The following is a 43,714-nucleotide window of genomic DNA, read 5'->3' as shown; positions in this document are numbered from 1 at the left end:
AGCACACGGTTCATACCCGTGGTGTCGAGGGTTCGAATCCCCCTCTCGCTACTTAACAAAAGGTCTGAAGATTCAATTTTATTGGGTTTTCGGACTTTTTTTGTTATAAATTTCCGAATGTCTGTGGTAAGACCAGATGTAAAAACTTAAGATTGACATTTTACATCGTTTTTTTTATCATAGTAAAAGAATAGACATAACGAATCATTTCGGGAAATGAGGATTGGATAATGAAAAAAAGAATGCTTTTTGTTTTCAACCCCAAAGCAGGAAAAGGAAGAATCAAGACGCATCTGCTGGACATTGTGGATATCTTTAACAAAGGTGGGTACGAAGTGATCATCCGTGCCACACAGGGACCGAAGGATGCTTATGAACAGGTGAAGGAATATGCGGATCAGGTGGATCTGATCGCCTGCAGTGGTGGTGATGGTACACTGGATGAAGTGGTTACCGGAATCGTGGAAGTGGGCAGCCAGACACCCATCGGCTATATCCCGGCAGGAAGCACCAATGATTTTGCCAATAGTCTGTTTATGCCGAAGAGTATGACTGCAGCTGCATCCATGATCATGGAGGAGCAGATCTATCACTGTGACATCGGTAAATTTAATAACCAGACATTTGCCTATGTGGCTGCGTTTGGACTGTTTACCAATGTTTCCTATGAGACAGACCAGGATCTGAAAAATATCCTGGGACATGTGGCCTATGTGCTGGAAGGGATGAAACAGCTTTTTGAGGTGAAATCCTATCATCTGAAAGTAACTTCCGATGAGCTGACCGTAGAGAATGATTTTATCTACGGCATGATCAGTAATTCCAGATCTGTAGGCGGTTTTAAGAACCTCACCGGAAAAAATGTGGATATGAATGACGGACTGTTTGAGGTGACACTGATCACCAACCCGAAGAATCCGCTGGAGCTTCAGGAGATCATGACTGCACTTCTCACCGCAGAAGATAATACAGATCTGATCTATTCTTTCAAATCCGCACATGTTGTGATTGAGTCGGAGGAGGCTGTTCCGTGGACGCTGGACGGAGAATTCGGAGGAGACCAGACCCGTGTGGAGATCGATAATCTTCATGAGGCCATGAACCTTTATCTCACCAGCAGTAAGAAACAGAAAAAAAGCCGGCTGAACCAGAAAATGCAGGAGCTCAAGGAGATCACCCAGAACAGCGAAGAATGATCCGGGCATCCGAGGACAAGGTGATCATACAGAGGTGAAAACGTCTTTCCTCATAAGAAAGACTGGATATACAGGAACGAAAAGGAGGAAGAAATGGGAGATTATATCAACGTAAAGGAAATCTTTGGCTGCGATGTATTTAACGATTCTGTTATGCAGGACCGTCTGCCGAAGAAGGTATACCGCGAACTGAAAAAGACAATAGAAGAGGGCAAGGAGCTGTCCATGGAGATCGCTGATGTGGTTGCACATGAGATGAAGGAATGGGCCATCGAGAAGGGTGCCACTCATTATTGTCACTGGTTTCAGCCGCTGACAGGCGTTACTGCCGAGAAGCATGATGCATTTGTCACAGCACCAAGAGAAGATGGCAAGGTACTCTTAAGCTTTTCCGGCAAGGAGCTGATCAAGGGTGAGCCGGATGCATCTTCATTCCCGTCCGGAGGACTTCGCGCAACATTCGAGGCCAGAGGCTATACAACATGGGATTGTACATCACCGGCCTTTGTACGTCATGACGCAGCCGGCGGAATCTTATGTATCCCTACTGCATTCTGCTCCTACACAGGAGAGGCACTTGACCAGAAAACACCGCTTCTTCGTTCCATGGAAGCAATCAATACACAGGCACTTCGACTTCTCCGCCTTTTCGGAAATACAACTTCCAAAAAAGTAACGCCTTCCGTTGGAGCTGAGCAGGAATATTTCCTGGTTGACAAACAGAAATGGCTCCAGAGAAAAGACCTGATCTACACAGGAAGAACACTTTTCGGTGCCATGCCTCCGAAAGGACAGGAGATGGATGACCATTATTTCGGAACCATCCGTCAGAGAATCTCCGCATACATGAAAGAAGTCAACGAGGAGTGCTGGAAACTGGGCGTAACAGCCAAGACACAGCATAACGAGGTTGCACCTGCACAGCATGAGCTGGCACCGATCTACGCACCGGTAAATATTGCGGCAGATCACAACCAGATCATGATGCGTATCCTCAAAAAAGTTGCAAGCCGCCATGGTATGCGCTGCCTGCTTCATGAGAAACCATTTGCAGGAGTTAATGGTTCCGGTAAGCACAATAACTGGTCCCTGACAACGGATGACGGGATCAACCTTCTTGAGCCGGGAAAAACTCCTCATGAGAATATCCAGTTCCTTCTTGTTCTCACCTGTATCCTGAAAGCCGTTGATGAGCACGCAGATCTTCTGAGAGAGTCTGCAGCAGACGTTGGAAACGATGAACGTCTCGGTGGAAATGAAGCACCGCCTGCAGTTATCTCCGTATTCCTCGGTGAGCAGCTTCAGGATGTGCTGGAGCAGCTGATCAGCACAGGTACCGCCACACACAGTAAGACCGGCGAGATCCTGGATACCGGTGTTAAGACACTTCCGGATTTCATGAAGGATGCTACAGACCGAAACAGAACCTCACCGTTTGCATTCACAGGAAACAAATTCGAGTTCCGTATGGTAGGTTCCCGTGATTCTATTTCCGAGTGCAACGTTGTACTGAACACCATTGCGGCAGAAGTATTCCGCGAGGCATGCGACCGTCTGGAAGCAGCAGAAGATTTTGACACCGCAGTACATGACCTGATCAAAGAGTACGCAACGGAGCATCAGCGTATTGTATTCAACGGAAACGGATATGCACCGGAGTGGGAGGCAGAGGCAAAGAGACGTGGGCTTCCGATCCTTCCGTCCATGGTAGATGCCATCCCTGCACTGACTACAGACAAGGCTGTGAAGCTTTTTGAATCCTTCAATGTATTCACAAGAGCAGAGCTTGAGTCCAGAGCAGAGATCCAGTACGAAGGCTATGCAAAAGCCATCAACATCGAGGCTAAGACCATGGTGGATATCGCAACCAAGCAGATCATCCCTGCAGTCATCCGTTACACAACCGTTCTTGCAGAGTCCATCAATTCTGTAAAAGCAGTAAGTGCAGCACTTGATGTCAGCGTACAGACAAGCCTTCTGGAAAAATCCTCCACCCTTCTCGCAGAGACCAAGGCAGCTATGGATAAACTTTCCGGACTGATCGCAGAGGCGGAAGCTCATGAAGAGGGACGTGACCGTGCCGTATTCTTCAGAGAGAGCGTTGTACCGGCAATGAAAGCATTAAGAAAACCGGTCGATGAGCTTGAGATGATCGTGGATAAAGATATGTGGCCGATGCCATCTTACGGCGATCTGATCTTTGAGGTATGATCGGCTGAATAAAATATAAGAAATAAGAGATGTTCCCTGAATGCAGAGGCATCTTTGAAAGCAAATGACGGGACGGATGTAAGATCTGTCCCGTTTTTTACCTGGCGGAGAGAGAAGCTGTAAGGCTTTTATCCGCTTGAATCAGATTCAGGAGTAAATATATATATGAAAGAATTAGAATTTTTAAAAGAACAGAACGTTTCCGAAGACCTGATCCACGGTGTCGAGGAATTCCGGAAAAACTATGGCGTGGATGAGGCAGTACAGGGAAGAGTTACCAGACCGTCCATTCCGTTCTATGGAAAAGAGATCCTGGAAATGGCCATCGCAGGTCTTCTGGAGGGGGAAAATCTCCTCCTTGCAGGTCCGAAAGCCACCGGAAAAAATATCCTGGCCGAAAATCTGGCCTATGCGTTTGGCCGCCCGATCTATAACGTATCTTTCCATGTCAACACAAACAGCGGGGATCTGATCGGAACGGATACCTTTGTAAACAATGAAGTCTGCCTCCGGAAGGGCAGTATCTACCAGTGTGCCGAGTACGGTGGTTTCGGTATCCTGGATGAGATCAACATGGCAAAGAACGATGCGGTCTCAGTCCTTCACGCAACGCTGGACTACCGCCGTTCCATTGATGTTCCCGGATATGACAGGATCGATCTCCATCCGGCGGCACGTTTTATCGGAACCATGAATTATGGATATGCAGGAACAAAAGAGCTGAACGAAGCCCTTGTTTCCCGTTTTCTGGTGATCGATATGCCGGCCCAGACAGAGGAAACTTTAGGGTTCATTTTTAACAAAATGTTCCCGGAAGCAAAAGAAAAAGCAGTGGAACAGTTTATCGGCGTTTTTATGGACCTTCAGAAAAAATCTGTAAACAGTGAGATTTCCACAAAATCCCTGGATCTCCGCGGCCTTCTGGCTGCCATGAAAATCGTCCGCGCGGGACTTTCTCCCCTGGCTGCAGTGCAGATGGGAGTGGTGAACAAAACCTTCGATATTTTTGAAAAAGAGATTGTGGACGATGTAGTCCGTACAAGGATCCCGGAAGAGTGGACAAAGGACGATGTCTATGCGTAAAGATCTGACAGAAGAACTTTCCATTGAAGATTACAAACTGGATCTGGAAAACCGCATCCGGAATCTTCTCTGGACGGTCAGTGGAGATTACACCCTGGAAGTAAAGCCGGATGTATCCCTGTTTCTCCGCTCCAAAGAGATCGCACTTTACGACGGGATCAAACAGGGCGCTTTTGCCAGATATTTTGACAAAAACCTTCTTGGCCTTTACCTTGTGAAAAAGATCTATCTGGATGCGTCGGAGGCGGAACTTACCGGGCTGACACAGCTTTGCATCGAGGCAGCAGTGGGAACGCGGATCTGCGAGGAACGCCCGGGCGTGCGCCGTATGCGGAAAAAAGCGCTGGAAGATATCCTGGATCAGGAATATGAAACCCTGCCTTCCTATGATAAACTGCTGGATCGGCTGAAAGTCGCGGTATTCCGTGACGTTCTTGCAGGAAGTGTGCAACCTGTGGAGAAAAAACTTTCCGCATTCCGGGATCAGATCTATGCCTGTGCAGAAACCGGAGATACCATGGAACTGATCCGGATCATTGACAGGCTTTATAATACAGTGATCGATCCGGATTTTGAGAAGAAAAACGGTTCTCTGGATCGGGTAATGGCAGTGACGCTTGAGGAACTGACGGAATTCGGCTGGGAAGACTATCTCAACGAAGAGATGTATGAGGATGCCCTGGAAAACTATGTGGAAAAGATTACGGACCGGATGACAGATCTTGAGGATTCTTCCCTTACTGAAGATATGGAGGAAAAGCGCAAGGTAAAAAACAAGATCACAGTGGTTTCCGAGGAGGCACTTAAGAAAGCCCACACCTATGTGGAACTGAACTTTGGAAGAAGTTATCTTTCACCGGCAGAAGAAAAAAGAATGAATTATCTGATGTGCCGGGGGATTCACGGGGACTGTACGTTATATTTTACCGAAGGGATCCTGAAAAATCCGGTCCGGGACAATTACCAGTACCAGTATGCCAAACGTCTCCGCAATAAGAACATATGGGTCTATCATGACAAGCACAGGATTGCGAAACGGAATATTTCCATGCTGACGGAACTTCTGAAAAAAGCACTGGTGATCCGAAGTGAAAACCAGGAAGTCCTCTCAGACCGGGGAACCATCGTTCCTTCCAGGCTGTGGCGTGTAGGAAGAAGCAGCGAGGCGAATCTTTTTAAACGGATCCTCCGTGGGGATAATACGGATTTTGTGGTAGATGTGCTGATCGATGCCAGCGGTTCCCAGATGAGCCGACAGGGAGATGTGGCGTTGCAGGCCTATATGATCAGTTCTGCCTTAAGTAATGTGGACATCCCCCACCGGGTTATGAGTTACTGTACATTCTGGGATCATACCATCCTGCACAGGTTTCGGGAGTATGAGGATCCGGTCGCGGCAGATGATGATATTTTCAATTATGTGACTTCATCTAACAACCGCGACGGGCTTGCCATAAAAGCAGTGGGATACGGCCTTTTACAGAGAGAAGAGGAGAAAAAGATCCTGATCATCTTAAGTGACGGCCGTCCTTATGATGTGATCATAAACCGTCCCAATGCAAAAAATCCGGCACCTTATCAGGGAAAATATGCTATTGCGGATACTGCAACAGAAGTGCGCCGCCTCCGCAGCCAGGGGGTCAGTGTTCTGGGAGTATTTGCGGGAGAAGAGAAGGATCTTGCAGCGGAAAAGAAGATCTTTGGAAAGGATTTTGCCTATATCCGGGATATCGGAAATTTCTCCAAGATCGTAGGACGATATCTGACAAAACAGCTGGAAGCAGATAATTGAAAAAAAACGACATTTTTTTCGGAATGTATAATATTCAATTAACAAGAATACAGTCACTATGTTAGCATAAAAGCTGCATAGTGACTAATTTTTTGCTTATAATTATCCATAAAATTGTAAATAATACATAATATTACAGAGATAATTCCTTGCAAAAATAAGCGAAATTTGTTATACTAGATAACGTTACTAATTTACTAGATAAAGGGAGAGGAAATATGAACGAAAACACAGAGTTCAAACCTTACATTCCGGCGGAGAAAGTTACTCCGGAGCTCACAGTTACATCTGTGATCATGGGATGTATCCTTGCTGTCATCTTCGGCGCAGCCAATGCTTATCTTGGCCTTCGTGTTGGTATGACAGTATCTGCCTCCATTCCGGCGGCAGTTATCTCCATGGGTGTTATCCGCGTACTTCTTCGCAGAAACTCCATCCTGGAGAGCAATATGGTCCAGACTATCGGTTCAGCCGGTGAGTCTCTTGCAGCAGGTGCTATTTTTACCATGCCTGCACTGTTCCTCTGGGCAGAGGAAGGACTTTCAGACAAACCAGGCATCGTTGAGATCACTCTGATCGCACTTTGCGGTGGTATCCTTGGTGTACTTTTCATGGTACCCCTTCGTAATGCCCTCATTGTTAAAGAGCACGCAACTCTGCTCTATCCGGAAGGAACTGCCTGCGCAGATGTTCTTCTTGCCGGTGAGGAAGGTGGAGCAAACGCTTCCACAGTATTCTCCGGTATGGGACTTGCAGCCATCTTCAAATTCGTTGTTGATGGACTGAAACTGCTTCCGGCAGACGTTGCAGCAGCATTCAAATCCTTCAAGGGTGAGATCGGTATGGAAGTTTATCCGGCACTTCTCGGTGTTGGTTACATCGTAGGACCGAAGATCGCATCTTACATGTTCGTTGGTTCCCTTATGGGCTGGATGGTTATCATTCCGATGATCTGCCTGTTCGGACCTGACACATGGATGTACCCTGCAGCAGAGGGAACAACCATTGCACAGCTTTACGCAAACGGCGGAGCAGCAGCAATCTGGTCTACTTACGTTAAATACATCGGCGCAGGTGCCATCGCAACCGGTGGTATCATTTCCCTGATCAAATCCCTGCCGCTGATCGTTACAACCTTCCGTGACTCCATGAAGAGCATGAAAGGAAGCAAGAGCACAAGCACAGCGAGAACCGCACAGGATCTTCCGATGCAGTTCATCCTTCTTGGCGTTTTTGCAATGGTATTTATCATCTGGATCGTTCCGGCTATCCCGGTAACTCTTCTTGGTGCATTTATCATCGTAATCTTTGGATTCTTCTTTGCAACTGTATCCTCCCGTATGGTAGGTCTTGTAGGAAGTTCCAACAACCCGGTTTCCGGTATGGCTATCGCTACTCTTCTGATCGCTACATTTGCAATCAAGAGCTCCGGTAAAACAGGCATCGACGGAATGACAGCAGCGATCGCTGTTGGTTCTGTTATCTGTATCATCGCAGCAATTGCCGGTGATACCTCTCAGGACCTTAAGACAGGATACCTTCTTGGTGCTACACCTAAGAAGCAGCAGATGGGCGAGATGCTCGGTGTTGTTGTTTCCGGTCTTGCTATTGGCGGTGTTCTGTATCTTCTGAATGCAGCATGGGGCTACGGTACAGCAGAGATTCCTGCTCCGCAGGCTCAGCTTATGAAGATGATCGTTGAGGGAATCATGGGCGGAAACCTTCCATGGGGACTTGTATTCATTGGTGTATTCCTTGCAATCTGCCTTGAGATCCTTCGTATTCCGGTAATGCCTTTCGCAATCGGTCTTTACCTTCCAATCTACCTGAACGCTACCATCATGATCGGTGGTGTTGTACGTGGATTACTTGACCGCAGAAAAGGTGTTGACGAGAAGACAAAGACAGCTCAGTCCACAGATGGTACTCTGTATTGTGCAGGTATGATCGCCGGCGAGGGTCTTGTTGGTATTCTTCTTGCAGTATTTGCAGTATTCGGTATCAGCCTTGATATGTCCGGCATTGTAAACTTCGGAAATATCGGTGGCGTTGTACTGATGATCATCATGATCCTGTCACTGCTTAAATTCTCTATCTGGAGAAAGAAGAAAGCCTGATGAGAAAAAACAAAAAGGATAAGAAACAGGATATCAACTATCTTGATCTGATCCCGGAAACAAACCAGTCGATCCGGTGGCACCGGGACCTGAAGCAGCGGATCATTCTTGAGATAGAGAATAAGGGTATGTTCAATACTATCGCGCAGAAGGTTTTTGGCAAGCCAAGGTTTTCCAAGGTTCATCTTGATGAAATGGGAACTTTTATCTGGCCTGAGATCGATGGAACAAAAACCGTGCAGGAGCTTGCCCTGCTGGTGAAAGAACATTTCGGAGATAAGGCAGAGCCCCTTTATCCGAGAATCGTAAAATACTTTCAGATAATGGAAAGCTATGAATTTGTTCATTTTATAAATAAAAAGACAGACAAATAGCAAAAGAGAACGGGAACGGACGCAGAATAGTGTACGGTCCCGTTCTTTTTATGACACGTCAGTACGGGAAACTGATGCAGTTGTCGTATGATAAATGAAAGGAGCACTTTATGAGTCTTGTGAAAAAAAAGAACTGGTATCTGGATTATCTTCTGATCATAGTAGGAACCGGGCTGATGGCACTTGCCATCAATTCCGTTTTTGATGCAACCGGGCTGGTAACAGGCGGCTTTTCCGGTATTGCGATCCTGGTGAAGCACTGGACCGGTGGAATCATAGATGGCGGAGTTCCGCTGTGGCTTACCAATATCACGCTGAACATCCCACTGTTTTTTCTGGGATGGCGGATCAAAGGCTTTTCTTTTGTAAAAAAAGCTCTGGCCGGTGAGATCTCCCTCTCAACCTGGCTTGCCATTCAGCCGGTGTGGAATATTGCGGGAGATGATCTTCTTCTGGCTGCTGTATACGGTGGTGTGATCCTGGGAATCGGCATCGGAATGGTTTTCCTCGGACAGGGAACCACAGGCGGAACGGATATGATGGCAGCACTGATCCAGAAGTATATAAGTCATTATTCCATCGCACAGATCATGCAGTTTATTGATGGCCTTGTTGTAATTGTGGGTATGTATGTGTTTGGCATCCAGCGTGCTCTGTATGCCATCATTGCAGTTTATCTGGTAACAAAAGTATCCGACAGCCTGATCGAAGGTCTGAAGTTTTCCAAGCAGACATTTATCATTACGGAGAAGCCGGATGAGGTGGCAAAAGTCATTATGGAAGACCTGGACCGTGGGGCAACCGGAATCTGTGGCAAGGGTATGTACTCCGGCCAGGAGAAAACCATCATCTTCTGTGTGGTAAATAAGAAGGAAATCGTGAAGCTGAAAGAGCTGGTGGATGATATTGATCCCGATGCTTTTGTGATTGTTTCCGATGCAAGAGAGGTTCACGGAGAAGGCTTTATAGAGAAAAATTAGGCGGATTTCAACAAAAATTTGTAAATTTTTTCAGTTTTCCTCTTTTATTTTTGGTGATTTTGTATTAAAATAGCCATAGATAGAGAGGGAAAGACAGAAGATAAGCATACACATAAGTGAGAAGGGATTGAACGGAATGATATCGAATCAGGTGTTACAGAATACGCTCGAGGGACTTAAAGAAATATCAAGGACGGAATTTTGTGTCATTGACACAGACGGTAAGGTACTGGCGTCTACCTTTTCTGATTTTGAAATCCAGCCGGCAGATATCCAGGCTTTTGTAGAATCCCAGGCGGACAGCCAGCTTGTCAAGGGATTTCAGTACTTTAAGGTCTGTGATGATTATCAGTTGGAATACGTCCTGGTAGCCCATGGAGATGATGAGGATACTTATATGGTAGGTAAACTTGCAGCCTTCCAGATCCAGAATCTGATCGTAGCGTACAAGGAGCGTTTTGACAAGGACAGCTTTATCAAGAATCTTCTTCTTGATAATCTTCTTCTGGTGGATATTTACAACAGAGCGAAGAAACTTCATATTGAAGCAGATGTCCGTCGTGTAGTCATGATCCTGGAACTGAACCAGGAGAAAGATCACAGCTCCGTGGAGAGCGTGAAGAGCCTTTTTGGCGGAAAGAGCAGAGATTTTATCACTGCAGTTGATGAGAAGAGCATTATTATTGTCAAGGAACTGGAAGAAGGAGAGGGCTATCCGGAGATGGATAAGCTGGCTCACACCATTCTGGATACTCTTGACCTGAATAAAGACGGTGAGGATGTCCATATGGCATACGGTACCATCGTCAATGAGCTGAAGGAAGTTTCACGTTCCTATAAGGAAGCGCGTATGGCACTTGATGTAGGTAAGATCTTCTTTGGAGACAAGGAAGTGATCGCATACAGCTCACTGGGAATCGGACGACTGATCTACCAGCTGCCTATTCCTCTGTGTAAGATGTTTATCCGTGAGATCTTTGATAACAAATCTCCGGACGACTTCGATGAGGAGACACTTGTCACCATCGATAAATTCTTCGAGAATAGCCTGAATGTATCCGAGACTTCGCGTCAGCTGTACATTCACAGAAATACACTGGTATACCGCCTGGATAAACTCCAGAAGAGTACCGGATTGGATCTTCGGGTGTTTGAGGATGCCATCACATTTAAGATTGCACTGATGGTTGTGCGTTATATGAAGTACATGGAAACGCTTGAATATTAATATCATCAGATCAGATTTTTTGACTGCTGCCTGTTCCTTACCGGAATGGGTGGCAGTTTTTGTATGATTTTTTTGCAGCGGGATATCGTGTGCCTTCAATAATAATTTGAAGATTTCACATGAACTTCACAGATAACCCTTGGGGCTCTATTGTATTTTTTGCATTTTTATTATAAAATAAATAACTCGAAGAGGGCTGTTACAGCCTGGAAAATTTATTCTTGCATTTATGCGAGATATATATTACAATAATGTTACAAAAAAGTTAAGATAATTATGCTTTTGCAATATAGAGGAGGATACATATGATCGATCTTGTAGATGTGAGCAAATCTTATGGTCCGGGTCTTCCGGCTGTGAATCATGCGAACTTACATGTTGATAAAGGGGAATTTGTATTTGTAGTAGGAAGCAGTGGTTCCGGTAAATCCACACTGATCAAGCTTCTGATGAAAGAGCTGGATTCTACCAATGGAACCATTACAGTCAGCGGAGAACGTCTGGAGAAGATGAAACACAGACGTGTGGCCAAATATCGCAGAAAGCTTGGCGTAGTATTTCAGGATTTCCGCCTGTTAAAAGACCGTAATGTATATGAGAACGTAGCATTTGCACAGCGTGTTATCGGAAGACCGACCCGCGTGATCCGTAAACGTGTTCCGGAGGTTCTCCAGGAAGTAGGTCTTGCAGGGAAATATAAGGCATATCCGGATGAACTTTCCGGTGGTGAGCAGCAGAGAGTTGCCCTTGCCAGAGCACTGGTAAACCGCCCGGACATCCTTCTGGCAGATGAGCCAACCGGAAACCTGGATCCGAAGACTTCCGAGGAGATCATGGCTCTGATGGAGCAGATCAATGACAGAGGAACCACCGTTCTGGTAGTCACCCATAACAAAGACATCGTCAATGCCATGCGTAAACGAGTAGTCACCATGCACAATGGAAAGATCATCAGCGATGAGAAAGAGGGAGGATATCATGAGGCCTAGTACGATCTGGTATACCCTGAAGCAGGGATTTAAGAATATAAAAAGAAACTGGATGTTTTCCCTGGCATGTATCATTACAATGGCTGCATGCATCTTTCTGGTAGGAATTTTCTATTCCATTGTTAACAACGTAAATTCCATAGCACATAAAGTAGAAGAAGAAGTGCCAATTACGGTATTCTTTGATGAGGGAACTACAGAGGAAGAGATCCAGGCAGTCGGTGATGCCATTCAGGCCAGACCGGAAGTTGCCAGAATGGATTATCAGTCTGCAGACCAGGCGTGGGAAGATTATAAACAGAAATATTTTGGCGATGAAGATGCAGCAGATGGATTTAAGGATGATAATCCTCTTGCCAATTCTTCCAACTATCAGGTATATCTTAACGATATCACCAAGCAGACAGAGCTGGTAAATTATATCCAGAGTCTGGATCATGTCCGCAAGGTAAATCAGTCTGAGCAGGCATCCAAGACACTGGGATCTATTAACAAACTGGTTTCTTATGTATCCATTGCCGTCATTGTAATTCTTTTGATCATTTCAGTATTCCTGATTAGCAATACTGTATCTATGGGTATTTCTGTTCGTAAGGAAGAAATTGGAATTATGAAATACATAGGAGCTACCGATGCTTTTGTACGGCTTCCATTCCTTCTGGAAGGAATCATTCTGGGTGTGATTGGTGCGGCAATCCCGTTGGTGTGTCTGTTTTTCCTCTACAATTCCGCAGTTGAGTTTATTCTGACAAAATTCAATGTACTGACAGGAATCGTAGATTTTATCCCGATCTGGCAGATCTATGAAGGACTGATCCCGATGGGACTTGGACTTGGTGTGGGAATCGGACTTCTGGGAAGTTTCTTCACAACAAGAAAACATCTCAGAGTGTAACCAAATAGCAGAGCGGATCTGCGTGTATCCGCGGGATGCATACCTATAAGAGATACAGCGGCTGTCGGAGAACCGGCAGCCGCTTTCAGTATATAAAAAACGGACGGCACATAAGGAAAACAGAGAATCTGTGATATTACCGGGCTGTGCAGAAGAAAGGAAAGATATGAAAAATAAAGAGTTCAAAAAAGGCGTAGCCATCGGAGTGGCAGCCACGCTTGTTGTGACAGGGGCTGGTTTTGTCAGTTATCAGAAAGTGCTGTTTCCCAAAGGCAATGCACTGTCAGACGTGAAAACAGTCCAGAAGCTGAATTATCTGGAAGAACTGATCGATACAGAATATCTGGATGAAAAGGATGAAAGCAGTCTGCGGGAGGGCCTTTATGCAGGTCTGCTCGCCGGACTGAAGGATCCATACTCCACGTATTACACGGCAGAACAGTATAAAGAACTGAATACTTCCAATGAAGGTTCCTACGTGGGAATCGGGGCAGTTCTCCAGAAAGAGGATGGCGGAGGGGCAAAGGTCGTGCAGCTCTATGAAGGCGGACCGGGAGAACAGGCAGGTCTGAAAACCGGAGACGTGATCAAAGCGGTCGATGGAACAGATGTCACAGAAAAAGAAACTTCCGACATCGCTTCCATGGTCCGTGACAGTGATAAAGATTTCGTAACGCTGACCATACAAAGGGAAGATGAAGAGAAAACTCAGAATATCAAAGTAGAGATCCGAGATGTGGAAATCCAGACTGTCTCTCATGAGATGCTTGTCGGAGACACCGGATATATCCGGATTTCCGAGTTTTCCGAAGTGACCAGTGACCAGTATAAAAAAGCATTTGCAGATCTGAAAGACCAGGGAATGAAAAAACTGGTAGTCGATCTCCGCGACAATCCGGGTGGCCTTCTTACCGCAGTCTGTGGAGTACTCCGCCAGATCCTTCCGGAAGGACTGATCGTTTATACAGAGGACAAAAACGGGAAACGGGAAGAGGAAACCTGTGACGGAAAGAATGAGCTGACTATGCCGCTGGCAGTTCTGGTAAACGGAAACAGTGCCAGTGCATCAGAGATTTTTGCGGGAGCAGTGAAAGACTACGGTATTGGAACGATCGTGGGAACAACGACTTACGGAAAAGGCGTAGTGCAGACCATCCAGCCGCTTACCGACGGCAGCGCAGTAAAGATCACCATTGCAAAATATTTTACACCAAAGGGCAATGACATCAATAAAAAAGGAATCACTCCAGATGTGGAAGCAGAGCTTTCCGGAGACATTACAGACTGGGCAGAACTTACACATGAGAAAGACACGCAGCTTCAGACGGCCCTGAAAGAGCTGGAGCAGAACTGATGCGTACAGAAGGAGAGAAAAGAAAATGATAACTTTACAATTATTGCAGCAGATCATAGTATTTTTTCTGATGATGGCCTGCGGGTTTGCGGTGGTAAAATGTGGACTGATCGATGCGAAAAGCAGCAGGACACTGTCGGTGATCTGCATTTACATCATCATGCCATGTGTGATGATCAATGCGTTTCAGATTGAATATTCCAGAAGTATCCGGAATGGGTTTCTTCTGGCAATAGCAGCAGCGGTCCTGATCCATATTTTTCTGCTGGTATTTACACAGATTATCGGCAAACCGCTGAAATTAAGCGTGGTGGAAAAAGAATCCATCATTTATTCCAATTCCGGAAACCTGGTGATCCCGCTTGTGACCGTAGTCCTTGGAGAGGAATGGGTAATCTATGCCAGCGCTTTCCTGAGTGTACAGATGATCCTGATGTGGACCCACGGACAGTCACTGATGGAGGCGAAGGCAGGAATTAACTGGAAAAAAATCCTCTGCAATATCAATCTGATCGCCATTATCCTTGGCATTGTCCTGTTCTTTACACAGATCCGACTGCCTGTCATCTTTGGAAATACCATGAGCCAGATTTCAGCCACCCTGGGACCGGTATGTATGATCATGCTTGGAATGACTATGACAGAGGTAAAATGGAAAGATATTTTCAGTCATTCCAGAATCTATCTGATCACGATCCTGAAAATGGTGGTGACGCCGCTGATCGTACTGCTGCTTCTGAAATATCTGCCATTGGCATCTCTTGTAAAAGACGGAAAAACGATTCTTCTGATCAGCCTGATGGCAGTGATCACACCGTCGGCAACAACGATTGTACAGCTGGCGCAGCTGTACGACCGGGAACCGGTCTATGCCAGTACTATCAATGTAATGACAACTCTGGTCAGCATTGTGACCATGCCTTTGATGGTGATGTTTTATCTGGCCTGAAAAAAAGTGCAGAGAATGTTTCAAAATACAGTGGTATAATTGTAAAAGTATGATAAAAGTGTTAAAATCAACTCAGAGTACGGAAAAGAAAGAGACCAGTTATTTTTGATGAGACTACATATGGAAATTTCTGCAAACGCCATATAAAACAGGAGGGTACATAAATGGAACGACATGCTTTTGCAATGAAAGTAAAAGAAGGAAAAATGAACGATTACCGTAAGACCTTAGGCGAAATCTGGCCGGAGCTTACCGCATATCTGGATCGCAACGGCATTCATAATTTCAGCATCTGGAATGCTGCAGACCTGATCTTCGGATATTATGAAAATGCAGACGGAGCTGTGATCTCTCCAAAAGAGGAGAAAGTAAAAGCAGCACTGACTGAAAAAATCCAGGATACATTTACCTGGATCTCCACTCCTGGAAAAGACATGCGTCTGATGTATCATAATTTTGGTGTTGTGAGAGAAAACAAAGAGCTGATCCGCCACAGAATGTTCATGACAAAATTAAAAGACGGCTGTGAGGAAGAATACAAGGCTCGTCATGACGGACTTGTAGCACAGAGAGGCGATACAATAGATCCGGGCCCGGACAGTAACTTCAGCATCTGGAGCGCAGGCGGATATATTTTCGGATACGATGAGATCGACACTACCATGGAAGTGGAAGAAACACCGGAAGCAAGAGAGGCGACCATCGCATGGGAAACACGTCAGCTGGGGATCATGGACTGGATCACCAACGATGTGGACTGGATGACAAAAGAAGTACATCCGTCCAGTGTACGTCTTGCATGGCATAATTAAAAAAATGGGGAAATAAAAAGGAAGGAGGCCGGGGCTTTGTTTGGAGGTAGCCCCGGCAGTATGAAAAAGAAAAAAGTGTTATCAAAGGTAGTACCCTTTGCACATCTAATAATATACTCACATTTTGTGGTCATTCTGTGACGTCATTCTGAAAAAAGTATGAACAAAAAAGAAAAATTAGCTGAACTGAAATCTTAACAATTCTTAAAATTCCCATATTTAGTTGAAACCATACGCCCCGACTGTTATACTGTGAGTAACAGAAAACATCAGGAAAAAATACGTTTTCTTCCTGAGATCAATAAAATAATGAGGCGTGAATTTATGAAACGTTTTTGGAAATATGTAACAGGGGTTGTACCTGCGTACGGGCTTTTTCCCCTTGTTTTTTCATTTGTATTTAACTGTCTTGTATATTCCGGTTCAAGGGCAATTGCAGGCGGTTGGTACCATCACAACATAGAAAGTAGTCTTGACCTGCGGCTCCCGTTTGTGCCGCAGTTTTTAATTGTCTATTTCGGATGTTATATATTCTGGGCAGTGAATTATATTCTTGCGGCAAGGCAGGAGAAGGAACAGGTTTACCGTTTTTTTACCGCAGATCTTATATCCCGCTGCGTGTGCCTGATCATATTTCTGGCATACCCCACCACCAACACAAGACCGGTGATCGAGGGGAGCGGTTTCTGGGATCTGCTGGCAGGATGGCTTTATTCCATTGATGCGGCGGATAACCTGTTTCCATCCATTCACTGCCTGGTAAGCTGGTTCTGTTTCCTGGGAATCAAAGACCAGAAAAGAATTCCGGCATGGTATAAAGGAGTATCTTTTGTGCTGGCAGTTCTGGTTTTTCTGTCCACCCTTTTTACCAAGCAGCATGTTCTGGTGGATGTGGCCGGTGGCGTGATCCTGGCACAGATATGTTTTATGCTGGGACAGAAAACGGAGATCTGGCATATTTATGAACGGGTCGGAAGTAAAATTGAGAAGAAGATCAACAGATATATAGAAGGTGCCAAGAGATGAAAAGCAGAAAAAAGATCATATTTAACGGAGTATTCCTGGCGGTCGTTTTTGCCCTGACCATCTACGGCGTTTTTCACGGAGAAGATCTGTCTTCCATGATGGATGCCATACACAGGGCTGACAAACGGTGGCTGATTCCGGGAATTGCACTGGTAGCGTTTTTTATCTGGGGAGAATCCATCATCATCTGGTACATGATGAGATCCAGTGGAATCCAGCTGAAAAAGAGAACCTGTTTTCTGTTCTCTTCCGTGGGATTTTTTTTCAGCTGTATCACACCGTCCGCCAGTGGCGGACAGCCCATGCAGATCTACTACATGAAAAAAGAAAAGATTTCCATTCCGGTGTCAACGGTAATTCTGATGATCGTAACCATCACCTATAAACTGGTACTTGTGGTGATCGGTATTGGAATCGCAATTTTCGGAAGGGGATTTCTCCATAAATATCTGGAAGGGATCCTGCCGGTGTTTTACCTGGGACTGGCACTGAATATTTTCTGCGTTACATTTATGACCATCCTGGTGTTCCATCCACTTCTGGCAAAAGCGATCATGGTAAAGGGAATGAAACTTCTGGAACGACTTCATCTGGTGAAGAAAAAAGATGGGCGTCTGAAAAAACTGGAAGATTCCATGGATACTTACCGAAATACTGCGGCATATCTGAAGAATAATCCTTTTGTGATCGTTAAAGTTATTGGAATCACTTTTATCCAGCGTATGGCACTGTTTGCGGTGACCTGGTTTGTATATCAGGCTTTTGGACTTCACGGCACCGGATTCTGGGAGATCCTTTTTCTCCAGGCCGTGATCTCGGTATCTGTGGATATGCTGCCGCTTCCGGGAGGAATGGGAATCAGTGAGACGCTGTTCCTTAATATTTTCAGCCCGGTGTTCGGGGGACTGCTGCTTCCGGGAATGGTACTTAGCAGAGGGCTTGGATATTATGGGGAGCTTCTGATCAGTGCGGCGTTTACAGTGGTGGCCCAGCTGACTATTGGAAAAAAGTAATTGAAAGAGAAAAATGAGGTGTGCAAATGATAGGATTTTATGATTACACGGTAATAATGACTTACATAAGCGTAGTGTCTTCCATGATCGGAATCTTCTGCGCTGTGACGGACCATATTTCAGCAGCAGTGTGCTGTCTGGCATTTTCCGGGTTGTGTGATATGTTTGACGGAAAGATTGCGCGAACCAAGAAGAACAGAACGGAGGAAGAGAAGTGCTTCGGGATCCAGATCGATTCTCTTGCGGATATTGTCTGTTTCGGAATCCTTCCCATTGTGCTGGGATTTAAGCTTGGCATGTATCATATTTACGGAATTGCCATTCTTCTGTTCTACGGTCTTGCAGGCCTGATCCGTCTGGCATATTTCAATGTTATGGAAGAAAAACGCCAGAATGAAACCTCCGAAAACCGGAAATATTATCAGGGACTTCCCATCACATCCATGTCCGTGATCCTGCCACTTCTGTTTGTGGTTTCCCTGCTTTTTCCGGAGTATAAATGGTTTGTGGTGCTCCTCCATATCACAATGCTGGCAGTAGGACTTCTGTTTATCCTGGATTTTAAATTCCGTAAGCCAACCAACCGGGAGCTGGTGATCATCGTTGCGGTAGTTGCAGTGGCAGTCCTTCTGGTTCTTTTCTATAATGAGGGATGGTGGAAATTCAATTATCTCTACAAACTTTCCATGGAAAGAGGCGGTAATTTATGATCCGGACGGCAGACCGAAAGGGAAACATTAAAAAGGAAGATTCTTTTCAGAATAATTTGCTGGAAAAAATCTACGGTTCTGTGGCCGGGCGTATGATGATCCGGCCGCTGGTTACCCCGGCTGTTTCCACGGTTGTGGGAAAGCTTCTGGATTCCAGGATTTCGGCAGCAGCAGTGGAACCGTTTATCCGGCTCAATCATCTGGATATGAGTGATTATGAAACGCGGAAATATATTTCCTACAATGATTTTTTCAAGAGAAAGATCCGGGAGGGTGCCCGCAGGATCGATATGGAACCCGGGCATTTTATCAGTCCCTGTGACTGCCGGGCCAGTGTATATCCTGTGGATGAAAAAGCCTGTCTTCATATCAAACAGACCCGATATACAGTGGAGGAACTTTTAAGGAACCCTTCCCTTGGGAAAAGATATCAGGGTGGCTATGTGTGGGTACTTCGTCTCTGTGTCCAGGATTATCACAGATATATTTATCCGGACAATGCAGCAGAGTCCCGGCGTATCAGAATCCCCGGGATTCTGCATACAGTCAACCCTGTGGCAAATGATGCCTATCCTATCTATAAAGAAAACAGCCGGGAATATTCCCTTCTGAAAACAGAAAATTTCCGCACGATGTTGATGATGGAAGTAGGCGCTCTCTTTGTGGGGAAGATCGAAAACCGGCCAAGAAGGGCATCTGTGAAACGTGGAGAGGAAAAAGGCAATTTTGCTTTCGGTGGTTCCACCATTGTGCTGATCACCGAAAAAAATGCGGTAAAGCCAGATGAAGATATCCTCAAAAATTCACAGGCAGGAATGGAAACAAGAGTACTTATGGGAGAAAAAATCGGAGAATCCTTTTGAAAGTGAAAGGGTTCTCTTTTTTATATTTGCTTTACACAAAATTTTCTTAAAAAATGAAATTACGTTCACACACACAACACAAACCTGTGATATATTATGAGCATATAGCAAAGCGGAACGGGAAGATCCGCTTTAGAATGAACGGGAAGCAGAGAAGAAATCTGTTTTCTGTGAAAGTGGGATAACACAGAGCATTTCGGACTGAAAATAACTGTCCGGAACAGCACTTGAGAAACGGAGGAAGATAGAATGGACGCATTAAAGATTCTTGTAGTAGATGACGAGAGCAGAATGAGAAAACTGGTAAAAGATTTCCTTACCAAAAAGAATTTCCAGGTACTGGAAGCCGGTGACGGTGAGGAAGCCATGGATATTTTTTATAAAGAAAAAGACATTGCACTGCTGATCCTGGACGTGATGATGCCGAAGATGGACGGCTGGGAAGTATGTCGTGAGATCCGTAAGAATTCCAAAGTTCCCATCATTATGCTGACAGCAAGAGGGGATGAACGTGATGAACTTCTGGGATTTGAACTTGGCGTAGACGAATATATTTCCAAACCGTTCAGTCCAAAGATCCTGGTGGCACGTGTAGAAGCCATCCTTCGAAGAACCGGACAGAGCAACCCGGATGAGGTACTTTCCGCAGGCGGTATTGTCATCGACAAGGCAGCACATCAGGCAACAGTGGACGGTAAACCGATGGATTTAAGCTTCAAGGAATTTGAGCTTCTGACTTATTTTCTGGAAAACGAGGGAATCGCCCTTTCCAGAGAAAAAATTCTTAATTCTGTATGGAATTATGATTACTTTGGTGATGCCAGAACCATTGATACCCATGTAAAGAAACTGAGAAGTAAAATGGGCGACAAAGGAGAGTACATCAAGACAGTCTGGGGTATGGGTTACAAGTTTGAGGTAGGAGAATGAAAAAGCCAGAAAAAAAACTAAAAAAAATCCACAGTCTACGCCATCAGATCACCGCATATTTTATCGGACTGCTGTTTTTGTCCATTCTGACTATCACCGTGATCAACGGAGCTTTCCTTGAAAAATATTATGTGACAAAAAAAATCGATGTACTTCTTGATCTCCGTACAACGCTGGAAAATACAGACATTGACAAGATGATGAACAGTGACAGCTCCGAAGGTTCGGAGAGTATCCCTGATGAGATCCAGAGAGCCTGCTCCAGAAACAATCTTTCCTGGGTTATCATTGACAGCAGCAATACCAGCTGGCTTTCCTGGGGCGAAAATGAAAAAATGCTTCAAAGCAAACTGTTCGGATATGTCTACGATCTGGATGAGGATGGGGACAAGAGCCGGACTCTGAAACAGGGAGACAATTATACGATCCAGCAGTCTCATGACCGTTTTGCAGGAATGGATTATGTGGAATGCTGGGGACAGCTGGATGATGAACATTATTTTATTATAAGGACACCACTTGAGAGCATTCGTGAGAGCGCAAACATTTCCAATAAGTTTTATTTTGCGGTTGGACTTGCGATTATTGTAGTGAGTGGTCTTATGATCATGCTGGTGACGAAACGGATCACCCGCCCGATCAGCGAACTGACAGATCTTTCAAAAAAAATGTCAGATCTTGATTTTGAGGCAAAATATGAGAGCAAAGTAGGCAATGAGATCGATGTTCTGGGGGATAATTTCAACCGGATGTCTTCACAGCTTGAAACAACCATCAGTGAACTGAAATCCGCAAACAATGAACTCCAGCGGGACATTGAGGATAAGATCAAGATCGACAAGATGCGAAAAGAATTTCTGGATAACGTATCCCATGAGCTGAAAACTCCGATCGCGCTGATCCAGGGCTATGCAGAAGGTTTAAAAGAAAACATTTCCGATGACCCTGAGAGTAGAGAGTTCTATTGCGACGTTATTATGGATGAAGCCTCCAAGATGAATAAGCTGGTAAAAAATCTTCTTACGCTGAATCAGCTGGAATCTGGTAAAGACGCAGTTGTGATGGAGAGGTTTGATATCGTATCCCTGATCCGGGGTGTGCTCCAGACCATGAATATCATGATCGGACAGAAAGAGGCAAACGTGATCTTTGAGGCGGAGAAGCCGGTTTATGTATGGGCCGATGAGTTTAAGATCGAAGAGGTTGTGACAAACTATGTAAGCAATGCCCTGAATCATCTGGATGGTGAGAAAGAGATCGAGATCAAACTTCAGGATGAGGATAACCGTGTGAAGATCAGTGTATTTAACACAGGAACTCCGATCCCTGAGGCAGATGTGCCAAATCTCTGGAATAAATTTTATAAAGTTGATAAAGCGAGAACCAGGGAATACGGTGGAAGCGGTATCGGTCTGTCCATTGTAAAAGCTATCATGGAAAGCATGAACCAGGAATACGGCGTGCAGAACTTTGACAATGGTGTGGAATTCTGGTTTACACTGGATCGGAAATAATGAAACTTTAGTGTGATAATGCGAAAAAACGGGCGGCAGCAGAGAAAAGTCTTTGCAACCGCCTGTTTTTGCGTTATACTAAATCAATGTAAATCGAAGGTGAGAGAGGAATATCGAGATACAAAAGAGCAGGAGGAAGCATTATTATGATAGGAATCATTGACTACGATGCAGGAAACATAAAAAGTGTGGAAAAAGCACTTCAGTATCTGGGACAGGAGACTGTCGTCTCAAGAGATCCCCAGGTGCTTCTGAAAGCAGATAAAGTAATTCTTCCAGGTGTTGGAAGTTTTGGCGATGCTATGGAGAATCTCAATAAGTACGGACTTGTTCCGGTAATACATGAGATCGTGGAAAAAGGAACTCCGTTTCTTGGAATCTGTCTTGGACTGCAGCTGCTTTTTGAGAGCAGTGATGAGACTCAGGGAGTGGAAGGCCTTGGAATCCTGAAGGGAAAGATCTTACGGATCCCGCCAAGCCCGGGACTGAAGATCCCGCATATGGGATGGAATTCCCTGCATCTTCAGAACAGCGGAAGATTATTTAAAGATATTCCAGAAAACACATACGTTTACTTTGTACATTCCTATTATCTTCAGGCAGAAGATGAAGAGATCGTGAAAGCCACCACGCAGTACAGTACATGTATTCACGCATCTGTGGAGAAGGGGAATGTATTTGCATGCCAGTTCCACCCGGAAAAAAGCAGCCGGTGGGGCTTGAAGATCCTTGAGAATTTTGCGGCACTTGAGGCAGGCACCGGAAAGGAGGAGGCATAATCATGTTTACAAAACGAATTATCCCATGTCTGGACGTAAATAAAGGACGTGTAGTAAAAGGCGTGAATTTTGTTGATCTGAAAGATGCCGGAGATCCGGTGGAAATTGCCAAAGCTTATGACGCAGCCGGTGCGGACGAGCTTGTTTTTCTTGATATCACGGCTTCCTGTGAAGAGCGTGATACGGTGGTAGATATGGTAAGAGCTGTTGCTGCCAATGTATTTATCCCCTTTACCGTAGGTGGAGGAATCCGTACTGTGGATGATTTCCGGAAACTTCTCCGTGAAGGTGCAGATAAGATCTCTGTAAATTCCGCAGCCATCGACCGCCCGGAGCTGATCCATGAGGCTGCACAGAAATTCGGAAGCCAGTGTGTGGTAGTTGCCATTGATGCCAAGAGAAGGCCGGATGGCGGCTGGAATATCTACAAACATGGCGGAAGACTGGATACCGGTATCGATGCTCTTACATGGGCAAAGAAGGTGGAAGAACTTGGCGCAGGTGAGATCCTTCTTACCAGCATGGACTGTGACGGAACCAAGGCAGGATATGATATTGAACTTACAAGAGCTGTTGCAGATGCGGTTTCCATTCCGGTGATCGCTTCCGGTGGTGCCGGAACTCTGGAGCATTTTTATGATGCACTGACTGAAGGCGGAGCAGACGCGGCACTGGCAGCATCTCTGTTCCACTACAAAGAACTGGAGATCCGGGAAGTGAAGGATTACCTTGCGGAAAAAGGAATTTCCGTGAGAAGATAAGTTGGATGAGAGGTGAAGGATATGGCTCCTATAGCGGGAGACTGGCAGGAGGCGCTGAAAGGTGAGTTTCACCAGCCTTACTATGCCAAACTTTATAAAACCGTGATGACAGAATACAGAACAAGAAAGATTTTTCCGCCTCCGGAAGATCTGTTCAATGCGTTTCATTTTACGCCGCTGCATCAGGTGAAGGTTGTGATCCTGGGACAGGACCCCTATCACAATGACGGACAGGCCCACGGGCTTTGTTTTTCCGTAAAAAAAGGTGTGGAAACACCGCCATCCCTGGTGAATATTTATAAAGAACTTGAGGATGATATGGGATGTTACATCCCAAACAACGGCAATCTGGAAAAATGGGCAAAACAGGGCGTGCTTCTTTTAAACACAGTGCTGACAGTCCGTGCCCATCAGGCCAATTCCCACAGGGGGATCGGCTGGGAACAGTTTACCGATGCCGCCATCCGGATCCTGGACGAGGAGGACCGTCCGATCGTATTTCTTCTCTGGGGCCGGCCTGCCCAGATGAAAGCATCCATGCTTCACAATCCGAAGCATCTGATCCTGGAAGCACCACATCCAAGCCCCCTTTCTGCTTACCGGGGATTTTTCGGATGCAAACATTTCAGTAAGGCCAACGAATTTCTGAAAGCCAACGGGGAAGAACCCATTGACTGGCAGATCGAGAATATTTAAGTTAAGGAAAGTAAAATGGGTAAAAAAAACGATAACACACTTGTGAAAAACGCCTCTTTTCTTATGGTTGCGGCGCTGATCTCCAAGATCATCGGAATGCTGTACAAGAGCCCGCTTTCAACCACACTGGGAAGCCAGAGTTTTGCACTTTTCCAGTTTGCACAGAATGTATATTTCATTCTGCTGATGATCGCGTCTTTCAGTATTCCACAGGCGGTATCCAAGATCATGGCGGAAAAGATCGCTTTTCACAGATATAAAGATGCACAGAAAGTATTTTACGGTGCTCTGATCTATGCGGCAGTTGCCGGCGGCATCGTGGCACTTGTCTGTGTATTTGGTGCGGGAATCCTGGTTCCGGACAGTATGGCAAATGCCCGTCTGGCACTGCAGATGCTTGCGCCTACAATTTTCATGTCTGGTCTGTGCGGTGTATTCCGCGGATATTTCCAGGCATACCGCAATATGATGCCGACATCGATCTCACAGATTATTGAACAGATTTTTGTGGCAACCTTTGCGCTTCTGATGTCACATGTATTTATTCAGCACTTCTCCGCAACGGGAGATATGGATCTGGTCCATCGCTGGGGTGCGGCAGGTGCTACCATGGGTACCGGTGCCGGTGTGGCGTCCGCTCTGATCTTTATGCTGATCGTCTACGGGGTAAACCGCAAGATCATCCGGAAAAGGATCGCCAATGACCATCATTCCGTAAATGAGAGTATGGGCCATGTAATGAGCAATATTGTACTCATCATCATGCCGATTATTCTCAGCGCTTTTATCTACAATGTAAACGGATATATCAACAGCTATATGTATTCTGGCATTATGGACATCAAAGGTGCTGCCAAGAACGTGATTCAGACGCTGTATTCCGAGTATGGATATTATATGACACTGATCAATATTCCGCTGACTCTGGCAAGTACGGCGCCGACTTCCATGATTCCAGAGGTTTCTGCACATTATGCCATGCATGATATCGAAGGCGCCAATATGAAAACAGACCGTGCCACATGGATCAGCATGCTGATCTCCATTCCGGCGGCAGTAGGTCTTGCGGTTCTTTCCGGACCGATCACAAGACTGATCTTCCCGGGAACCAACGGTGTTGGCGGACAGCTTCTGATCCTGGGAGGAATTACCATTATCCTCAACGGTAACTCCAATATTACCAACGGTGTACTTCAGGGAATCGGCAAGCCGAAACTTCCGATGATCCATGCAGCCATCGCTCTGGTGGCGGATGTGATCGCAATGGCACTGCTTCTGGTGTTTACCAACCTTGGTGTTTATACCATCGTCATCGCACAGATCGTCTATGCAGTTGTGATGTGTCTTCTTAATGACCGTTCCATCAAGAAATACATGGGTTACAAAAATCCATGGAGAAGTGCTTATTTAAGCCCGTTCCTGGCATCTATCCCAATGGGAGTTGTTGCGGGAGTGGTATATTACGGACTGTATGCACTGATCCATTCCAATGTGATCTGCCTTGGTATTTCCGTGATCCTGGCTGCTTGTGTATACTTTATTGTATATCTGTTTGTAAGTAAGCCTGGTGAAGAGGAGCTGGGTATGATGCCTGGTGGAAGGTATATGAAGAAACTGGCGAGAATGATGAAGATCATTTAACCGAATCAAGGAAGTCTTCGTCTGATTCGACCTGGTTCAGATGAATTTTATATGGTATAGAAATACCCACAGATTTATTCCGGAAAATAACCGGCCGGAGGATCTGTGGGTATTTTTTGTTTATATCAGATTTCTGGTGATGCAGGGTTTTAAGGGGATTTTCTCAATCTTTTCTCTGGGAAAACAGTTTTATGATCTCAAGGGTAACATCTACAGCGGCATCCATTCCTTCAACAGTAATGTGCTCATAAGGCCCGTGATAGGCATGTCCGCCGGTTCCAAGGTTCGGGCAGGGAAGTCCCATGAAACTTAACTGGGCTCCGTCTGTGCCGCCACGGATAGGCAAGATCAGCGGTGTGACACCGCAGGCACGGCAGGCATCCTCTGCCAGGGTGATCAGCCACGGGCAGGTATCAATGATCTCTTTCATATTGCGGTACTGCTGGGTGATGGTAAGGGTCACGGTACCTTCACCCCATTTTTCGTTGAGAATTTTGGTGATATGCGAAAGGGTTTTCTGGCGGACTTCAAAAGAAGCGGCATCGTGATCCCGGACAATATACTGAAGTTCAGCCTGGGAAACATCTCCTTTCATGGAGCACAGATGGAAAAATCCCTGATAGTCCTCTGTGTTCCTTGGCGTATCCGCAGAGGGGAGCATGGAATTAAATTCCATGGCAACAAGGGCAGCATTGACCATGGTATTTTTGGAAGAACCGGGATGGACATTGACGCCCTGGAAAATTACTTTTGCACTGCAGGCGTTGAAGTTTTCGTACTGGATCTCGCCTTCTGTATCACCGTCCAGGGTATAGGCGTAATCTGCACCGAATTTTTTTACATTGAAGTGAGCCGGTCCCATGCCGATCTCTTCATCTGGCGTAAATGCAACACAGAGAGGTCCGTGAGGTATTTTTTCCGTAAGGATATGCTCCAGCGCTGTAAGGATCTCCGCAATGCCGGCCTTGTCGTCAGCACCCAGGATTGTGGTTCCGTCTGAGGTGATGAGGGTCCGTCCGGCAAGAGAAGTAAGGTGTGAGAACATTTCCGGAGAAAGCGTTCTGCCGCTTGTACCAAGAGGGAGATCTTTTCCATCATAATTTTCAGTGATCACAGGTGTGACTGCATGGTCGCAGAAATCGGAAACTGTGTCCATATGTGCGATAAAGCCGAGGGCTTTGCAGTGTTCCAGACCTTCTGTGGCCGGAAGATGCGCGTAAACATAGCAGTGATCGTCCAGTGTTACATCAGAGATGCCAAGCCCTTTCAGTTCCTCCACAAGAAGGCGGGCCAGGTCAAACTGACATCTGGAAGAAGGGGAGGAAGTGCTTTCTTCGTTGCTTGGTGTGAATATTTTTACATAGGATAAAAGTCGTTCGTATGCTTTCATAGAAGAAAAGTCCTTTCTGAAAAAATTCGTCCGGAACAGACTGTACTTGCATTTGCGGAATCCGTCTGTTTTCCAGGAGATAACAACAGTATACCACACAGCATACGCATATTTGCGGAAAAAATCTCCCACGATGAGAAAACCTGTGCTATAATCGGTGGGATAATAAAAAACGGAGGATTTGAGAGTGGAAAAAAGAATCATACAGGTCGAAGAAAAAGTACCTGCAAAAATGCTGATACCGTTAAGTATCCAGCATATGTTTGCCATGTTCGGAGCATCCGTACTGGTGCCGTTCCTTTTTGGAATCAATCCGGCCATCGTGCTTCTGATGAATGGTGTGGGAACACTTCTTTTTATTTTCATCACAAAAGGAAAGGCACCGGCATACCTAGGCTCCAGTTTTGCCTTTCTTTCACCGGCACTTCTGGTCATCAGCAAGTACGGTTATGAGTATGCCCTTGGCGGTTTCGTTGTACTTGGTATTGCAGGTATGTGTGTGGCATTTATTGTCCGTCAGTGTGGAACGGACTGGATCGATATCGTGCTTCCTACCGCGGCAATGGGTCCGGTAGTTGCATTGATCGGTCTGGAACTTGCGGGAAATGCGGCAAGTACGGCAGGACTTCTGGATGACAAGGTAGATCCGAAGAATGTGATTGTATTTCTGGTGACACTTGGAGTGGCAGTATTCGGACAGATCCTGTTCCGTGGTTTTCTTTCTGTTATTCCCATTCTGATCGCGATCATTGCCGGATATGTGGCAGCAGGTGCATGCGGGCTTCTGGATTTTACCCAGGTGAGAGAAGCGGCGTTTTTTGCTCTTCCCAATTTTACATCCCCGAAATTTAATTTTGAGGCTGTCATGACGATTTTCCCTGCCCTGCTTCTGGTAACTTCCGAGCATATAGGACATCAGATCGTAACCGGAAAGATCGTCGGAAGAAATCTTCTGAAAGATCCGGGTCTTCACAGATCCCTGTTTGCGGATTTCTTCTCCACTACAGTTTCCGGATGCCTTGGTTCTGTGCCGACCACCACTTACGGTGAGAACATCGGTGTTATGGCTGTGACAAAGGTTTACAGCGTACAGGTTATCGGCGGTGCGGCAGTGCTTTCCATCTGCTGTTCTTTCCTTGGCAAACTGGCAGCTCTGATCAGTACTATCCCTGGTCCGGTTATCGGCGGAATTTCTTTCCTCCTTTACGGAATGATCGGAACTTCCGGACTTCGTATGCTGGTTGACAATCACGTGGATTACAGCAAATCCAGAAACCTGACACTGACAAGTGTTGTCTTTGTTGTGGGACTTTCCGGAATTGCCCTGAAACTTGGAAATGTGGAGCTTACAGGTATGGTACTGGCGTGTGTGGTTGCCATGGCATTAAGCCTTGTGTTCTATATCCTGGATAAACTGAAACTGACCAACGATCAGTAAAAAATAAGCGGCGTTCATTTTAAAAAGCAGATAAAAAGGGAAACCTTTCTATCTGCTTTTTCTGCTTGACAATCATTCCGTTTTATAATACTATGTAATACAGAAAACACGAACAAAGGTTCGAAAAAACAGGAAACTTGGCGATAGAAGAGAATAAAGAATAGGAGATTGTAGAATGATCAGTGAAGAGAAGCAGAAGGCGCTGGAAGCAGCCCTTGGAAATATTGAGAAACAGTTTGGTAAGGGCTCTGTTATGAAGCTTGGAGATTCCAGTTCCCATATGCAGGTGGAGGCAGTTCCAACAGGATGCTTAAGCCTTGATATCGCTCTTGGCGTAGGTGGTGTGCCGAAAGGACGTATCGTGGAGATCTACGGACCGGAGTCCAGTGGTAAGACAACCGTAGCCTTACATATGGTTGCCGAGGTTCAGAAGAGAGGCGGAATCGCAGGATTCATCGATGCGGAGCATGCCCTTGATCCAGTTTACGCCAAGAATATCGGTGTGGATATTGATAATCTTTACATTTCACAGCCGGATAACGGAGAGCAGGCTCTGGAGATTACAGAGACCATGGTGCGCTCTGGTGCTGTGGATATCGTGATCGTGGACTCTGTTGCAGCATTGGTTCCCAAGGCAGAGATCGAAGGCGATATGGGAGACAGCCATGTGGGCCTGCAGGCACGTCTGATGTCACAGGCACTCCGTAAACTGACTGCTGTTATCAGCAAGTCCAACTGTGTGGTAATCTTTATCAACCAGCTCCGTGAGAAGGTCGGCGTAATGTTCGGTAATCCGGAGACTACAACCGGTGGACGTGCCCTGAAGTTCTATGCATCTGTCCGTATGGATGTCCGCCGCGTGGAGACACTGAAGCAGGGCGGTGAGATGGTAGGTAACCATACCCGTGTGAAAGTAGTCAAGAATAAGGTGGCTCCGCCATTTAAACAGGCAGAATTTGATATTATGTTCGGAACCGGTATTTCCAGAGAGGGAGACATCCTGGATCTTGCGGCAGACTGCTCCATTGTAAACAAGAGTGGTGCGTGGTATGCATACGAAGGGGACAAGATCGGACAGGGACGTGAGAATGCCAAATTATTCCTGAGAGCGCATCCGGAGATCCGTGATGAGATCGAGAAGAAGGTACGTGTACAGTATCATCTGGATCCGGCTGATGAAACAGCAGAATCTGCGGCACAGGCAGCGGATACGGAAGAAGAGGAATAATCCATGCTGAATCCGGAAGAACGAAACCGGGCAAGAAAGAAAGCCATGCGGCTTCTGGAACATATGGATCGTACAGAGAAAGGCCTGACGGATAAACTCCGTCAGGCTGAATTTTCACAGGAGGCAGTGGAAGATGCCATTGCCTATGTGAAGTCTTACGGTTATATTAATGATGCCCGTTATGCCAGGACATATATTTCTTTCCGCATGGAGTCCAAGAGCCGCCAGAAGATCCTTTCCGAGCTTCAGATGAAAGGTGTAGACCGTCAGATTGCACTGGAAGCCTGGGAGGAAATGGAAGAACTTATGGAACCTGATGAACGTGCCGTTTTACGAAAGACCATAGAGAAGAAATATGCACCGGATACCGAGCTTGATGAAGGACAGATGCGGAGACTCTATGGTTACCTTGCCAGAAGAGCATTTAAGTACGAAGATATTTCACATACCCTGGATGAGATGAACATCCGTGTGAAACACGAGATGGAATAATTCCGTACAAAAAAAGTCACAGTTCATGCATGCTAACCAAAATCGGCTTTTTCATGAGAAAAACTTGACATAAATGTGAAAAACAGCTAAACTTGTATTGTTGTATTTGTACAATGAAAACTAAATAAGGAGGTGCTCCTGTGGCAGGCACAATTATCGGTGTTATTGTCGCTGTGGTAGTCACGCTACTTATTGCAGTTCCTGTTACTTGCAAGGTTGCTGTTGACAAGAAAGTACGCAAGGATGCGGAAATCGTAGGTACAGCAGAGGATAAAGCAAGGAATATTCTTGATGAAGCATTGAAAGCAGCAGAGACCAAGAAACGCGAAACTTTACTTGAGGTAAAGGAAGAATCTCTGCGAACTAAAAATGAACTGGAAAGGGAAACCAAGGAACGGAGAAACGAGCTGCAGAGATACGAGAAGCGAGTTTTGTCAAAAGAGGAATCTGTTGACAAAAAAGCCAATGCAGTGGAGAAGCGTGAGCTGGAATGTACAGCGAAATTTAACGAGTTACAAGAAAAAGAAAAACGAGTAAATGAACTTGAGGAAAAAGGAGTACGGGAACTGGAACGAGTTTCAGGTCTTACCTCCGAACAGGCAAAAGAAGAATTACTGAAATCTGTAGAAGATGACGTAAAGGTGGATGTTGCAAGACTCTATAAAGAGCTTGAGAACAGAGCCAAAGAAGAAGCCAACAAGAAAGCCAAGGAATATGTGGTCAATGCCATTCAGAAATGCGCAGTGGATCACGTATCTGAGACAACAATTTCTGTGGTACAGCTTCCAAGTGATGAAATGAAGGGAAGGATTATCGGTCGTGAGGGCCGTAACATCCGTACATTGGAGACACTTACCGGTGTGGATCTGATCATTGATGATACACCGGAGGCAGTTGTTCTCTCCGCGTTTGATCCGATCCGTAGAGAGATCGCCAGAGTGGCTCTGGAGAAACTTATTGTGGATGGACGTATTCATCCGGCAAGAATTGAAGAGATGGTGGAGAAAGCCCAGAAAGAAGTGGAAACACAGATCCGTGAAGACGGTGAGACAGCAGCCATGGATGTGGGTGTTCATGGAATCCATCCGGAACTTCTGAAACTTCTTGGACGTATGAAATTCCGTTCCAGTTATGGTCAGAATGCTTTAAGACATTCCATTGAGGTTGCACAGCTTTCCGGACTTCTCGCAGGAGAGATCGGTGTGGATGTGCGTATGGCCAAACGTGCCGGACTTCTTCATGATATCGGTAAATCCATTGATCATGAGGTGGAAGGTTCTCATATCCAGATTGGTGTGGATCTCTGTAAGAAATATAAGGAATCCCCGATCGTTATCAACACAGTTGCGTCCCATCATGGCGATGTGGAACCGGAATCTCTTATCGCATGTATTGTACAGGCTGCTGACGCGATTTCCGCAGCAAGACCTGGTGCAAGACGAGAGACACTGGAAACCTATACCAATCGTCTGAAACAGCTCGAGGATATCACCAATGAGTTCAAGGGCGTAGAGAAATCTTTTGCTATTCAGGCAGGAAGAGAAATTCGTGTTATGGTTGTACCGGATCACGTAAGTGATGCAGATATGGTTCTCCTTGCAAGAGACATTGCAAAGCAGATCGAAGCAGAACTTGAATATCCGGGACAGATCAAGGTTAATGTGATCCGTGAAAGCAGAGCGGTTGATTACGCAAAATAAGCTTTCGCTCACAGAATACTCTGGAAATAATGAAAGCCGGACAGCTTTAATAGCTGGCCGGCTTTTTTGCTGCCCGGAAACAGGTTATATTACGGAGAGTTTGGACGTAAACTGGTACAGGGTGAGTGAATGGAAAAAAGAAATGAAAGCAGAAAATGGAAAACAGCTGGTCGTTTTCCGGCAGAGATTCTTTTTTTGACCGGTTTTCTGGTGGGAAATATCATACCGAATCTGATCTGGAAAATGGAATGGAAACAGAAAACCCTGGCTTCTTTCTATCTGATCCGGAATTTTGCGGGGAAAGATATTTCCGGCGGAGCATATTTGCTGGAAGTGTTACGACACAGGGGAGTACTCTTTCTTTTTCTGTTTTTCTGTGGGTTTACCATATTTGGGGTACCGCTGTCAGTGGCTTATATGCTGATTCTTGGGATGGAGACAGGACTTATCCTGACTTTATCCGTGCTGGAATTTGGTATTTACGGAGGTGTGGCCGGGGCCGGACTTCTGATTCCTCAGTATGTGATCTATATTCCGGTGTATTTTTATCTTGCTGGTCTTGTATACAGACAGTCCTATGATATCTGGAAAAACTATGGGCTTGTACCTCAGAAATCGAGGCTATATATCCGGCAGGGAATGACTGCATTTCTGGTGTATACAGGGGGAATTCTTGCGGAAAGTTTCCTGAATCCGTGGATTCTTGAAAAAGTTGTAAAGGGACTGAAATTTTTTTAAAAAAATTTTTACAATATGTAGTAATGGTTTCCATAAAATCTGCGATATTTGGTGGTTTGAGGCGGAATGTGTTGAAATTGCGAGGTTTTGCGCTGAAAAACCGTTTGATTTTATGTAAAATACACAGTATAATTCAGTCATAAAAGAATACAGATTTTACGGTTTGGTTGATAACGAGTTATTTAGAAACGGGATGTAAGAGAATGGACATAGAGATACGGGAATTTATTACATATTTACATAACAGAAAAAGAACATCTCATAATACAGAGGTGTCATATCAGAGAGATCTGAAGAAAATGGCAGCATATTTTGAGGAACGTGGGATTTACGATATCCGTGACGTGGGAGAGTTGGAACTGGAGGGATATCTCAGTTACATGGAGAGGGGACAGTTTGCCTCTTCTACAATCTCAAGGAATGTAGCTTCCATCCGTGCACTGTTTCAGTATCTTCAGCAGGAAGGCCGGATTGAGAGAGATCCGTCCCTGGAGCTGAAGCCACCCAAGGTTGAGAAGAGGATGCCGGAGATCCTTTCTGTGGATGAAGTGGACAGACTTCTGAGACAGCCGGATTTGAATACTCCGAAGGGAATTCGGGACAGCGCCATGCTGGAACTTCTTTATGCCACAGGAATGCGTGTCAGTGAACTGCTTCACCTGAATCTGGAGGATATTAATCTTCAGCTTGGTTATGTAGTCTGCCACGATGAAGAGAAGGAGCGGGTAATCCCTGTAGGAAATGTCTGCAGGAATGCCATGGACAAATATCTGAAAGAAGCCCGCAGAATATTTGTAAAGGAAAATGAGACGCAGAGCCTTTTTACCAACTGTTCAGGAAAGTCCATGAGCAGACAGGGGTTCTGGAAAGTGCTGAAGGGATATGCGGAAGAAGCAGGAATCCAGCATGATATCACACCACACACCCTGAGACATTCTTTTGCCGCACATATGCTGCAGAACGGAGCAGATGTGAAGAGTGTACAGGAAATGCTGGGACATTCAGATATTTCTACAACACAGATCTATTTGAATTTTGGTGTTGCGAAAATGCGTGATGTATACATGAAGGCGCATCCGAGGCATTAACCTGTAAAGAGGAATATGATATTGGGCAGAAAGAAATAAGCGGAGAATGGAACGACAGGACAGTTCTGTTTTCCGCTTTTTTTGATATATTATAAGTCTAACAGATCATGAGAATGGTCATATCTGCTTAAAAAGGGATTGAAAAAAGAACCGACGCTTCCAAAAAAAGGAAGAACGCCGGTTCTTTTGATGTGCATTTCAGTCAAGGGAATATTTGCAATCCCGTAGGGACCCCTTGATTTGTTAAAACTGCAGATCGGACAGATCTTAGCAGTTCTCAGCAATCGTATAAAGCAGTTTCTCTGACTCATCCCATCCAAGGCATGCATCTGTGATGGATTTACCGTAGATGTGATCTCCACCGATCTTCTGGTTGCCTGGCTCGATATAGCTCTCGATCATGAGACCTTTTACCATGGTATGAAGCTCAGGATCTACCTGACGGCTGTGAAGAACTTCACTTGCGATACGAACCTGCTGTTCGTAATGCTTGTTGGAGTTGGAATGGTTGGTATCCACGATCACTGCCGGGTTGGCAAGGTTCTTTGCGTGGTATTTGTCATAGAGAAGACGAAGATCCTCATAATGGTAGTTCGGGATGGCTTCCCCATGTTTGTTTACCGCACCACGAAGGATTGCGTGGGAGAGCGGGTTACCGGTGGTCTCAACTTCCCAGCTTCTGTAAATGAAGCGGTGAGCGCCCTGTGCTGCAACGATGGAGTTCAGCATAACGCTGTAGTCGCCACTGGTAGGATTCTTCATACCAGCCGGAACGTCCATGCCGCTGACTGTCAGTCTGTGCTGCTGATCTTCAACAGAACGTGCACCTACAGCAACGTAGGAAAGAAGATCAGAAAGATAACGGTAGTTCTCCGGGTAAAGCATCTCATCTGCACAGGTAAAACCACTTTCGCGGATGGCACGCATGTGCATCTTACGGATTGCAATCAGTCCGGCAAGAAGGTTCGGTTTCTTCTCAGGATCCGGCTGATGGACCATTCCTTTGTATCCTTCTCCGGTTGTACGTGGTTTGTTTGTGTAAACACGCGGGATAATGAGGACTTTATCCTCGATCTTTTCCTGTACTTTGCGAAGTCTTAAAAGATAATCGCATACAGCATCTTCGTTATCTGCAGAACATGGTCCGATGATAGCGAGGAATTTATCAGATTTTCCGGTGAAAACGTCGCGAATCTCAGCATCGCGTTTCTCCTTGAGAGCCTGAAGTTCAGCATCGATGGGATACTGATTGCGGATTTCCTCAGGAGTTGGCAGTTTTTTTATGAATTCAAAACTCATAGTACTTTATTCCTCCATAATTATAACATTTCGGTTATTAATTATAAACGATTATCGCCCGCTTGTCGATAGGGAAATTTTAGCGCTTTCACGTGTAGAAGGGAAAGGAGCAGTTCACCCAGAAAAATGCCGTAAAAATAGCCTCGAATCCCAATTGCCGGAATCATAAAAACAACAGAAAAAATACGGATGAGAATGCCGGCAGCGCTGTGAATCAGGCAGCGCCCCGGCCTTCCAAGCCCCTGAAGGATGCTGGCGAGCATGGTGTTGGTATAAAGAAAAGGACAGATGAAAGAAAGATACCGTATGTAAGTTCCGGCAGTTTTGCTGTGAAAAAGCAGTGTTCCAAGGAATGGTCCAAAGAGAAAGAATCCGCTTCCACACAAAAATCCCAGAAACATGCAGAGAAAAAAAGTCTGGTCTGTGACATAGCGGATCTGTTTCTGATCTCCAAGGGCATCCATTCTTGCGACAGAGGGCATCAGCATTACAGCTGCGGAAGTTGTAATGGTGGAAGGAAACAGGAGCAGGGGAAGGGCCATTCCCGTAAAGATCCCGTAAATTTTCAGTGCCTCTGAAGAAGTCATTCCACAGCGAATCAGCATCTGTGGAATCAGAACCGCTTCTATGCTTCCGAGAAGTGTCAGGAGGATGCGGTTCAGGGATATGGGGAAAGACAGGGTAAAAAGATCTTTTATCAGCGGAAAAATTTTAACGGAAGTTTTTTCTTTTACAGGATGATTTCCAAAATGAAAAGAAACCATAAGGAGTGATATCAGAGAAGCGGCAGCTTCTCCTGCGAGGGAACCGCCGGCTGCGATCATCGCAGTGACCGGACGGCCTTCGGAGAGAAAGATCAGATACAGGATATAAGTGGCACCGATCCGGACAGTCTGCTCGCTAAGCTGCACAGCTGCGGGTACAGAAGCTTTTTTCCGGGCATAATAATAGCTGTCAATGCAGGAGTGAATGGCGCAGAGTGGTATACTGGCAGCCGTCAGCCGAAGAAGATCGGAGGTCCCGGGTGCTTTCAGGATTGTGGAAGCAAAAAAATCTGCATGCCGAAAAAGCAGAAAACCGGTTACAGCAGAAAAAAAGACAGCCGCAAAGATTCCCGTAACCAGAGAAAAATATGCCTCCTTTTTTTCCTGAAGAGCAAGTCTGGACGCAATCAGCCGGGAAAGTGCAGACTGGATTCCGGTATAGGAAAGAGCAGCCATAAGTCCCTGCAGAGGAAGGATCAGCTGATACAGACCAAGACCTTCCGCACCAATGGCATGGGATAGGAATATCCTATAAAAGAAACCAGCAATACGGCTGACAAGTCCCGTGCAGGCAAGAATCAAGGTTCCTTTGAGAAATACTTTTTTTGACATGGATAACCTGGAGCCTTTTTTGTCAGTATATGAAGAAGTTAGTCTTGACAGAACCATAGGTTTCTGATAGAGTAAACATGAAATCCGAGGAAAACACTGGGAATTGAAAAAGAGGTGAGCGGATGAAACTGTCAACAAGAGCAAAATACGGACTTAAGGCCCTGATAGACCTTGGTCTTTACAGTGAAAAAGAAGCGGTCTCGCTTCAGAGTATTGCGGGCCGTCAGAATATATCAGTCAGCTATCTGGAACAGCTGATGGCGCTTTTGAAGAAAGCGGGCCTTGTGAAGAGTGTCCGCGGTGCTGCCGGAGGATACTTTCTTGGAAGACCGGCAGAAGAGATTTCAGTGGGAGATATCCTTCGTGTTCTGGAGGGCGGCCTGGAGGCTGCTACATGCCCGGGAACAGAAGGTGACGGAGGCTGCCAGGGTTCTGATCTCTGCGTAGCTAAATTAGTGTGGAAGAGGATCAACGACAGCATCACAGATGCGGTGGATACACTGATGCTCAGTGAGCTGATCGAAGAGAGCCGGAGAATACACGAAAAATAATTATCCTGAACAGGAGGAAAAGAAAATGGGAAAAATGATATATCTGGACAATGCGGCTACCACAAAGACCGCACCGGAAGTTGTGGAGGCAATGCTGCCGTATTTTACAGAGTTTTATGGAAATGCTTCTACTGTTTATGATTTTGCTGCAAACAGCAAGGCTGCTATTGCCAAGGGAAGACAGCAGATTGCAGATGTGATCGGAGCCAAGAAAGAAGAAATCTATTTTACAGCAGGTGGTTCCGAGTCTGATAACTGGGCTCTGAAAGCAACTTTTGAGGCATACAAGAATAAAGGTAACCACATCATCACAACAAAGATTGAGCATCATGCCATCCTTCATACCTGTGAATACCTTGAAAAAGAGCGCGGTGCGAAGGTCACATATCTGGATGTAGATGAGAACGGATTCATTGATCTGGATGAGCTTCAGAAAGCCATTACACCGGAGACCATCCTGATCTCTGTTATGGCTGCAAACAATGAGATCGGTACTCTTGAGCCGCTGAAAGAGATCGGACAGATCGCACATGAGCATGGAATCCTGTTCCATACAGACGCTGTTCAGGCATTCGGACAGATCCCGATCAATGTAGATGAGTTTAACATTGATATGCTCAGCTCCAGTGGACATAAGATCAACGGACCGAAGGGAATCGGTTTCCTCTACATCCGTAAAGGTGTCAAGATCCGTTCCTTTGTACATGGTGGAGCACAGGAGAGAAAACGTCGTGCAGGTACAGAGAACGTTCCTGGAATCGTAGGATACGGCCTTGCTGCAGAACGTGCCAACAAATCCATGAAAGAGCGTACCGCAAAGGAAATTGAGATCCGTGACCATATGATTAACAGGATCCTTACAGAGATCCCATACGTACGTCTCAACGGAGATAAGGTAAAACGTCTTCCGAACAACGTAAACGTAAGCATTCAGTTTATCGAGGGTGAGTCCCTTCTTCTGATGCTTGACAACTTCGGAATCTGCGCATCCAGCGGTTCTGCATGTACATCCGGTTCTCTGGATCCGTCACATGTTCTGCTGGCTATCGGCCTTCCTCATGAGATCGCACATGGATCTCTCCGTATGACATTAAGCGAGGAGACAACAATGGAGGATGCTGATTTTGTAGTAGATAAACTGAAAGATATTACTGCAAACTTAAGAAGTATGTCTCCATTATATGAAGATTTTATTAAAAAGCAGAAAAAATAATAAAAACACTTGCCAGGAGGAAAAAATAATGTATAGTGAAAAAGTAATGGATCATTTTCAGCATCCACGTAATGTAGGTGAGATTGAGAACGCAAGCGGCGTGGGTACTGTAGGAAATGCAAAATGCGGTGATATTATGAGAATATTCCTTGATATTGATGACGAAACCCATATTATCAAAGACTGCAAATTCAAAACATTTGGATGCGGTGCAGCCGTTGCAACAAGCAGCATGGCAACAGAGCTTGTAAAGGGTAAAACCATCGAGGAAGCCATGGAAGTAACAAACAAAGCCGTTATGGAGGCTCTGGACGGACTTCCACCGGTAAAGATCCACTGTTCCCTGCTTGCTGAGGAGGCTATTCATGCAGCTCTCTGGGATTATGCAGAGAAGCATCACATTAAGATCGAAGGTCTTTCCAAACCGAAGTCTGATATCCACGAAGGTGAAGAGGACACAGAAGAGGAATATTAATCCTCTGTATTTGCGATCATAACCGAGGCATGAGCAAGCTTCAATCGAACAGAAACCGTAAGCCATTGAAAGGACAGGTAAGTAAGAAGCATGACAGGACTTACGAACGAAGAAGTTCAGGAAAGAATTGCGCAGGGCCAGGTAAATAATAACGAAAACCCCAACACCAGGACATATAAACAGATCATTCTGGAGAATACACTGACATTCTTCAATTTTCTGAACCTGGTGCTGCTGGTTCTCGTACTGGTGGTTGGTTCCTACAAAAACTCCATGTTTGTAGGAATCATTTTTATTAATACCGTAATTGGAATCATTCAGGAGATCCGTGCCAAGAAGACCATTGACAAGCTGGCTATCCTGACAGAATCCAAGACGGTTGTTCTGCGTGAAGGAAAAAAATGGAAAATTTCTACAGAGAAGCTGGTTGTCGATGATCTGATCTTTCTGAAAGCCGGAGAACAGGTTCCGGCAGATGCGAAGATTCTGGAAGGAAGCCTGGAGGTCAATGAATCTCTGCTGACCGGTGAGGCAGACAATCTTCCGAAGAATACGGGAGATGAGCTTTTTTCCGGAAGTTTTGTGACGGCGGGACAGGCATGCTGCCAGATCATCCATGTTGGAAGTGACAACTATGCGTCAAGGATCACCAGTGAGGCCAAGGAATTCAAACGCCATAATTCAGAGCTTCGAAATTCCCTGAATGCCATCCTGAAGGTGATCAGTATTATTATCGTACCACTGGGTGCGATGCTTTTTTATAAACAGTATTATTTTGTGGGAGATAATATCCGGGATTCCGTCGTCAATATGGTTGCGGCAGTTCTTGGAATGATCCCCGAGGGACTCGTTCTCCTTACCAGTGTGGCGCTGACTCTGGGTGCGCTGAAACTGGCTCAGAAGAAGACTCTGGTGCAGGAGCTGTACTGTATTGAGACTCTTGCGCGTGTGGATACGCTCTGCCTGGATAAGACAGGAACCATTACAGAAGGTACCATGTGTGTGGAAGCAGTGGAGAGCTATCCGCCGGTGTATGATGAGATTTCAGGTGAAGCAGCAGGAAATAAGACTGAGTCTGGTGAAAGTAAGAACGACAGAACTGAGAGTTCTGATCTGGTCGAGGTTTCAGCAGCTTCCGAAATTTCAGCAGTTTCAGCCGCAGAAGCGATTGCAAAAGAGGATGGGAGTTCGATTCTTTCACCACGGGAAGAGTCTGAAGCTGGCACAGAGACGTACAGCCAGGAAGATCCGGAGAAAATCCGGGAGATCGAGCATATCATGGGAAATCTCCTTTCTGTGCTGAAAGACCAGAATGCTACTGCCGATGCACTGCGGGCGAGATTTAAAGTATCCCAGGATATGGAGCTGGATCATGTGATCCCGTTCTCTTCTGACAGAAAGTACAGTGGAGCTGCTTTTAAAGATACAGGCACTTATCTGATGGGTGCTGTGCAGTTTCTTTTTCCGGAAGGGAATCCGGAGCTGGCAGAATACTGCAGCGGTTTTGCGAAAGAAGGACTTCGTGTTCTGGTTGTTGCTCACAGTGAGAATGTAAATGAAGGCACTGAGATCCCGGCAGGGCTTGAGCCAATCGGACTTCTTCTTCTTACGGATGTGATCCGCCAGGAGGCACCGGATACCCTGGCATATTTCGAAAGCCAGGGGGTGGATCTGAAGGTGATCTCCGGTGATGATCCGGTGACCGTTTCTGCCATAGCCAGACGTGCAGGCCTTAAAAATGCGGAGCAGTATGTAGATGCAACAACGATCACAACCCAGGAACAGATGGACGAGGCAGTTGCAACATACAGTGTGTTCGGACGTGTGACACCGCAGCAGAAGCAGGCGATGGTGAAATCTCTTCAGGCACAGAAGCATACGGTTGCAATGACCGGTGATGGTGTAAACGATGTTTTGGCCCTTAAAGAGGCTGACTGCAGTATTGCCATGGCTGAAGGAAGTGATGCGGCCAAGAATATTGCCAATGTGGTATTGCTGGATTCCAATTTTGCAGCGATGCCGGAGATCGTGAACCAGGGACGCAGGGTTGTAAATAATATCCGTACTGCAGCATCCATGTTTCTGATCAAGACAATTTTTTCCGTGCTGCTGTCACTGATCACAATTTTCTTCGGGGATGCCTATCCCTTTGAGCCGATCCAGATGTCACTGATCAGCGCCTGTGCAGTTGGTATTCCTACGTTTCTTCTGGCCCAGGAGAATAATTATGAGAAGATCGACCATACATTTTTGCGTCACGTGTTTATGAATGCATTTCCGGCCGCTGTGACAATCACAGGCTGCGTGTTCAGTGTGATGCTGGTATGTCAGAACGTATATCATTCCAATGCGATGCTGAATACGGCCTGTGTGCTTGTAACCGGGTGGAATTATATGGCCGCACTTAAGACGGTTTACGCACCTTTGAATACCTATCGTAAGGTGATCATTTACAGTATGCAGGTGATCTTTTTCGGGGCGGCGGTGGTTCTGCAGAATCTGCTGACGCTGGGATCTCTGGAATTCGGAATGATCATTCTGGTATTCCTTCTGATGACGTTTTCTCCGATTCTGATCGATGTGATCACAGCCTGGATCAGGAACATTTACAGCCGTTCACTGGATAAAGGAGAACAGGGAAAATTTGCCACATTTATTGATAAGCTGAGAAAATAATAATATGAGAAAAGTAAGAGGACACTACCTGGAAACGGGCAGTGTCCTCTTTAGGTTGAGTGAATAAACTGCGAAACAGATATCCGAAGCAGAGCTGTGTAGCGAATGTGGATCACGCATATCCGCTTGACGAAGATACTATTTCGTATGCATGAGCCAGATAAATCCAAAGGCCGGGATCTCTACGGCCTGTGCATCTCTTTGAACTCCTGTGAGGAGATCTGTATAAGTGCCGTCCTGTTCGTTGATCCAGGCTACTTTGTCCTGGTCACTGAAGTTGTAAATGCAGATCAGTTTCTCTTCGGAAGTTTCTCTTACCAGGGCAAGAAGGGATTTTTCCCAGGTTTCCAGTGTGTGTGCAGGAATCTCAGGGGCAAATACCGGATGGCTGGCGCGGATGGACTCCAACTGTTCCAGACTGTTAAAAATGCGTCCCTGGATCGTCTCGGCATCGGCTCTGTTCCGGGCAAGAATCCAGTTGAAATGGCCGTTGTGGAGCCAACGGGGGTCAGAAGCCCTGGAAGGGTCTGCTTTATAGGTGTAGTCGTTGAGCTGTCCGATTTCATCACCGCTTCGAAGTACCGGGATTCCAGGAAGGGAAAGAAGCAGTGCATGAAGTGCTACATCATATCGGATTCCGCGGCTGACACCATCTGTATTTCCCTCATAATCAAAACGCTCGATTCCTGCAAGGGAGGCAGTTGTTCCGCAGAGCTCGGATTCTTCTGTTTCCGGATTTACATAGATCTCACCCCGAGCAAAGGAATTCGGGAAAAGACCGGAAAGGAATTCATTCAGATAATCTCTGTGAGGACCCTCTGTGATAAAGCTGTCTTTCAGGAAATCATAGTCCAGGTTCCAGCGTACCGTGTTGCGGTTGCGGAGGTAATTCTGGAATATAGGTGCCTGTGGAAGACTGGCCGTCTTATCAATTCCGCGGCGGAGAAGAGTGGTATCTTTTGTGGCAACAGTGTGCCAGATATCGGACATCAGCTGAGTGCTGTTTACAATATGGAGTTCCGGCATATCGGAAGTTCCACCGAATGCAGCCGCTTCTGCTGGTGTGCGGTCTGTCTCACCAAGGAGAAGAACTCCAGGGCATACGATCTCGCAGACCATACGTGTCATGCGGAGAAGAGAGTGCAGTTTCCAGAGATTTTCGCTATCCATCACAGGAAGGACACCAAGACTGAATACAGAAGCGCCCTCATTTGCAAGCTCCAGGATCTGGAGAAGCATTGCATTGAAAAAGGCCGGAGTCTGAAGTACACATGGCGCGCCGGACTGTGGGTCGTCCACAGAAAGGCTTAACGGGATTTCAAGAGCCAGGCGGATACCTGCTTTCTGGCAGTTAACTGCAAGGTCGTGCAGATCTTCTGAGGTTCCGATCTCCGGGATAATGCGAAGAGAGCAGTTGGAAGTTGCCTGGAAAAGATCTGTCAGGTACAGAGTGTCTGCCTTGCATTCACTGATATAGTCCAGCTTACCAGACAGTCCGGCAAGGGTATCTGCGAAATCAGCAGGATTTACAGCCATTCCGGTAAACGTGGTCTTACGGAACCAGTCCGGATCAGCAGCACAGTTCTGGTCAGCTTCTTTCATGGAAAGAGAACGCTCGCAGTAGATCTCTTTCATTTTTTTTGTGAGGCTTGAGAATGTGCCGGCAACCTCTGGATGGTCACGGAACAGCTCGCAGTAGAGCCATTTCAGATCGTTGTAGTAGTGGTTCAGGCGTTTCTCGTAGAGTGCATCGTAGGCAGTGTCTTCCTTAGAAGTTTCGACTTTCAGAGGTTCGGTTTTGGAAGTAGTAACTTTCGCCGGTTCAGTTTTGAAAGTTTCGACTTTGATCGGTTCGGTCTTTGAAGTCTCAACTTTAATTGGCTCGGTTTTTGAAGTCTCAACTTTAATTGGCTCGGTTTTTGAAGTCTCAACTTTAATTGGCTCGGTTTTTGAAGTCTCAACTTTAATTGGCTCGGTTTTGGAGGTTTCGACCTTGACCGGTTCAGTTTTTGAAGTTTCGATTTTGACGGTTTCGGTTTTTGAAGTTTCAATCTTAACAGTTTCTGGCTTCTTTTTTAGCTGTTGTTCTTTTTTTGCCTGCATGGCAGCTTTCTTTTTCTGGAGTCTTTTTGTTGAC

General features: G+C 45.8%; 37 protein-coding genes (1 of these 37 running past the window's edge). 33 read left to right on the top strand and 4 right to left on the bottom strand.

The window, feature by feature from the left end:
* Positions 1-230 precede the first annotated feature (230 nt).
* The 23 genes from G5B12_RS06910 to G5B12_RS06800 all read left to right on the top strand — a co-directional run bounded on the left by G5B12_RS06910 (position 231) and on the right by G5B12_RS06800 (position 25,913).
* Positions 231-1,196 (top strand): diacylglycerol/lipid kinase family protein, encoded by a 966-nt coding sequence (locus G5B12_RS06910; protein WP_118062111.1) that lies wholly within the window; start codon positions 231-233, stop codon positions 1,194-1,196.
* A 93-nt stretch (positions 1,197-1,289) separates the two neighbouring features.
* Positions 1,290-3,407 (top strand): glutamine synthetase III family protein, encoded by a 2,118-nt coding sequence (locus tag G5B12_RS06905; protein WP_174087962.1) that lies wholly within the window; start codon positions 1,290-1,292, stop codon positions 3,405-3,407.
* Positions 3,408-3,572: 165 nt separating this feature from the next.
* Positions 3,573-4,490: an AAA family ATPase gene (locus G5B12_RS06900; protein ID WP_118062113.1), complete on the top strand. Its 918-nt coding sequence runs from the start codon at positions 3,573-3,575 to the stop codon at positions 4,488-4,490.
* Complete coding sequence (locus G5B12_RS06895; RefSeq protein ID WP_021977265.1) at positions 4,483-6,282, top strand: hypothetical protein; 1,800 nt, start codon at positions 4,483-4,485, stop codon at positions 6,280-6,282. The genes G5B12_RS06900 and G5B12_RS06895 overlap by 8 nt, the downstream gene beginning before the upstream one ends.
* Before the next feature lie 218 nt (positions 6,283-6,500).
* Positions 6,501-8,399 carry an OPT family oligopeptide transporter gene (locus tag G5B12_RS06890; RefSeq protein ID WP_118062114.1) on the top strand — a complete coding sequence of 633 codons (1,899 nt, stop codon included), beginning with the start codon at positions 6,501-6,503 and terminating at the stop codon, positions 8,397-8,399.
* Positions 8,399-8,773: a PqqD family protein gene (locus tag G5B12_RS06885; protein WP_174087961.1), complete on the top strand. Its 375-nt coding sequence runs from the start codon at positions 8,399-8,401 to the stop codon at positions 8,771-8,773. Before G5B12_RS06890 ends, G5B12_RS06885 begins: the two co-directional genes overlap by 1 nt.
* A 110-nt stretch (positions 8,774-8,883) precedes the next feature.
* Positions 8,884-9,753, top strand: coding sequence for a YitT family protein (locus tag G5B12_RS06880; protein ID WP_118062116.1), 870 nt, complete (start codon positions 8,884-8,886; stop codon positions 9,751-9,753).
* Between the two features lie 136 nt (positions 9,754-9,889).
* Complete coding sequence (locus tag G5B12_RS06875) at positions 9,890-10,981, top strand: PucR family transcriptional regulator (RefSeq protein WP_118062117.1); 1,092 nt, start codon at positions 9,890-9,892, stop codon at positions 10,979-10,981.
* 305 nt (positions 10,982-11,286) lie between these two features.
* Positions 11,287-11,970 (top strand): cell division ATP-binding protein FtsE, encoded by a 684-nt coding sequence (ftsE, locus tag G5B12_RS06870; RefSeq protein ID WP_021976897.1) that lies wholly within the window; start codon positions 11,287-11,289, stop codon positions 11,968-11,970.
* Positions 11,960-12,865, top strand: a complete 906-nt coding sequence (ftsX, locus tag G5B12_RS06865) for a permease-like cell division protein FtsX (protein ID WP_174087960.1) — start codon at positions 11,960-11,962, stop codon at positions 12,863-12,865. Before ftsE ends, ftsX begins: the two co-directional genes overlap by 11 nt.
* 166 nt (positions 12,866-13,031) lie before the next feature.
* Complete coding sequence (locus tag G5B12_RS06860) at positions 13,032-14,219, top strand: S41 family peptidase (RefSeq protein ID WP_174087959.1); 1,188 nt, start codon at positions 13,032-13,034, stop codon at positions 14,217-14,219.
* A 25-nt stretch (positions 14,220-14,244) separates the two neighbouring features.
* Positions 14,245-15,168 (top strand): AEC family transporter, encoded by a 924-nt coding sequence (locus G5B12_RS06855; RefSeq protein WP_118062119.1) that lies wholly within the window; start codon positions 14,245-14,247, stop codon positions 15,166-15,168.
* Positions 15,169-15,332: 164 nt separating this feature from the next.
* Complete coding sequence (locus G5B12_RS06850; protein WP_021976893.1) at positions 15,333-15,980, top strand: L-rhamnose mutarotase; 648 nt, start codon at positions 15,333-15,335, stop codon at positions 15,978-15,980.
* A gap of 324 nt (positions 15,981-16,304) precedes the next feature.
* Entirely contained in the window at positions 16,305-17,006 is a 702-nt protein-coding gene (locus tag G5B12_RS06845) for a phosphatase PAP2 family protein (protein ID WP_021976892.1), read from the top strand.
* Entirely contained in the window at positions 17,003-18,019 is a 1,017-nt protein-coding gene (locus G5B12_RS06840; protein ID WP_021976891.1) for a lysylphosphatidylglycerol synthase transmembrane domain-containing protein, read from the top strand. The genes G5B12_RS06845 and G5B12_RS06840 overlap by 4 nt, the downstream gene beginning before the upstream one ends.
* A gap of 26 nt (positions 18,020-18,045) precedes the next feature.
* Positions 18,046-18,729, top strand: a complete 684-nt coding sequence (locus tag G5B12_RS06835; RefSeq protein ID WP_021976890.1) for a CDP-alcohol phosphatidyltransferase family protein — start codon at positions 18,046-18,048, stop codon at positions 18,727-18,729.
* Positions 18,726-19,592 (top strand): phosphatidylserine decarboxylase, encoded by an 867-nt coding sequence (locus G5B12_RS06830; protein ID WP_021976889.1) that lies wholly within the window; start codon positions 18,726-18,728, stop codon positions 19,590-19,592. Before G5B12_RS06835 ends, G5B12_RS06830 begins: the two co-directional genes overlap by 4 nt.
* A gap of 249 nt (positions 19,593-19,841) precedes the next feature.
* Entirely contained in the window at positions 19,842-20,522 is a 681-nt protein-coding gene (locus G5B12_RS06825; protein ID WP_118062120.1) for a response regulator transcription factor, read from the top strand.
* Entirely contained in the window at positions 20,519-22,036 is a 1,518-nt protein-coding gene (locus G5B12_RS06820; RefSeq protein ID WP_021976887.1) for a sensor histidine kinase, read from the top strand. The genes G5B12_RS06825 and G5B12_RS06820 overlap by 4 nt, the downstream gene beginning before the upstream one ends.
* 146 nt (positions 22,037-22,182) lie before the next feature.
* A complete protein-coding gene (gene hisH / locus G5B12_RS06815) occupies positions 22,183-22,815 on the top strand; it encodes an imidazole glycerol phosphate synthase subunit HisH (RefSeq protein WP_021976886.1) in 633 nt (210 codons plus the stop codon).
* 2 nt (positions 22,816-22,817) lie between these two features.
* Positions 22,818-23,576 carry an imidazole glycerol phosphate synthase subunit HisF gene (gene hisF / locus G5B12_RS06810; protein ID WP_021976885.1) on the top strand — a complete coding sequence of 253 codons (759 nt, stop codon included), beginning with the start codon at positions 22,818-22,820 and terminating at the stop codon, positions 23,574-23,576.
* 21 nt (positions 23,577-23,597) lie between these two features.
* On the top strand, positions 23,598-24,272 hold the full coding sequence (gene ung / locus G5B12_RS06805) for a uracil-DNA glycosylase (RefSeq protein ID WP_021976884.1): 675 nt from the start codon (positions 23,598-23,600) through the stop codon (positions 24,270-24,272).
* Between the two features lie 15 nt (positions 24,273-24,287).
* The gene (locus G5B12_RS06800) at positions 24,288-25,913 is read left to right on the top strand and encodes a putative polysaccharide biosynthesis protein (protein WP_174087958.1); all 1,626 of its coding nucleotides are present in this window, start codon (positions 24,288-24,290) and stop codon (positions 25,911-25,913) included.
* A gap of 163 nt (positions 25,914-26,076) precedes the next feature.
* Here G5B12_RS06800 and pepT read toward each other — a convergent pair whose 3' ends face one another.
* On the bottom strand, positions 26,077-27,303 hold the full coding sequence (gene pepT / locus G5B12_RS06795) for a peptidase T (RefSeq protein ID WP_174087957.1): 1,227 nt from the start codon (positions 27,301-27,303) through the stop codon (positions 26,077-26,079).
* Between the two features lie 187 nt (positions 27,304-27,490).
* Between pepT and uraA the strand changes: the two genes are divergently transcribed.
* The 6 genes from uraA to xerD all read left to right on the top strand — a co-directional run bounded on the left by uraA (position 27,491) and on the right by xerD (position 33,987).
* Complete coding sequence (gene uraA, locus G5B12_RS06790) at positions 27,491-28,741, top strand: uracil permease (RefSeq protein ID WP_174087956.1); 1,251 nt, start codon at positions 27,491-27,493, stop codon at positions 28,739-28,741.
* 175 nt (positions 28,742-28,916) lie between these two features.
* The gene (gene recA, locus G5B12_RS06785) at positions 28,917-29,969 is read left to right on the top strand and encodes a recombinase RecA (RefSeq protein WP_021976880.1); all 1,053 of its coding nucleotides are present in this window, start codon (positions 28,917-28,919) and stop codon (positions 29,967-29,969) included.
* Between the two features lie 3 nt (positions 29,970-29,972).
* Entirely contained in the window at positions 29,973-30,461 is a 489-nt protein-coding gene (locus tag G5B12_RS06780) for a regulatory protein RecX (protein WP_021976879.1), read from the top strand.
* A gap of 140 nt (positions 30,462-30,601) precedes the next feature.
* Positions 30,602-32,161, top strand: a complete 1,560-nt coding sequence (rny, locus tag G5B12_RS06775) for a ribonuclease Y (protein ID WP_021976878.1) — start codon at positions 30,602-30,604, stop codon at positions 32,159-32,161.
* Positions 32,162-32,290: 129 nt separating this feature from the next.
* Entirely contained in the window at positions 32,291-32,899 is a 609-nt protein-coding gene (locus G5B12_RS06770) for a stage II sporulation protein M (RefSeq protein WP_021976877.1), read from the top strand.
* A gap of 203 nt (positions 32,900-33,102) precedes the next feature.
* Positions 33,103-33,987 (top strand): site-specific tyrosine recombinase XerD, encoded by an 885-nt coding sequence (gene xerD, locus G5B12_RS06765; protein WP_021976876.1) that lies wholly within the window; start codon positions 33,103-33,105, stop codon positions 33,985-33,987.
* A gap of 267 nt (positions 33,988-34,254) precedes the next feature.
* On the opposite strand, the gene G5B12_RS06760 is transcribed toward xerD, so the two are convergent.
* Both G5B12_RS06760 and G5B12_RS06755 read right to left on the bottom strand, forming a co-directional pair.
* The gene (locus tag G5B12_RS06760) at positions 34,255-35,286 is read right to left on the bottom strand and encodes a 3-deoxy-7-phosphoheptulonate synthase (RefSeq protein ID WP_021976875.1); all 1,032 of its coding nucleotides are present in this window, start codon (positions 35,284-35,286) and stop codon (positions 34,255-34,257) included.
* A gap of 41 nt (positions 35,287-35,327) precedes the next feature.
* Positions 35,328-36,662, bottom strand: coding sequence for a polysaccharide biosynthesis protein (locus G5B12_RS06755; RefSeq protein ID WP_174087955.1), 1,335 nt, complete (start codon positions 36,660-36,662; stop codon positions 35,328-35,330).
* 122 nt (positions 36,663-36,784) lie between these two features.
* On the opposite strand from G5B12_RS06755, the gene G5B12_RS06750 reads away from it, so the two are divergent.
* The 4 genes from G5B12_RS06750 (at position 36,785) to G5B12_RS06735 (ending at position 41,577) form a co-directional block, all read left to right on the top strand.
* Positions 36,785-37,213, top strand: coding sequence for an RrF2 family transcriptional regulator (locus tag G5B12_RS06750; RefSeq protein ID WP_015526993.1), 429 nt, complete (start codon positions 36,785-36,787; stop codon positions 37,211-37,213).
* Between the two features lie 25 nt (positions 37,214-37,238).
* Positions 37,239-38,426: a cysteine desulfurase NifS gene (nifS, locus tag G5B12_RS06745; protein ID WP_119247866.1), complete on the top strand. Its 1,188-nt coding sequence runs from the start codon at positions 37,239-37,241 to the stop codon at positions 38,424-38,426.
* A 28-nt stretch (positions 38,427-38,454) separates the two neighbouring features.
* Complete coding sequence (gene nifU, locus G5B12_RS06740; RefSeq protein WP_118062128.1) at positions 38,455-38,901, top strand: Fe-S cluster assembly scaffold protein NifU; 447 nt, start codon at positions 38,455-38,457, stop codon at positions 38,899-38,901.
* 90 nt (positions 38,902-38,991) lie between these two features.
* Entirely contained in the window at positions 38,992-41,577 is a 2,586-nt protein-coding gene (locus G5B12_RS06735; RefSeq protein ID WP_174087954.1) for an HAD-IC family P-type ATPase, read from the top strand.
* Positions 41,578-41,715: 138 nt separating this feature from the next.
* Here the strand turns inward: G5B12_RS06735 and G5B12_RS06730 are convergent, their stop codons facing one another.
* On the bottom strand, positions 41,716-43,714 hold the 3' portion of the coding sequence (locus G5B12_RS06730; protein WP_174087953.1) for a hypothetical protein. Its footprint extends 2 nt past the window's final position; the window shows 1,999 of its 2,001 coding nt (coding positions 3-2,001); its start codon straddles the right edge of the window (only 1 of its three bases is visible, at position 43,714); its stop codon occupies positions 41,716-41,718.

The organism is Blautia sp. MSK.20.85 (assembly GCF_013317245.1).
Taxonomy (GTDB): domain Bacteria; phylum Bacillota; class Clostridia; order Lachnospirales; family Lachnospiraceae; genus Blautia_A.
This window is presented reverse-complemented; position numbering and strand designations above follow the sequence as displayed.

Bases quoted from the DNA above. Each gene is read 5' to 3' on its own strand.
- ung (WP_021976884.1), top strand. From the start codon at position 23,598: ATGGCTCCTATAGCGGGAGACTGGCAGGAGGCGCTGAAAGGTGAGTTT.
- G5B12_RS06895 (WP_021977265.1), top strand. From the start codon at position 4,483: ATGCGTAAAGATCTGACAGAAGAACTTTCCATTGAAGATTACAAACTG.
- G5B12_RS06900 (WP_118062113.1), top strand. From the start codon at position 3,573: ATGAAAGAATTAGAATTTTTAAAAGAACAGAACGTTTCCGAAGACCTG.
- G5B12_RS06875 (WP_118062117.1), top strand. From the start codon at position 9,890: ATGATATCGAATCAGGTGTTACAGAATACGCTCGAGGGACTTAAAGAA.
- G5B12_RS06860 (WP_174087959.1), top strand. From the start codon at position 13,032: ATGAAAAATAAAGAGTTCAAAAAAGGCGTAGCCATCGGAGTGGCAGCC.
- G5B12_RS06840 (WP_021976891.1), top strand. From the start codon at position 17,003: ATGAAAAGCAGAAAAAAGATCATATTTAACGGAGTATTCCTGGCGGTC.
- G5B12_RS06855 (WP_118062119.1), top strand. From the start codon at position 14,245: ATGATAACTTTACAATTATTGCAGCAGATCATAGTATTTTTTCTGATG.
- nifS (WP_119247866.1), top strand. From the start codon at position 37,239: ATGGGAAAAATGATATATCTGGACAATGCGGCTACCACAAAGACCGCA.
- G5B12_RS06885 (WP_174087961.1), top strand. From the start codon at position 8,399: ATGAGAAAAAACAAAAAGGATAAGAAACAGGATATCAACTATCTTGAT.
- G5B12_RS06825 (WP_118062120.1), top strand. From the start codon at position 19,842: ATGGACGCATTAAAGATTCTTGTAGTAGATGACGAGAGCAGAATGAGA.
- G5B12_RS06845 (WP_021976892.1), top strand. From the start codon at position 16,305: ATGAAACGTTTTTGGAAATATGTAACAGGGGTTGTACCTGCGTACGGG.
- G5B12_RS06755 (WP_174087955.1), bottom strand. From the start codon at position 36,662: ATGTCAAAAAAAGTATTTCTCAAAGGAACCTTGATTCTTGCCTGCACG.
- ftsX (WP_174087960.1), top strand. From the start codon at position 11,960: ATGAGGCCTAGTACGATCTGGTATACCCTGAAGCAGGGATTTAAGAAT.
- nifU (WP_118062128.1), top strand. From the start codon at position 38,455: ATGTATAGTGAAAAAGTAATGGATCATTTTCAGCATCCACGTAATGTA.
- G5B12_RS06910 (WP_118062111.1), top strand. From the start codon at position 231: ATGAAAAAAAGAATGCTTTTTGTTTTCAACCCCAAAGCAGGAAAAGGA.
- G5B12_RS06820 (WP_021976887.1), top strand. From the start codon at position 20,519: ATGAAAAAGCCAGAAAAAAAACTAAAAAAAATCCACAGTCTACGCCAT.
- G5B12_RS06830 (WP_021976889.1), top strand. From the start codon at position 18,726: ATGATCCGGACGGCAGACCGAAAGGGAAACATTAAAAAGGAAGATTCT.
- G5B12_RS06770 (WP_021976877.1), top strand. From the start codon at position 32,291: ATGGAAAAAAGAAATGAAAGCAGAAAATGGAAAACAGCTGGTCGTTTT.
- G5B12_RS06880 (WP_118062116.1), top strand. From the start codon at position 8,884: ATGAGTCTTGTGAAAAAAAAGAACTGGTATCTGGATTATCTTCTGATC.
- hisH (WP_021976886.1), top strand. From the start codon at position 22,183: ATGATAGGAATCATTGACTACGATGCAGGAAACATAAAAAGTGTGGAA.
- ftsE (WP_021976897.1), top strand. From the start codon at position 11,287: ATGATCGATCTTGTAGATGTGAGCAAATCTTATGGTCCGGGTCTTCCG.
- G5B12_RS06890 (WP_118062114.1), top strand. From the start codon at position 6,501: ATGAACGAAAACACAGAGTTCAAACCTTACATTCCGGCGGAGAAAGTT.
- recA (WP_021976880.1), top strand. From the start codon at position 28,917: ATGATCAGTGAAGAGAAGCAGAAGGCGCTGGAAGCAGCCCTTGGAAAT.
- G5B12_RS06735 (WP_174087954.1), top strand. From the start codon at position 38,992: ATGACAGGACTTACGAACGAAGAAGTTCAGGAAAGAATTGCGCAGGGC.
- G5B12_RS06750 (WP_015526993.1), top strand. From the start codon at position 36,785: ATGAAACTGTCAACAAGAGCAAAATACGGACTTAAGGCCCTGATAGAC.
- G5B12_RS06835 (WP_021976890.1), top strand. From the start codon at position 18,046: ATGATAGGATTTTATGATTACACGGTAATAATGACTTACATAAGCGTA.
- xerD (WP_021976876.1), top strand. From the start codon at position 33,103: ATGGACATAGAGATACGGGAATTTATTACATATTTACATAACAGAAAA.
- G5B12_RS06780 (WP_021976879.1), top strand. From the start codon at position 29,973: ATGCTGAATCCGGAAGAACGAAACCGGGCAAGAAAGAAAGCCATGCGG.
- hisF (WP_021976885.1), top strand. From the start codon at position 22,818: ATGTTTACAAAACGAATTATCCCATGTCTGGACGTAAATAAAGGACGT.
- pepT (WP_174087957.1), bottom strand. From the start codon at position 27,303: ATGAAAGCATACGAACGACTTTTATCCTATGTAAAAATATTCACACCA.
- G5B12_RS06850 (WP_021976893.1), top strand. From the start codon at position 15,333: ATGGAACGACATGCTTTTGCAATGAAAGTAAAAGAAGGAAAAATGAAC.
- G5B12_RS06760 (WP_021976875.1), bottom strand. From the start codon at position 35,286: ATGAGTTTTGAATTCATAAAAAAACTGCCAACTCCTGAGGAAATCCGC.
- G5B12_RS06800 (WP_174087958.1), top strand. From the start codon at position 24,288: ATGGGTAAAAAAAACGATAACACACTTGTGAAAAACGCCTCTTTTCTT.
- G5B12_RS06905 (WP_174087962.1), top strand. From the start codon at position 1,290: ATGGGAGATTATATCAACGTAAAGGAAATCTTTGGCTGCGATGTATTT.